Annotated in this window: 49 protein-coding genes and 1 pseudogene (2 of these 50 cut by a window edge); 31 read left to right on the top strand and 19 right to left on the bottom strand. The window is 72.2% G+C overall.

Going from position 1 to position 57,671, the window contains the following annotated elements; all coding sequences use genetic code 11:
* The 3 genes from O5O46_RS18865 to O5O46_RS18855 all read left to right on the top strand — a co-directional run.
* Positions 1-286, top strand: partial view of a helix-turn-helix domain-containing protein gene (locus O5O46_RS18865; RefSeq protein WP_269856650.1) — the 3' portion only. Its footprint begins 83 nt before the window's first position; 286 of the gene's 369 nt are visible here — the last part of the coding sequence; its start codon lies off the left edge, out of view; its stop codon occupies positions 284-286.
* Between the two features lie 154 nt (positions 287-440).
* Positions 441-917: a Dps family protein gene (locus O5O46_RS18860; protein ID WP_269856649.1), complete on the top strand. Its 477-nt coding sequence runs from the start codon at positions 441-443 to the stop codon at positions 915-917.
* 174 nt (positions 918-1,091) lie between these two features.
* Complete coding sequence (locus O5O46_RS18855; protein ID WP_269856648.1) at positions 1,092-1,514, top strand: hypothetical protein; 423 nt, start codon at positions 1,092-1,094, stop codon at positions 1,512-1,514.
* 39 nt (positions 1,515-1,553) lie between these two features.
* Here the strand turns inward: O5O46_RS18855 and O5O46_RS18850 are convergent, their stop codons facing one another.
* The 3 genes from O5O46_RS18850 to O5O46_RS18840 all read right to left on the bottom strand — a co-directional run bounded on the left by O5O46_RS18850 (position 1,554) and on the right by O5O46_RS18840 (position 8,180).
* Entirely contained in the window at positions 1,554-2,357 is an 804-nt protein-coding gene (locus tag O5O46_RS18850) for an Fpg/Nei family DNA glycosylase (protein ID WP_269856647.1), read from the bottom strand.
* A gap of 61 nt (positions 2,358-2,418) precedes the next feature.
* A complete protein-coding gene (locus O5O46_RS18845; RefSeq protein WP_269856646.1) occupies positions 2,419-7,155 on the bottom strand; it encodes an ATP-dependent helicase in 4,737 nt (1,578 codons plus the stop codon).
* Positions 7,156-7,268: 113 nt separating this feature from the next.
* Positions 7,269-8,180 (bottom strand): hypothetical protein, encoded by a 912-nt coding sequence (locus O5O46_RS18840; RefSeq protein WP_269856645.1) that lies wholly within the window; start codon positions 8,178-8,180, stop codon positions 7,269-7,271.
* A gap of 99 nt (positions 8,181-8,279) precedes the next feature.
* Between O5O46_RS18840 and O5O46_RS18835 the strand changes: the two genes are divergently transcribed.
* The 3 genes and pseudogenes from O5O46_RS18835 to recX all read left to right on the top strand — a co-directional run.
* Positions 8,280-8,474, top strand: a complete 195-nt coding sequence (locus O5O46_RS18835; protein ID WP_269856644.1) for a DUF3046 domain-containing protein — start codon at positions 8,280-8,282, stop codon at positions 8,472-8,474.
* Between the two features lie 255 nt (positions 8,475-8,729).
* Positions 8,730-9,851, top strand: coding sequence for a recombinase RecA (gene recA, locus O5O46_RS18830; protein ID WP_269856643.1), 1,122 nt, complete (start codon positions 8,730-8,732; stop codon positions 9,849-9,851).
* Positions 9,803-10,420, top strand: a pseudogene (gene recX, locus O5O46_RS18825) (recombination regulator RecX); the annotation flags it as partial. The gene recA and the pseudogene recX, both read left to right, overlap by 49 nt.
* Here recX and O5O46_RS18820 read toward each other — a convergent pair.
* From O5O46_RS18820 to O5O46_RS18795, 7 genes are all read right to left on the bottom strand, one after another.
* On the bottom strand, positions 10,405-10,833 hold the full coding sequence (locus tag O5O46_RS18820) for a rhodanese-like domain-containing protein (RefSeq protein WP_269856642.1): 429 nt from the start codon (positions 10,831-10,833) through the stop codon (positions 10,405-10,407). The pseudogene recX and the gene O5O46_RS18820 overlap by 16 nt on opposite strands.
* Before the next feature lie 2 nt (positions 10,834-10,835).
* The gene (locus O5O46_RS18815) at positions 10,836-11,330 is read right to left on the bottom strand and encodes a cysteine dioxygenase (RefSeq protein WP_333482396.1); all 495 of its coding nucleotides are present in this window, start codon (positions 11,328-11,330) and stop codon (positions 10,836-10,838) included.
* A 123-nt stretch (positions 11,331-11,453) separates the two neighbouring features.
* Positions 11,454-11,516: a hypothetical protein gene (locus tag O5O46_RS35570; protein WP_443072567.1), complete on the bottom strand. Its 63-nt coding sequence runs from the start codon at positions 11,514-11,516 to the stop codon at positions 11,454-11,456.
* Positions 11,517-11,625: 109 nt separating this feature from the next.
* Positions 11,626-13,341 carry an FAD-dependent monooxygenase gene (locus O5O46_RS18810; protein WP_269856640.1) on the bottom strand — a complete coding sequence of 572 codons (1,716 nt, stop codon included), beginning with the start codon at positions 13,339-13,341 and terminating at the stop codon, positions 11,626-11,628.
* Between the two features lie 134 nt (positions 13,342-13,475).
* Positions 13,476-14,276, bottom strand: coding sequence for an amino acid ABC transporter permease (locus tag O5O46_RS18805; RefSeq protein WP_269856639.1), 801 nt, complete (start codon positions 14,274-14,276; stop codon positions 13,476-13,478).
* Positions 14,273-14,920 (bottom strand): amino acid ABC transporter permease, encoded by a 648-nt coding sequence (locus O5O46_RS18800; protein ID WP_269856638.1) that lies wholly within the window; start codon positions 14,918-14,920, stop codon positions 14,273-14,275. The genes O5O46_RS18805 and O5O46_RS18800 overlap by 4 nt, the downstream gene beginning before the upstream one ends.
* A gap of 127 nt (positions 14,921-15,047) precedes the next feature.
* The gene (locus tag O5O46_RS18795; RefSeq protein ID WP_443072562.1) at positions 15,048-15,845 is read right to left on the bottom strand and encodes an amino acid ABC transporter ATP-binding protein; all 798 of its coding nucleotides are present in this window, start codon (positions 15,843-15,845) and stop codon (positions 15,048-15,050) included.
* A gap of 293 nt (positions 15,846-16,138) precedes the next feature.
* Between O5O46_RS18795 and O5O46_RS18790 the strand changes: the two genes are divergently transcribed.
* Both O5O46_RS18790 and O5O46_RS18785 read left to right on the top strand, forming a co-directional pair.
* On the top strand, positions 16,139-16,843 hold the full coding sequence (locus O5O46_RS18790; RefSeq protein ID WP_269856637.1) for a response regulator transcription factor: 705 nt from the start codon (positions 16,139-16,141) through the stop codon (positions 16,841-16,843).
* Positions 16,844-16,854: 11 nt separating this feature from the next.
* Complete coding sequence (locus tag O5O46_RS18785) at positions 16,855-18,270, top strand: sensor histidine kinase (RefSeq protein WP_269856636.1); 1,416 nt, start codon at positions 16,855-16,857, stop codon at positions 18,268-18,270.
* Here the strand turns inward: O5O46_RS18785 and O5O46_RS18780 are convergent.
* Positions 18,260-19,246, bottom strand: a complete 987-nt coding sequence (locus tag O5O46_RS18780) for a TAXI family TRAP transporter solute-binding subunit (protein ID WP_269856635.1) — start codon at positions 19,244-19,246, stop codon at positions 18,260-18,262. The genes O5O46_RS18785 and O5O46_RS18780 overlap by 11 nt on opposite strands.
* Before the next feature lie 83 nt (positions 19,247-19,329).
* On the opposite strand from O5O46_RS18780, the gene miaB reads away from it, so the two are divergent.
* Both miaB and O5O46_RS18770 read left to right on the top strand, forming a co-directional pair.
* Positions 19,330-20,805: a tRNA (N6-isopentenyl adenosine(37)-C2)-methylthiotransferase MiaB gene (miaB, locus tag O5O46_RS18775; protein WP_269856634.1), complete on the top strand. Its 1,476-nt coding sequence runs from the start codon at positions 19,330-19,332 to the stop codon at positions 20,803-20,805.
* Positions 20,806-20,960: 155 nt separating this feature from the next.
* A complete protein-coding gene (locus O5O46_RS18770; RefSeq protein WP_269856633.1) occupies positions 20,961-21,674 on the top strand; it encodes a class III extradiol dioxygenase subunit B-like domain-containing protein in 714 nt (237 codons plus the stop codon).
* An 87-nt stretch (positions 21,675-21,761) separates the two neighbouring features.
* On the opposite strand, the gene O5O46_RS18765 is transcribed toward O5O46_RS18770, so the two are convergent.
* Positions 21,762-21,968: a gliding motility protein gene (locus O5O46_RS18765; protein ID WP_269856632.1), complete on the bottom strand. Its 207-nt coding sequence runs from the start codon at positions 21,966-21,968 to the stop codon at positions 21,762-21,764.
* A gap of 121 nt (positions 21,969-22,089) precedes the next feature.
* Between O5O46_RS18765 and miaA the strand changes: the two genes are divergently transcribed.
* From miaA to hflX, 6 genes are all read left to right on the top strand, one after another.
* Positions 22,090-23,037, top strand: coding sequence for a tRNA (adenosine(37)-N6)-dimethylallyltransferase MiaA (gene miaA / locus O5O46_RS18760; protein ID WP_269856631.1), 948 nt, complete (start codon positions 22,090-22,092; stop codon positions 23,035-23,037).
* A 102-nt stretch (positions 23,038-23,139) separates the two neighbouring features.
* Positions 23,140-23,631: a hypothetical protein gene (locus O5O46_RS18755; protein ID WP_276095402.1), complete on the top strand. Its 492-nt coding sequence runs from the start codon at positions 23,140-23,142 to the stop codon at positions 23,629-23,631.
* A gap of 107 nt (positions 23,632-23,738) precedes the next feature.
* On the top strand, positions 23,739-24,632 hold the full coding sequence (dapF, locus tag O5O46_RS18750; protein WP_269856629.1) for a diaminopimelate epimerase: 894 nt from the start codon (positions 23,739-23,741) through the stop codon (positions 24,630-24,632).
* Positions 24,633-24,795: 163 nt separating this feature from the next.
* A complete protein-coding gene (locus tag O5O46_RS18745; protein WP_269856628.1) occupies positions 24,796-26,922 on the top strand; it encodes a RelA/SpoT family protein in 2,127 nt (708 codons plus the stop codon).
* A gap of 91 nt (positions 26,923-27,013) precedes the next feature.
* Positions 27,014-28,459, top strand: coding sequence for a M1 family metallopeptidase (locus O5O46_RS18740; RefSeq protein WP_269856627.1), 1,446 nt, complete (start codon positions 27,014-27,016; stop codon positions 28,457-28,459).
* Positions 28,460-28,594: 135 nt separating this feature from the next.
* The gene (gene hflX, locus O5O46_RS18735; protein ID WP_269856626.1) at positions 28,595-30,100 is read left to right on the top strand and encodes a GTPase HflX; all 1,506 of its coding nucleotides are present in this window, start codon (positions 28,595-28,597) and stop codon (positions 30,098-30,100) included.
* Positions 30,101-30,166: 66 nt separating this feature from the next.
* Here hflX and O5O46_RS18730 read toward each other — a convergent pair whose 3' ends face one another.
* Positions 30,167-31,303 (bottom strand): trypsin-like serine peptidase, encoded by a 1,137-nt coding sequence (locus O5O46_RS18730; protein WP_269856625.1) that lies wholly within the window; start codon positions 31,301-31,303, stop codon positions 30,167-30,169.
* Between the two features lie 352 nt (positions 31,304-31,655).
* On the opposite strand from O5O46_RS18730, the gene O5O46_RS18725 reads away from it, so the two are divergent.
* The 5 genes from O5O46_RS18725 to O5O46_RS18705 all read left to right on the top strand — a co-directional run bounded on the left by O5O46_RS18725 (position 31,656) and on the right by O5O46_RS18705 (position 39,832).
* Complete coding sequence (locus tag O5O46_RS18725; protein WP_269856669.1) at positions 31,656-33,050, top strand: diaminobutyrate--2-oxoglutarate transaminase; 1,395 nt, start codon at positions 31,656-31,658, stop codon at positions 33,048-33,050.
* Positions 33,051-33,282: 232 nt separating this feature from the next.
* A complete protein-coding gene (locus O5O46_RS18720; protein ID WP_269856624.1) occupies positions 33,283-35,193 on the top strand; it encodes an IucA/IucC family protein in 1,911 nt (636 codons plus the stop codon).
* 27 nt (positions 35,194-35,220) lie between these two features.
* Positions 35,221-35,988 carry a GNAT family N-acetyltransferase gene (locus tag O5O46_RS18715; protein ID WP_269856623.1) on the top strand — a complete coding sequence of 256 codons (768 nt, stop codon included), beginning with the start codon at positions 35,221-35,223 and terminating at the stop codon, positions 35,986-35,988.
* A gap of 36 nt (positions 35,989-36,024) precedes the next feature.
* Positions 36,025-37,779: an IucA/IucC family protein gene (locus tag O5O46_RS18710; RefSeq protein WP_269856622.1), complete on the top strand. Its 1,755-nt coding sequence runs from the start codon at positions 36,025-36,027 to the stop codon at positions 37,777-37,779.
* A gap of 82 nt (positions 37,780-37,861) precedes the next feature.
* Positions 37,862-39,832: an ATP-dependent DNA helicase gene (locus O5O46_RS18705; RefSeq protein WP_269856621.1), complete on the top strand. Its 1,971-nt coding sequence runs from the start codon at positions 37,862-37,864 to the stop codon at positions 39,830-39,832.
* A gap of 101 nt (positions 39,833-39,933) precedes the next feature.
* Here the strand turns inward: O5O46_RS18705 and lexA are convergent, their stop codons facing one another.
* The gene (lexA, locus tag O5O46_RS18700; protein ID WP_269856620.1) at positions 39,934-40,704 is read right to left on the bottom strand and encodes a transcriptional repressor LexA; all 771 of its coding nucleotides are present in this window, start codon (positions 40,702-40,704) and stop codon (positions 39,934-39,936) included.
* A gap of 510 nt (positions 40,705-41,214) precedes the next feature.
* On the opposite strand from lexA, the gene nrdR reads away from it, so the two are divergent.
* Both nrdR and O5O46_RS18690 read left to right on the top strand, forming a co-directional pair.
* The gene (gene nrdR, locus O5O46_RS18695) at positions 41,215-41,814 is read left to right on the top strand and encodes a transcriptional regulator NrdR (protein WP_269856619.1); all 600 of its coding nucleotides are present in this window, start codon (positions 41,215-41,217) and stop codon (positions 41,812-41,814) included.
* Positions 41,815-42,015: 201 nt separating this feature from the next.
* Positions 42,016-44,946: a vitamin B12-dependent ribonucleotide reductase gene (locus O5O46_RS18690; RefSeq protein WP_269856618.1), complete on the top strand. Its 2,931-nt coding sequence runs from the start codon at positions 42,016-42,018 to the stop codon at positions 44,944-44,946.
* Between the two features lie 71 nt (positions 44,947-45,017).
* Here O5O46_RS18690 and O5O46_RS18685 read toward each other — a convergent pair whose 3' ends face one another.
* A complete protein-coding gene (locus O5O46_RS18685) occupies positions 45,018-45,422 on the bottom strand; it encodes a VOC family protein (RefSeq protein ID WP_269856617.1) in 405 nt (134 codons plus the stop codon).
* Between the two features lie 97 nt (positions 45,423-45,519).
* Between O5O46_RS18685 and O5O46_RS18680 the strand changes: the two genes are divergently transcribed.
* From O5O46_RS18680 to O5O46_RS18670, 3 genes are all read left to right on the top strand, one after another.
* The gene (locus O5O46_RS18680) at positions 45,520-46,125 is read left to right on the top strand and encodes a DUF4937 domain-containing protein (protein ID WP_269856616.1); all 606 of its coding nucleotides are present in this window, start codon (positions 45,520-45,522) and stop codon (positions 46,123-46,125) included.
* 74 nt (positions 46,126-46,199) lie between these two features.
* Entirely contained in the window at positions 46,200-47,078 is an 879-nt protein-coding gene (locus tag O5O46_RS18675) for an RNA polymerase sigma-70 factor (protein WP_269856615.1), read from the top strand.
* A gap of 127 nt (positions 47,079-47,205) precedes the next feature.
* The gene (locus tag O5O46_RS18670) at positions 47,206-48,015 is read left to right on the top strand and encodes an SDR family oxidoreductase (protein WP_269856614.1); all 810 of its coding nucleotides are present in this window, start codon (positions 47,206-47,208) and stop codon (positions 48,013-48,015) included.
* On the opposite strand, the gene O5O46_RS18665 is transcribed toward O5O46_RS18670, so the two are convergent.
* A complete protein-coding gene (locus O5O46_RS18665) occupies positions 47,988-48,614 on the bottom strand; it encodes a TetR/AcrR family transcriptional regulator (RefSeq protein ID WP_269856613.1) in 627 nt (208 codons plus the stop codon). The two genes, O5O46_RS18670 and O5O46_RS18665, sit on opposite strands and share 28 nt — an antisense overlap.
* Positions 48,615-48,779: 165 nt before the next feature.
* Between O5O46_RS18665 and O5O46_RS18660 the strand changes: the two genes are divergently transcribed.
* The 3 genes from O5O46_RS18660 (at position 48,780) to O5O46_RS35345 (ending at position 51,249) form a co-directional block, all read left to right on the top strand.
* On the top strand, positions 48,780-49,700 hold the full coding sequence (locus tag O5O46_RS18660) for an ADP-ribosylglycohydrolase family protein (RefSeq protein ID WP_269856612.1): 921 nt from the start codon (positions 48,780-48,782) through the stop codon (positions 49,698-49,700).
* 197 nt (positions 49,701-49,897) lie between these two features.
* The gene (locus tag O5O46_RS18655) at positions 49,898-50,593 is read left to right on the top strand and encodes a ribonuclease HII (protein ID WP_269856611.1); all 696 of its coding nucleotides are present in this window, start codon (positions 49,898-49,900) and stop codon (positions 50,591-50,593) included.
* Positions 50,594-50,889: 296 nt separating this feature from the next.
* Complete coding sequence (locus O5O46_RS35345) at positions 50,890-51,249, top strand: hypothetical protein (RefSeq protein ID WP_333482393.1); 360 nt, start codon at positions 50,890-50,892, stop codon at positions 51,247-51,249.
* Positions 51,250-51,289: 40 nt separating this feature from the next.
* On the opposite strand, the gene O5O46_RS18645 is transcribed toward O5O46_RS35345, so the two are convergent.
* Positions 51,290-51,883, bottom strand: a complete 594-nt coding sequence (locus O5O46_RS18645) for a hypothetical protein (RefSeq protein WP_269856609.1) — start codon at positions 51,881-51,883, stop codon at positions 51,290-51,292.
* Between the two features lie 196 nt (positions 51,884-52,079).
* A complete protein-coding gene (locus O5O46_RS18640) occupies positions 52,080-54,251 on the bottom strand; it encodes a RecQ family ATP-dependent DNA helicase (protein ID WP_269856608.1) in 2,172 nt (723 codons plus the stop codon).
* 166 nt (positions 54,252-54,417) lie between these two features.
* Between O5O46_RS18640 and O5O46_RS18635 the strand changes: the two genes are divergently transcribed.
* A complete protein-coding gene (locus O5O46_RS18635; protein ID WP_269856607.1) occupies positions 54,418-55,695 on the top strand; it encodes a DUF4192 domain-containing protein in 1,278 nt (425 codons plus the stop codon).
* Between the two features lie 50 nt (positions 55,696-55,745).
* Here O5O46_RS18635 and O5O46_RS18630 read toward each other — a convergent pair whose 3' ends face one another.
* Entirely contained in the window at positions 55,746-57,056 is a 1,311-nt protein-coding gene (locus O5O46_RS18630; protein WP_269856606.1) for an alpha/beta fold hydrolase, read from the bottom strand.
* A 275-nt stretch (positions 57,057-57,331) separates the two neighbouring features.
* Between O5O46_RS18630 and O5O46_RS18625 the strand changes: the two genes are divergently transcribed.
* Positions 57,332-57,671 carry the 5' portion of an NUDIX hydrolase gene (locus tag O5O46_RS18625; RefSeq protein WP_269856605.1) on the top strand. The gene runs 443 nt beyond the window's last position, so the window shows 340 of its 783 coding nt (coding positions 1-340); its start codon is at positions 57,332-57,334; the stop codon falls past the right edge of the window.

Below are 57,671 nucleotides of genomic sequence, written 5' to 3'. Positions count from 1 at the left end.
ATCGGCCAGAGTCTCGTTGGGCTACCTGTCAGAGGTAGAGCGCGGCCAGAAGGAAGCTTCCTCCGAACTGCTCTCCGCGATCTGCGACGCCCTGGACGTGCGGATGTCCGAGGTCATGCGCGAGGTCAGCGATGAGCTGTCGCTCGCCGAGCTGGCTCAGTCGGCGACCACGGAGGTTGCGGCCGTGCCGGTGCGGTCGATGTTGGAGACGGTCACTCATGTGCCAGGCACTCGTGTGACGATCAAGCCACCGCAGGCGGAGGCCGTGGATGTGGTCGCGGCCTGATCGTTTGCGTCGGTGAAAGCTGGCGGGCCACAACGGCCCTGGGGCCGGGCTGTCTGACAGCCTGGCCCTTTCGCATGTTTCACCGAGCCTGAGTGGGCAGGCGCCCGGGTGGACGAAACGGACCCAAGTCCCCCAGTGGCGAGGAGGCAACACCATGGCTGTCGTGAAGACCGCTCTGTCCGACGAGGCCCGCAAGGTGGCCGCGGACGCGCTCCAGGGCGCGCTGGTCGACCTGGTGGACCTCTCCCTGGTGGCCAAGCAGGTTCACTGGAACATCGTCGGGCCGCGCTTCCGCCCGGTGCACCTCCAGCTGGACGAGGTCGTCAGCACGGCACGGACCTACTCCGACACGGTCGCCGAGAGGGCCGCCACGATCGGGGTGCCGCCGGACGGCAGGGCCGAGACGGTCGCCAAGACCAGCGCCATCGCCACCATGAAGGACGGCTGGATCAACGACAAGGACGCCGTGGACACCATGATCGCGGCGTTGGCCAGCGTCATCACGCGGATGCGCGAGCGCATCAAGGCCACCGAGGAGCCCGACCTGGTCACGCAGGACATCTTCCTGGGGCTGACCGCGGCGCTGGAGAAGCACTACTGGATGTTCCAGGCCGAGAACGCCAAGGTGTGAGTGGTCGCTTACCGTAGTTGGTGGACACTGTGCGTGTTCTGGCGGTGCTCCTATCGAGTGAAGACCGCTCCGCTCGTCGTACCAGAGGGCTAATGATCACCCGCACGGGGCATCGCACCCTGTACGGGAGCCCTCTGGGCTCCTTGTCGCAGCCTCGGGGATTCGGAGGCGGCCATGGACGCTCGATGGGCAGCGGATGCACCCCAGGAGGACCGCAGTGGTGCTGTCCGGCGCCGCGTGCGGCTGATCGCGGTCGGCGCGTTCGCTCTGCTGTGGTGCTGGGCAGTGCTGCGGGTGGCGGTGCACCCCGCGCAGACCGGCCCGGTTGAGCAGGGGTTCGCGGTGAGCGGCTGGACGCTGGGGCTGCTGCCGGTGCACGTCACGCCATGGCGCGGCGCCCGCTGCGGGCGGCGCGCCACGCCCGCGTCCACGCCGGGCGAGACGGGGCGCGCGGAAGCGCGTGGCGGCGCGGGGCGCGCGCCCGCGCGGCCGTTGCCGACGCCGCGAAGGCCGGGGGCGTACACGCCGGTTGGCGCGACGGCGATATCCGCGGTTGGCACGAAACCGCGAACCCGGCGCCCCGTTAAGGGGCGTTGACGCTGACCGGCCTCAAATCGCCGGTGGCGCCGGGCCCTTCTAAATCGCCGGTGGCGCCGGGCCCTTCTGGCAACTCGGGCACCAGTAGGTGACGCGGGCCTCGTCGGACGGTCCCTGGTCGGCCCTGCGTACCGCGGTGCCGCAGCGTAGACACGGCTGGTGCTCGCGGTTGTACACCCAGTGGGTGCGTCCGCGCCGGGGGTTGCCCGTGGTGATATGGCCGTGGCGGGCCTTGTTGGCGTCCAGGAGCTTGTGCGCGAGGGCCACCATCCGCTCCGGGGAAGCGAGTTCCCCGACCGGGGTCCAGGGCGTGACGCCGCGCAGGAAACACAGCTCCGACTTGTAGACGTTGCCGATTCCGGCGAGATTGCGCTGGTCCAGCAGTGCTTCGCCGACGGGGCGGCCGGGATCGGACAGCAGTCGGCGCAACGCCTCGGCCGGGTCCCAGTCCGGGCCGAGCAGATCGGGGCCGAGATGGCCCACGGCGCGGTCCTCCTCGGCGGTGCGCAGCAACTCCAGCACCGGCAGCCGGTAGCCGACGGCCACCGACTCGGCGGTGGCCAGCACCGCCCGGATCTGGTGGTGCGGACCGCCGCGCCACCGCTCACCGGCGGCGTAGACCTGCCAGGAGCCGTCCATCCGCAGATGCGAGTGGAGCGTCCAGCCGCCCTCGAAGCGGGTCAGCAGATGCTTGCCGCGTGACAGCACCTCCTCGATCCGCCGCCCGGAGAAGTCCGTCGTCGCCAGTTTGGGCACGCGCAGGTCGCAGCGGACCACCGCGCGGCCCGCCAGTGCCTCCCGCAGTCGGCGCGCCGTCAGCCAGACGGTGTCTCCTTCGGGCATACCCCCATCATGCCGTGACGCCCCGGTCCTGCCGTGACGGACCGGCGGCGCCCGCCGGCCGTCAGCCGTGGTCGGCGAGGTCCGACGACGGCCGCAGCCGCAGGCCGCGCGGGGTGGGGTGGAAACCGGCGGCCTCCAGGGCGCGGCCCAGCGGCGAGACCAGCGCCGGCTCGCCGTTGGCGCGCTCCACCGTCAGCCTGCCCAGCGCGTCGTCCCGCACCGCGTCGGCCAGCGCCCGCACCGCCGCCCGCAGCCGAGGGCTGTCCGCTCCCGAGTCACCGTCCCACGCCAGCAGCGTCTTGCCGCCGCGCTCCACGTACAGCGTCAGCTCCCCGTCGACCAGCACCACCAGGGCGCCCGCCTTGCGGCCCGGCTTGTGGCCTGGGCGCCCCTCGGTGCCGGACGGCGGATCGGGCCAGGGCAGGGCCGCGCCGTACGCGTTCGCCGGGTCGGCTGCGGCCAGTACGACGGCGCGCGGCGCCGCCGGCTGCGGCTGCTCGCGCTCGCGCGCGGTGTGCACGGCGCGCAGCCGGTCCACCGCGCCGTCCATGGCGAACTGGGCCGCGCCCAGGCCCTCCACCACATAGCCGCGACGGGTCTGCCCGCTCTCCTCGAACGCCGACAGCACGCGGTACACCGCGGAGAAGCCGCCCTCGACCCCTTCGGCCGCGACCGCGCCCCGGGTCACCACACCGTGCCGGTCCAGCAGGGTGTGCGCCAGCGCGTGCGCCCGTACGGTCGGGTCGGTCTCGGCCTGCGGTACCAGCGACCACCGCCCGGCCGTGGTCGGTGGGCCGGTGCGCGACGCCGTGGGCCGGGGCATCGAGGATCCGTACCGGCCGCGCGGGGTGGCCCTGGGCGCCCGGTGCGCCGTGGAGCCCGCCGTACGGCCCGAGCCGAGCAGCGCGCGCAGCGGGGCGAGCGTGTCGTTGGTCAGCCGCCCCGACCAGGCCAACTCCCACAGCGCGTCGGCCAGTTGCGGATCGGTCGCCTCCGGCATGGTGGCCCTGACCTGTTCGGCTATCTGCCGGAAGAACAGGCCGTAGCCGCCGGACAGGGCGCCGAGGACCGCGCGGTGCAGCGGCGTCAGCTCCAGCGGCAGCGGGGCGGGGAGCAGCACAGGGGCGGTGTCGGCCAGATGGAGGGTGACCCAGCCGTCCTTGCCGGGCAGGGCCCCGGCGCCGGACCAGATCACCTCGCCGGAGGCGGTGAGCTGGTCGAGCATCGCCGGGGTGTAGTCCGCGACCCGCGACGGCAGCACCAGCTTCTCCAGAGCGGAGGCGGGCACGGCGCAGCCCTGCAACTGCTCGACGGCGCGCAGCAGTCCGTCGAGCCCGCGCAGCGCCCGTGTGCCCACCTGCTGCCACTGGGGGAGGAACGCGGCCAGCGCGCCTGGCGGCACCGGCTCCAACTCGTGCCGCAGTGCCGCCAGTGACCGGCGGCGCAGCCTGCGCAGCACTCCCGCGTCGCACCACTCGTGGCCCAGGCCCTCGGGCCGGAACTCCCCCTGCACGACACGGCCGTTGGCGGCCAGCCGGTGAAGTGTGGTCTCGGCCACCGCGGCGCCGATGCCGAAGCGGGCCGCCGCGTCGGCGGCGGTGAACGGGCCGTGGGAGCGCGCGTACCGGGCGAGCAGATCGCCCAGCGGGTCCTTGACCGGCTCGGTGAACGCCTCCGGCACGCCCACCGGCAGCGCCGTGCCGAGCGCGTCCCGCAGCCGCCCGGCATCCTCGACGGCCGCCCAGTGCTCGGCGCCGCCGATCCGGACCCGGATCGCCCGCCGGGCGGCCTCCAGCTCCAGCGGCCAGCCCGGCTCCGCGCCGCGCTCGGTCAACTCCCCGCCGGTGAGCGGGCCGAGTACCCGCAGCAGATCGGCGACGCCCTCGACATCCTTGGCCCGCCGGTCCTCGGTCAGCCACTGCAGCTCGCGCTCCAGCTCCGCCATGACGTCGGCGTCCAGCAGCTCGCGCAGCTCCGCCTGGCCGAGCAGTTCGGCCAGCAGCCGGGAGTCCAACGACAGGGCGGCGGCGCGCCGTTCGGCCAGCGGGGAGTCGCCCTCGTACAGGAACTGCGCCACATAGCCGAACAGCAGTGAGCGGGCGAACGGGGACGGCTCGGGGGTGGTCACCTCGACCAGCCGGACCGCCCGCCCCTCGATGTCGCCCATCAGCTCCACCAGGCCCGGCACGTCGAACACGTCCTGGAGGCACTCGCGGACCGCTTCCAGGACGATCGGGAACGAGCCGAACTCGGATGCCACCAAAAGGAGTTGGGCGGCCCGCTGGCGCTGCTGCCACAGCGGTGTCCGCTTGCCCGGATTGCGGCGGGGCAGCAGCAGGGCTCGGGCCGCGCACTCGCGGAACCGGGACGCGAACAGCGCGGAGCCGCCGACCTGTTCGGTGACGATCTGCTCGATCTCGCCCTTGTCGAAGACCACGTCGGCCGCCCCCACCGGGCTCTGCTCCGTGTCGTACTCCGCACCCGTCTTCAGCGGATCGACGTCCAGCAGGTCGAGGCCGAGCAGGTCGGCGTCGGGCAGCCGCAGCACGATGCCGTCGTCGGCGTGCATCACCTGGGCGTCGAACCCGTACCGCTCGGCGAGCCGGGCGCCGAGGGCGAGCGCCCACGGGGCGTGCACCTGGGCGCCGAACGGGGAGTGCACCACGACCCGCCAGTCGCCCAGTTCGTCACGGAACCGCTCCACCACGATGGTCCGGTCGTCCGGGACATGACCGCACGCCCGGCGCTGCTCGTCCAGATAGGCCAGGACGTTGTCCGCCGCCCAGGTGTCGAGCCCGGCGGAGGCGAGCCGGGCCCGCGCCTCCTGCGGGTTCTGGCCGCCGATCTCGCGGAGGAACGCGCCCAGGGCGCGGCCGAGTTCGAGCGGTCGGCCGAGCTGGTCGCCCTTCCAGAACGGCAGCCTGCCGGGCACCCCGGGGGCGGGGGAGACCAGTACGCGGTCGCGGGTGATGTCCTCGATCCGCCATGAGGTGGTGCCCAGGGTGAACACATCGCCGACCCTGGACTCGTAGACCATCTCCTCGTCCAGCTCACCGACCCGGCCGCCGCCCTTCTTCGGGTCGGCGCCCGCGAGGAAGACCCCGAACAGGCCGCGGTCCGGGATGGTGCCGCCCGAGGTCACCGCCAGCCGCTGCGCACCGGGCCGCCCGCTGACCGTGCCCGCCACCCGGTCCCACACCACACGCGGGCGCAACTCGGCGAACGCGTCCGAGGGGTAGCGGCCGGCGAGCATGTCCAGCACGGCGGTGTACGCGGACTCCGGCAACGCGGCGAACGGCGCGGCGCGCCGCACCAGCGCCAGCAGCTCCTCCACGTCCCAGGTGTCCATCGCCGTCATCGCGACCAACTGCTGCGCCAGCACGTCCAGCGGGTTGGCGGGGATGCGCAGCGCCTCGATGCCGCCCTGCCGCATCCGCTCGGTGACCACGGCGGACTGCACCAGGTCGCCGCGGTACTTGGGGAAGACCACACCGGTGGAGACGGCACCCACCTGGTGTCCGGCCCGGCCCACCCGCTGTAGCCCGGAGGCCACCGACGGCGGCGACTCGACCTGCACCACCAGGTCCACCGCGCCCATGTCGATGCCCAGTTCAAGGCTGGAGGTGGCGACCACGGCGGGCAGCCGCCCGGCCTTCAAGTCCTCCTCGACCAGTGCCCGTTGTTCCTTGGAGACCGAACCGTGGTGGGCCCGGGCCAGCACCGGCGGCGCACCCTTGGCGGCCCCGGAGCCGCCCATCAGCTGGGCGGGGGAGTGGTCCTCGGGCAGCGCCGGGCCGTATCCGTCGGGCGCGGTGGCCATGGCCCGCTCATGGGCGATCTCGTTGAGCCGGTTGCACAACCGCTCTGCGAGCCGACGGGAGTTGGCGAACACGATCGTGGAGCGGTGGGACTGCACCAGATCGGCGATCCGCTCCTCGACATGCGGCCAGATCGACGGCCGCTCGCCGCCGTCCGCGCCACCGGCGTCGGACACCGGGGAGCCGCCCAGCTCCCCCAGGTCCTCCACCGGGACCACGACCGACAGGTCGAACTCCTTCTGCGAGCGGGGCTGGACGATCGTCACCTTGCGCCGCGGGGACAGGAAGCGGGCCACCTCGTCCACCGGCCGCACCGTCGCGGACAGGCCGATCCGCCGGGCGGGCCGGTCCAGCAACTCGTCGAGGCGCTCCAGTGACAGCGCCAGATGCGCGCCGCGCTTGGTCCCGGCGACCGCGTGCACCTCGTCCAGGATCACCGTCTCCACACCACGCAGCGCGTCCCGGGCGCTGGAGGTCAGCATCAGGAACAGTGATTCCGGGGTGGTGATCAGGATGTCCGGCGGCTTGACGGCGATCGAGCGGCGCTCTGCGGCCGGGGTGTCCCCGGAACGGATGCCGACCCGCACGTCCGGCTCCGGCAGCCCGAGCCGCACCGCCTCGTGCCGCAGGCCGGTCAGCGGGCTGCGCAGGTTCCGCTCGACGTCCACGGCGAGCGCCTTGAGCGGGGAGACGTACAGCACCCGGCAGCGGCGCTTGGCCTCGGCCGGGGCGGGAGTGTTCGCCAGCCGGTCCAGGGAGGCCAGGAAGGCGGCGAGCGTCTTCCCGGATCCGGTGGGCGCGACGACCAGCACGTCGGACTCCTGCGCGATGGCCCGCCAGGCCCCGGCCTGCGCGCTCGTCGGCGCGTGGAAGGCACCCGTGAACCACGCGCGGGTGGGCGGGGCGAAGGATTCCAGGGCCGACGCCGGATCCAGCTCCCGCTCCGGATCCGGTGTCTGACGACGCTTGCCGATCGACATGCCATCCATCGTGCCTCGGCCCACTGACAATCGCGCTGACCTGCGGGTTAGGTGGCGCTGGAGGCCAGTGTCCGGCGCGGGGCCGCCCGGCGGGGCCCGTGCGCTGCCCAGCGCTAGGCGACCTCGCGGCCGTAGGCGCGCAGGGTGAGCAGCGCCTCGATGGTCAGGATGGGACGGCGCTCCAGCTGGGCGGCCGGGGTCCAGGACTGGGAGCGTAGCGGCCAGCCGCCGTCCGGGGCCTGTGCGGCGGCCAGGAAGTCCAGGGCGCGGTCCATCTCCGCGTTGGTGAACCACCGGCGCGCGAGCGAGTCGGGGGAGGGCGCGAAGTCGTACGCGTAGTAGTGGTGGTGCGCGTCGGGCCCCTGTGCCGGTTCCAGTACCGGCAGCCGCCGCCTGCGCACCAGCCGTCCCAGCCGCTCCGCCACGGCCTCGGCGCGGGGCCGGTCCGGAACGCCGTCCAGGAAGGCCACCGCCGCCTGGACCTGCTGCGGATCGGGGTGCTCCAGGCTCTCCACCGCCGCCCAGCAGAAGTCGGTGGCCCGGAACAGCCACGCGTGCCAGACGCCGTTGCGGTGCAGTACGCCCACCACCGGGCCGGTGGCCAGCAGGTCGCCGGTCGGCTCCGCCAGGTGGGCGGCGGGATCCTGCGGCAGGTGCGGCGCGGGCAGCGCGCCGTCCGGGGTGGACGCCGAGGTCAGATAGCGGCACAGCCGCTCGGCCCGCTGGCCGCCGCAGTGCCCGATCTCGTCCAGCACCCGCAACGCGTGCGCGGCGTGCGCCGGTTGGCTGACCGGCCCGCGCAGTTCGGGCTCCAGGGCGTGCCCGTAGCCGCCGTCCTCGTTGCGGTACGCCGTGAGCGCGGTCTCGACGGGGTCGGCGCCGCCGTCCAGGAAGTGGTGGGCGAACCTGCGCTGTTCGAGCACCCGGGCGGTCAGCCACACGAAGCGCTCGGCGCGGGCGAGCGGCGAGGTCAGCAGGGTGGACGCGGTAAGGGAGCTGGAGGAGGGGACTGCGGATCCGGCCATGGCCGCACAGTAGGGCGCCGCCTGCCCGCTGCCTATGGCTGTGACCAGGGTGCACCCGTCGGTGCGAAGCGGCCGCCTCCTGGGCGGGATACTGGGGGCATGAAGTTGACGGTCTTCTGGGAGCGTATGAGCACGCACTTCGGTGCGGCGTACGCCGACTCGTTCGCCCGTGACCATGTGATGTCCGAACTGGGTGGGCGCACGGTCTACCAGGCGTTCGAGGCGGGCTGGGAGGCGAAGGACGTGTGGCGGGCGGTCTGCCAGGCGGTGGACGTGCCCGCGGAGCGGCGCTGACCGCGCTCCGGTCGGCGTCGGCCGCCGCGCGCGGCGGCATCGGTGAAAACGCTGTGACCTGCGGTTTCATGGTTATCCACAGGGGCTGGTGGGTCGCTTGACACGAAATTCGAACATCCATTCTTATGGGGTGTGCCGGGCCGTCCCTCCGCGGTCCGCAGCGGCCTCGCGGACGGTGTCGGGGCGCATTGTCAGTGGCAGGCGCTAGCGTCGGTGGACGTGAAGCGATCGACTCAAGCGAACCGGGTGGAACCCATGGCAGGAACCGACCGCGAGAAGGCGCTCGACGCCGCGCTCGCACAGATTGAACGGCAGTTCGGCAAGGGTGCCGTCATGCGCCTCGGCGAGCGGCCGAACGAGCCCATCGAGATCATCCCGACCGGGTCGACCGCACTCGACGTGGCACTCGGCGTGGGCGGCCTGCCGCGCGGCCGGGTGGTGGAGGTGTACGGGCCGGAGTCCTCCGGTAAGACCACCCTCACCCTGCACGCGGTGGCCAACGCCCAGCGGGCCGGTGGCGCGGTCGCCTTCGTGGACGCCGAGCACGCCCTCGACCCCGAGTACGCCAAGAAGCTCGGCGTGGACATCGACTCGCTGATCCTGTCCCAGCCGGACAACGGCGAGCAGGCGCTGGAGATCGTGGACATGCTGGTCCGCTCCGGCGCGCTGGACCTCATCGTGATCGACTCGGTGGCCGCCCTGGTGCCCCGGGCCGAGATCGAGGGCGAGATGGGCGACTCCCATGTGGGTCTGCAGGCCCGGCTGATGAGCCAGGCGCTGCGGAAGATCACCGGTGCGCTGAACCAGTCCAAGACCACCGCGATCTTCATCAACCAGCTGCGCGAGAAGGTCGGCGTGATGTTCGGTTCGCCGGAGACCACGACCGGTGGCCGCGCGCTGAAGTTCTACGCGTCGGTGCGGCTCGACATCCGCCGCATCGAGACGCTCAAGGACGGCACGGAGGCGGTCGGCAACCGCACCCGGGTCAAGGTCGTCAAGAACAAGGTCGCCCCGCCCTTCAAGCAGGCCGAGTTCGACATCCTCTACGGCCAGGGCATCAGCCGTGAGGGCGGCCTGATCGACATGGGTGTGGAGAACGGCTTCATCCGCAAGGCCGGCGCCTGGTACACCTACGAGGGCGACCAGCTCGGCCAGGGCAAGGAGAACGCCCGCAACTTCCTGAAGGACAACCCCGATCTCGCCGACGAGATCGAGAAGAAGATCAAGGAGAAGCTGGGCATCGGCGTCAGGACCGAGGCCCCGGGCGGTGAGCCGGGCACCGACGCGGCCACGGCGACGGCGGCGGCGGATCCGGTGGCGGCGGCCACCCCGGCCAAGCCCAGCAAGGCGGCCAAGTCCGCGGCGGCCAAGGCCTGACCATGAGGCGGTCGGACGGGTCCGGTGACGGACCCCCCTCGGCCAACGCGGAGCGGGACCTGCCACGAGATCCGGAGGAGCGGGCACGCGCGCTGTGCCTGCGCCTGCTCACCGGAACTCCCAAGACGCGTAGGCAACTTGCCGACGCCATGCGGCGGCGGGAGGTTCCCGACGAGGTCGCCGAGCGGGTGCTCTCCCGCTTCGAGGACGTGGGCCTGATCGACGACGCGGCGTTCGCGGACGCCTGGGTGGAGTCCCGGCACCATGGCCGGGGCCTGGCCCGGCGGGCGCTCGCCCGGGAACTGCGCACCCGCGGCGTGGAGTCCGCGGTGATCGAACGCGCCGTGGAGCAGCTTGACTCCACGCGTGAGGAGGAGACCGCCCGCGCGCTGGTGGAGCGCAAGCTGCGGGCCACCCGCGGCCTGGACCGGGACAAGCGGATACGGCGGCTCGCCGGAATGCTCGCCCGCAAGGGATACCCGGAGGGTCTGGCGCTACGAGTGGTCCGGCGAGCGCTGGAGGAAGAGGGCGAGGACGCCGAGTTCCTGGACGGCTATCTGCCGGAGTGAGCGACCGGTGCGGCAACCTGCCCGGCGGAGGGGGAGACCGGCAGGCCCGCCGCGCGCCAGGCCTGGAAGCCACCGACCAGATCGGTGGCCCGGCGCAGCCCGAGCGCCTGAAGCGAGACCGCGGCGAAGCTGGACGCGTACCCCTCGTTGCACAGCACGATGATCTGGCGGCCGTCGCCGGTCGCCTCGGCGATCCGGTGGTCGCAGAGCGGATCGAGGCGCCACTCCAACTCGTTGCGCTCCACGATGACGGCGCCCGGAACGGTGCCGTCGCGCTCGCGGAGCTCGGCATAGCGGATGTCCACCAGCAGCGCTCCGTCGTCCACCGCCGCCCGGGCCTGGGCCGGGGTCAGCCGTACCAGCCGGGCGCGGGCGTCGGCCAACAGGGCGTCCACACCACGGGGTTCGGGCACGGTCACCACTCCTGCGGCCGCTCGACCAGCGCCAGGCGAAGTACCCGGCCGCTCCTGCTGTACCGCCGCATCATAGGCAGCGGCGGATAGTACACATGGACCGACACGGCGTGTTGCTCCTCGGAGGCGTTCACCACCTGGTGCACGTGGTACGGGCCGAAGGCGCGGCCCCGCCCGACCGGGAGCCTACGGGCGCGGTCCACATCGTCGGTGAGTTCCAGTGACTGCCAGCCGGCGGTCGGCAGCGGCACGGCGACCGACTCCTCGGCCAACTCGCCCAGCGCGGTGGCGAACGCGCCCCGTGACCCACCGTGGTCGTGCCAGCCGGTCTCGGCGCCCGGCGGCCAGCCGATCAGCCACGCCTCACTGCCGCCCGGTCCCTCCAGCCGCACCCAGGTGCGGCCCATCGGATCGAGTGGCAGCCGGTCCAGCACCTCGGGGTCGGCGGCGGTGCGGCGGGCGAAGTCAAGCAGTTCGGCCTCGGTCGGAGCGGGCAAGGCGGCAGGAGGCGCGGGGCGCGCCGGAGCATCGGCGTATGACACGTCGTTGAGCGACAAGGGGAACCGTCCCAGGTGATCGCGAGAAGGCGCGGCCCATACCGCGCGGAGGAGGAAACCGGATCAACGGGACGGCCGACACACGCAGCCCGCGTAGCGGACGAGGTCCAGATGGACCCTCCGCACAAGACGCAGCTCGGTGTCAGTCACGCTACGGAGTCAACCACGCGCCGCGAGAGGGGGTCAAGGAGAGATCCGCCGATCCGTCACGATGGGCGGGCCGGTCGCACACCGGTCATGAGCGCGACTGCGCGGTGGCGGCCGCCTCCTCGCTCAGCTCCTGCGCACCGGCACCCGGCGAGTCGTCCGTGTCCCCGCCCGCCGTCGCCCCGCCGGTGGGCCGCTGCAGTGGCGGGCCGCCCCGGGCCACGTCGGCGTAGGCGTACAGATCGGTCGGGCGGCAGCCGTTCATCGCGCCCACCACATGGCCGTCCGGGCGGATCAGCAGCACGGTGTGCGCGGTGGCACCCGGGTAGTTCTCGGCGACCAGCAACTCGGTACGGGTCGGCAACGCCGCGACCGCGGTGGACAGTTGGGGCATCAGCCCGGCGGTCAGCCAGTGCCTGCTCTCCCACACCCCGGTACCCGGCGCCACCAGCACCGCCAGCAGATCGCGGCCCAGCCGCTCCCGCAGCCGCCCACGCGTACCGTCCAGCGCGACCACCGGCACATCGGCGGCCTCCCCAAGCGGCCATGCGACCGCACCGGGGCCCGATGCGGCGCGACCGCCACCGTGGGGAGTGGTCAGCGCCAGCGGCGACCGGTCGTAGACCGGTGGAGCGCCGAGCAGGCCACGGCCGAGGTGGCCGTCCGTCAGCAGGTCGGTGTGGCGGCTCATCGGTCCGGACAGCAGCGAGCGGCGCAGCGTATGCCAGGCCCCGGAGCTGCGCAGCAGCGGCAGCGCCTGGTCGGCGGCGCGCAGTCTGGCCCCCACCGCGTACCGCCGCTCGGCCTGGTAGCTGTCCAGCAGGGTGTCGGAGGCGCCCTGGTGCCAGGCGATGGCCAGCTTCCAGGCGAGGTTCTCCGCGTCCCGCAGCCCCTCCTCAAGCCCCTGTGTCCCCAACGCGCCCAGCAGATGGGCGGCGTCGCCCGCGAGGAAGGCCCGCCCGGAGCGCCACCGGCGCGCCAGCCGCTGGTGCACCGGATACTCGGCGGACCCCAGCAGGTCGTACGGGGGTACCGAGCCCTCGCACCACTCGGCGAGCGTGGACCGGATCAGCGTCACTAGGGCGTCCGCCGTCAGCGGATGGCCGCCCAGCGGAAGCGCCCAGTCCATCCGCCACACCCCGTCCGGCAGCGGACGCGCCAGCACCTGCGAGCCCCGGCCGCCCGGCGGATCGCGGTGCAGCAGTGCGGTACCGGGCTCGGGCAGGTCGACCCGCAGCGCCGCGACCGCGTGCCGCTCCACGGCGGTTCGGCCGGGGAAGCGCACCTGAAGGAGTTTGCGCAGGGTGGAGCGCGGACCGTCGCAGCCGACCAGATAGCTGCCGCGCCACCAGGTGTCCGGCGGCCCGGAGGTTCCGGCGGCGCCACGGGTGTGCACGCTGAGGCCGTGCTCGTCCTGTTCGAAGGCGTACAACCGGCTGCCGGGCGCGACCTTGATCAGTTCCTGTCCGGCGAGCGCCTCGCGCAGGCCCTGCCGCAGCCGGTCCTGCGGCAGGTGCAGCGGCGACGGCTCGGTGTCGGCGTCGAACTCGACGTACTGCACCTCCTGACGGCGGCTCAGGGTCCGCCAGGCCGTCCAGCGGGCCGCGTCGGTGTGTACGGCGGTGTAGCCGAGCCGGGCCAGCAGTTCGGCGGTCCGCGGGCGCAGCACGACGGTGCGCTCGGGCTGCCGCTCGTGCCAGGAGGAGCCGTCGTCCAGCAGGAGGACGGGGACACCGTGCCGGGCGAGGCAGAGGGAGAGGGTCAGGCCGGTGCTGCCCGCACCCGCGACGATCACCGGTTCCATGCGGCGGATCCTCGGTGTGCGGGGGAAATGGCGGCGGCTGCCCGGCGTGCGATCACATCGTGTATGCAACCCACTGCCGCTACCTGCGTCAAGCGCCGCCACGGCCAGTGCGCCGCCGGTTGCCGCCGTCCGACTTAGCCGCGCCCCCGTGCGCCGCGTCGTTCGATCCAGCGGGCCAGCGCGGACAGCGCCAGGCACACCGCCACGTAGCCGGCTGCGATGACGACGAGCACCGCGAGGTATGGAGGACCGCCGGGCGTCACGGTGTTGGAGGCGGCCAGCCGACCCGCGTGGAGGAGTTCCCCGTAGGCGATGACGAAGCCCAGCGAGGTGTCCTTGAGGGTGACCGCCAACTGGCTGACGGCGGTCGGCAGCACCGCCCGCAGCGCCTGCGGGACCAGCACCGTCGCCATCACCCTGGACTTGCGCAGCCCCACGGCGTACCCGGCCTCCGCCTGCCCCCTGGGCACCGCGCTGATCCCGGCCCGCAGCACCTCGGCCTGCACGCACCCGTGGTACAGGGTGAGCCCCAGCACCACGGCCCAGGACGGCGGGAGGGCGCCGGCGTACAGGGCGAAGACCAGCACCAGCGGCGGCAGTGACCGGAAGAACTCCACGACGGCCGTCGCCGCCCACCGCACCGGCCGGTGCTCCGACAGCCGCCCCACCGCCAGGAGTGCGCCGAGCGCCAACGAACCCGCAGCCGCCAGTGCGAACGCTCTCAGGATCGCCAAGGCCCCGTCGCCGACGCGCTGTCGGAGTCCGCGGTCCCGGACCAGATCCCATACGGCCGCCGCGAACTGCCCGTTGCCGCACAGCCGTAGCGCCACGAGGGCGGCCAGCGCGAGGATCGCCGCGGTACTGGCGAGCGCGTAGATCCGTCTGCGGCGGCGCGTCCTGGGGCCGGGCGCGTCGAACAGCGCGCCGGCGCTCATCTCGCCACCGCCAGCCGGTGCTCAAGCAGCTGGAACAACTCGCTGATAACGAAGGTGATCAGGAGATACGCCAGCGCGATCCAGACGAAGACCTCCAGGACGTCGTGGCCGGTCGCGCTCAGCCGCCTCTGCTCGGCGAACAGATCCGTGACGTCGAACGACCCCGCGATCGCGGAGTTCTTGGTGAGCGCGACCATCAGGCTGCCGATCGGCGCGAGGGCGGTACGGCCCGCCTGCGGCAGCACGACCAGCCGCAGCGTCTGCGGGAACGTCATGCCCAGACTGCGGGCCGCCTCGGCCTGCCCCAGCGGCACCGAGTCGACCCCGCGGCGCAGCGCCTCCCCGACGAACGCCGAGGTGTAGCAGCCCAACGCGCCCACCGCGAGGGCGAAGTGGCTGGTGCCGGGGAACAGGATCCGCGGTGCGGCGAACACCGCGACCAGGAACAGCAGCGTCACCGGGGTGTTGCGCAGCAGCGTCACCCACACCGTCGCGAGGATCCGCAGCGCGGGAACCGGGGATACCCGGCAGGCCGCGACCAGCACTCCCAGGGCCAGCGAGAGCGCCGCGCTGACGGAGGTGAGCAGCAGGGTGCCGACGAAGCCGTGGCGGAACAGGGCGAAGTTGTCGAGGAGTACGTGCACGCGCATCCTTTCCGGCGGATGGTGAACACGTGGGTCGCGGCGGCCGGGTGGCCGCCGGTCCGCCTCGTCGTGGTCGCTGGAAGCGTTCGGTGAACGGCTCGGTGGTGCGGAGGTTCCCGGGGGCGCCTCAGTGGTGCAGGATCTTCGACAGGAAGTCCTTCGCCCGTTCGCTGCGCGGACTGCTGAAGAACCGGTCGGGCGGGGCCTGTTCGACGATCCGGCCGTCCGCCATGAAGACCACCCGGTGGGCCGCGGAGCGCGCGAAGCCCATCTCGTGCGTGACCACGACCATGGTCATGCCGTCCCGGGCGAGTTGCCGCATGACCTCCAGCACCTCGTTGATCATCTCCGGGTCCAGCGCCGAGGTCGGCTCGTCGAACAGCATCACCTTGGGCTCCATCGCCAACGCCCGGGCTATCGCCACGCGTTGCTGCTGGCCGCCGGAGAGCTGCGCCGGGTACTTGTCCGCCTGGCCGCTCACCCCGACCCGGTCCAGCAGGCTGCGAGCGGTGCGCTCGGCCGTCTCCCTGGGCGACTTGCGCACCTTGATCTGGCCGAGGGTGACGTTCTCCAGCACCGTCTTGTGCGTGAAGAGGTTGAACGACTGGAAGACCATGCCGACATCGGCGCGCAGCCGGGCCAGCTCGCGCCCCTCCTGGGGCAGCGGCCTGCCGTCGATACTGATGGCGCCGGAGTCGATGGTCTCCAGCCGGTTGATCGTGCGGCACAGGGTGGACTTGCCGGAGCCGGAGGGGCCTATCACCACGACGACCTCGCCGCGCGCCACGGTGAGGTCGATGTCCCGGAGTACGTGCAGCGCGCCGAAGTGCTTGTTGACGCCGTCCAGCACGACCAGCGGCTCGCCCGAGGGCGGTACGGCGCGCTCGGACCGTGGGGACGCCGGTGACACCGGAGAGTCGCTCATCGGGCGGTCGCTCCATGTTCGTCGGGTTGGGTGGACCCTATGATCCCGTCCCGTCCACGTCAGTACATCTGAGCGGAACTTGAGCATCACGATCCGGCAACCCTGTGTCACCCTCCCGTCACGCTAGGTGGTCGACAGGCGGGTACGGTGCGTACCGGCTGGGTAACGGTGTGCGCTTCACTCCGGGACCCTCTTGACGGGGCACCCGGGTGTCGGGGTGTATTCGATGCTGCCGGCTGCGCACGCCGGCTGCGCACGCCGGGTACGGACAGGCAGGACTGGGGGGAGAGCCGATGCGGCTGTTGCTGGTCGAGGACGACGACAGGGTCGCCGCCGCGCTGTCCGCGGTGCTCGCCAGACACGGCATCGACGTCGTCCACGCCCGCAGCGGTGAGGAGGCGCTGCGCGCGCTGCTGCCGGACGCCGGACCGCCGTTCGCGGTGGTGCTGCTCGACCTGGGACTGCCGGACCAGGACGGCTTCGAGGTGTGCGGCCGCATCAAGCGCGGCACCGACACCCGGGTGATCATGGTGACCGCGCGGGCGGACGTACGGTCCAGGATCCACGGCCTCAACCTCGGCGCCGACGACTACGTGGTCAAGCCGTACGACACCGGCGAACTGCTCGCCCGCATCCACGCCGTCAGCCGCCGCCCGCCCGAGCACCGCGACCCGGACGGGCCCGCGGACGGGCTCCGGCCCGAGGTGCGGCTCGGCCCGATCGCCATAGAGCTGCCCACCCGGCAGGTCGCGGTGGACGGTGAGCCGGTGGCGCTGACCCGCAAGGAGTTCGACCTGCTGGCGCTGCTCGCCCAGCGGCCCGGAGTGGTCTTCCGCCGGGAGCAGATCATCAGCGAGGTGTGGCGTACCAACTGGGAGGGCACCGGGCGCACCCTGGAGGTCCATGTGGCCTCGCTGCGCTCCAAGTTGGGGCTGCCCACGCTGATCGAGACCGTACGCGGGGTCGGCTACCGGCTCGTCGTCCCGGCCGCCCGGTAGGCGCCCGCCCCGTGCGCACCCGCCTCCTTCCGCTGCTGCTCGTCCTGATGGCGGCAGTACTGATCGCCCTCGGCTTCCCGCTCGCCGCCAGCCTGGCCGCCGCGCAGCAGCAGCGGCTCATCGTGGACCGCATCGACGACACCGCGCGGTTCGCCGCCATCGCCCAGTACGTGAGCGCCAGCAGCGAGCCGGACGGCACCATCGTGGTCAACGACGGCGAGCGGGAGTCGACCCTGCGCAGCGAACTCACCCGCTACGAGGACCTGTACGGGATACGCGTCGGCGTCTTCTACCGCGACGGCTCGACGATGGCGGTGGCCCCCCGGAACTGGCTCACCCGACGCCAGGTCGTCGCCGACCCGTCGTTCCAGGAGGCGCTGGCCGGACGGCGCAGCCACAACCCGCCGCAGGTGTGGCCGTGGCAGCACAGCCGGATCACCGTCGCCTCGCCCATCGTGCGGGACGGCGACGTGGTCGCCGTCGTCCTCACCGACTCGCCCACCGGCGCCATGCGCTCCCGGGTGCTGCACGGCTGGCTGCTGATCGTGGGCGGTGAACTGGCCGCCACGGTGGTGGCCGTGCTGGCCGCGATCCGGCTCACCGCCTGGGTGCTGCGGCCGGTCAGGGTACTGGACCGGGCCGCCCACGACATCGCCACCGGACGGCTGGCCTCACGCGTCGCGGCGGCCGGCGGGCCGCCCGAACTGCGCCGCCTGGCACGGTCGTTCAACGAGATGGCCGACAACGTCGAGGCGGTGCTGGAGCAGCAGCGGGCGTTCGTCGCGGACGCCTCCCACCAGTTGCGCAACCCGCTGTCCGCGCTGCTGCTGCGGATAGAGCTGCTCAGCCTGGAACTGCCGGAAGACCACGCGGAGATCGCCTCGGTACGGGAGGAGGGCAAACGGCTGGCGACCGTGCTGGACGACCTGCTGGGCCTGGCCACCGCCGAACACGCCGCCGCCAACCTGCGGTTGACCGACATCGCGGCGCTCGCCGCGGACCGGGTCGCCGCCTGGCGGCCCGCCGCGGACCGGGCGGGGGTCGGGCTCCGCCACGAGGGTGCCGCGGCGGCCACCGGCTGGGCCGACCCCATCGCACTGTCCAGCGCCCTGGACGCGGTGGTGGACAACGCGGTGAAGTTCACCCCGGACGGTGCGGAGGTGGTGGTCAGCGTGCTGACCGGGGCGGACACCGTCAAGGTGGTGGTGGCCGACGGCGGTCCCGGGCTCACCGAGGACGAACTCGCCCGGATCGGCGACCGGTTCTGGCGCGGCTCGCGCCACCAGAACGTGGACGGCTCGGGCCTCGGCCTGTCCATCGCCCGGGTGCTGCTCGCCAAGGGCGGCGGCACGATCGGCTACGCGCCCAACCAGCCGCACGGACTGCGGGTGACGCTCACCGTGCCGCGTAGCGAACCTACGGCTTGACCGACAGGTAGTAGCGGCGCGCGCCCTCGTGCAGCGGCAGCGGATCGGTGAAGATCGCGGTACGCAGGTCGACCTGCTGGGCCGAGTGCACCACCGCGCCGATGCTGTCCCGGCTGTCGATCACCGTCTGGGTGACCCGCTGCACCAGCGCGGGGTCGGTGCGGTCCGTGGTGACTAAAAGGTTCGCCACCGCGATCGTCTCGATCGACTGCCCGTGCTGCACGTTGGGGTACGCGTCCGGCGGCATCACCGCCGCCCGGTAGAAGTCGGCCGCGGCGCCGAGTTGGTGCAGCGGCTGTATCACGTCGGCGAGCGGGACCAGTTTGATCGGGTACTCCCTGGCCAGTTGCTGGATCGCCAGGGTGGGCAGCCCGCCGGACCAGAAGAACGCGTCCAGCTTCCCGGACTCCAGCAGTTCCGGCGCGGTGTCCACCCCGGCGGGCACCGCCTTGAGGTCCCGGTCCGCGTCGAGTCGGGCGGCCTTGAGCAGCCGCCGCGCGATGAGGCTCACGCCGGAGCCCGGCTGGCCGATGCCCACCCGCAGGCCGCGCAGGTCGCGCACCGAGTTCACCTTCGACCGGGCGGGCACGATCAGTTGCATGTAGTCGTCGTACAGCCGGGCCACCGCCCGCAGATGCGAGGCGCCGGGCCCGTGGTAGTCGGCCGCGGCGTCGGCCTGGGTGAAGGTGAAGTCGGCCTGGCCGGAAGCCAGGTACTCCAGGTTCTGCACCGACCCCTGCGACGCCTTCAGCCGCACCGCCACCCCGGGCAGGTCACGCCGTAGATCGCCCTGGAGCAACGCCCCGTACTTCTGGTACACCCCGCTCGGCACCCCGGTGGCGACGGTCAGCGGCCCACGCGGATACGGCGTCCCGGCAGAGTGCAGCACCTCCCACAGCACCAGCGCGCCCGCCAGCCCCAGGGCGATCCCCAACCGCACGGCCCGCCCTCGCCTGGCTGGTAGCTGAAACCTCATGACCCGCGATCCTGCCAGCACGACCGGGGCTTGGTAAGGGCGCGGCGGCGGCTGGGCCCGAGCACGTACCCTGGTGGATTGAGATGAGCGCGAAGACATATGAGGTGCGCACCTACGGGTGCCAGATGAACGTCCACGACTCCGAGCGGCTGGCCGGGCTGCTGGAGGACGCGGGGTATGTACGGGCATCCACTGGTGATGACGCCGATGTGGTGGTCTTCAACACCTGTGCGGTGCGGGAGAACGCCGACAACCGGCTCTACGGCAACCTCGGGCAGCTCGCGCCCAGGAAGGCCGCGCGGCCGGGTATGCAGATCGCGGTCGGCGGCTGCCTCGCGCAGAAGGACCGGGACACCATCGTGAAGAAGGCGCCCTGGGTCGACGTGGTCTTCGGCACCCACAACATCGGACAGCTGCCGGTGCTGCTGGAGCGGGCCAGGATCGCGGAAGAGGCGCAGGTCGAGATCGTCGAGTCGCTGGAGACCTTCCCCTCCACGCTGCCCACCCGCCGCGAGTCCGCCTATGCCGCATGGGTCGCCATCTCCGTCGGCTGCAACAACACCTGCACCTTCTGCATCGTCCCGGCGCTGCGCGGCAAGGAGAAGGACCGCCGTCCCGGCGACATCCTGGCCGAGGTCGAGACGCTGGTCGCGGACGGCGTCATCGAGGTCACGCTGCTCGGCCAGAACGTCAACGCGTACGGCTCCGACATCGGCGACCGCGAGGCGTTCTCCAAGCTGCTGCGCGCCTGCGGCAACGTCGAGGGCCTGGAGCGGGTGCGCTTCACCTCGCCGCACCCGCGGGACTTCACCGACGACGTGATCGCGGCGATGGCCGAGACGCCGAACGTGATGCACCAGCTGCACATGCCGCTGCAGTCCGGCTCCGACACCGTGCTCAAGGCGATGCGCCGCTCCTACCGGCAGGAGCGCTACCTCGGCATCATCGAGAAGGTACGCGCCGCGATGCCGGACGCCGCCATCTCCACCGACATCATCGTCGGCTTCCCCGGCGAGACCGAGGCGGACTTCGAGCAGACCCTGCACGTGGTGCGGGAGGCGCGCTTCGCCCAGGCCTTCACCTTCCAGTACTCCAAGCGGCCGGGCACCCCGGCCGCCACGATGGACGGGCAGATCCCCAAGGAGGTCGTCCAGGAGCGCTACGAGCGGCTGGTCGCGCTCCAGGAGGAGATCTCCTGGGAGGAGAACAAGAAGCAGGTGGGACGCACCCTTGAGGTGCTGGTCGCCGAGGGCGAGGGCCGCAAGGACGACGCCACCCACCGGCTGTCGGGCCGGGCGCCCGACAACCGCCTGGTGCACTTCGAGCGCCCCACGGAGCCGGTGCGTCCGGGCGATGTGGTGACCGTCGAGGTCACCTACGCGGCCCCGCACCACCTGCTCGCCGAGCGCCCCGCCCTGGCGGTGCGGCGCACCCGTGCGGGCGACGCGTGGGAGCGGCGCACCGCCGCGCCCGAGCCCAAGGGCGTGATGCTCGGCCTGCCCACCGTCGGCGTTCCGGCGCCCGCACCGGCCCCGGCGAACGCCTGCGGCTGCGACTGAGCCGCGGAACGGGGACGCGCGGGCCCGCGCGGAAGAGGCGGCGGTCGTCGCCGCTCGGGCCGCACGACGGCCCGGTGCCCGAACGGCCCTCATGGCCGGGCCGCGACGTCCTGCTCTGACCGCCCGGGCGATCACCGCCCGGTAAGGTGCCGGACATGCTGGTCGCCGCCGCCGTAGTGCCCTGCCCGCCGTTGCTGGTGCCTGAGGTCGCGGTGGGTGCCGCGCCCGAGCTGGACGGGCTGCGGGCCGCCTGTGCGGACGCCGTCGGGGTGCTGGCCGCCGCCAGGCCCGACCGCCTGATGGTGCTCGGGCCCGCCGAGCAGTCCGGGCGGGGACCGCATCCGCAGGGCGCCACCGGCTCGTTCCGGTCGTTCGGCGTCCACCTGGACGTCACGCTCGGAGAGCGGCAGGGCGAGGCGCCCGGACGGCTGCTGCCCCCGTCGCTCGCGGTGGCGGCCTGGCTGCTGACCCGCACCGAGTGGACCGCGGCGCCCGTCGAGGGCCTGGGGGTCGGTGAGCCGCTGGCCCCGGAGTCGTGCGCCGAGCTGGGCCGGGAACTGGCGGCGTCCGCGCAGCGGGTGGCGATGCTGGTGGCCGCGGACGGCAGCGCGCGGCGCAGCCCGAAGGGTCCCGGCTACTTCGACGAGCGGGCCGAGCCGTTCGACGCCTCGGTGGCCGCCGCGCTGGCGCGCGCCGACACCACCGCGCTCGCCGCCCTGGACGCCAAGCTCGCCGCCGAACTGCTGGCCGCCGGGCGGGCGCCCTGGCAGGTGCTCGCGGGCGCGGCCGAGGGCGCGCGACTGCGCGGCGAGCTGCTGTACGACGAAGCGCCGTACGGCGTCGGGTACTTCGTGGCCGCCTGGTCCTGAGGGCGGGCGGCGGTACGCGACGTGCCGCGCAGCGCTTGGCTGCGCGGCCCGTCGGGTTGGCGGGCCGTCAGGCCCGGGGCGCGGGGCTCAGTTGCGGGCGCCTTCGCCGGTCTCGCTGTCGGCCGCCTTGTCGGCGGACTGCTGCTTGGGGATGCCGACCTGGTCGGCGGACTCCGCGGACTTGGCCGACTCCTCCGGTGTCTCCTCCGGTGCGGTGCTGGCGCTCTCGGCCGGCGCCGCCTCGGTCGCCGCCTTGGTGGACGAACCACGCCGAAGCCAATCGAAAACACCCATTAGTTACTCCAGACCTTGCTCGTGCGGGGGAAAAACCGCGTCCGCTCGGGCAACGACCGCACACGTGACCAGTCACGTAACTCGATCGAGGGCGGTGCGCGGCATTTGGGAGACTGGGGAGGTGAACAACGTTGTCCCATCCCCCCGCACCCCCCGGGTGATCGCCGTCGTCGGCCCCACCGCCGCCGGAAAGTCCGACCTGGGCGTCCGGCTCGCACAGTCCCTCGGCGGCGAGGTCGTCAACGCCGACTCTATGCAGCTCTACCGCGGGATGGACATCGGCACCGCCAAGCTCACCGAGAGCGAGCGCGGTGGTGTCCCACACCATCTGCTCGACATCTGGGACGTGACGGTGGCGGCCAGCGTCGCCGAGTACCAGCGGCTGGCGCGCGCCGAGATCGACCGGCTGCTGGCGGCCGGGCGCACGCCGATCCTGGTCGGCGGCTCCGGCCTGTACGTACGGGCCGCGATCGACGTCCTGGAGTTCCCCGGCACCGACCCCGAGGTGCGGGCCCGGCTGGAGCGGGAGTTGCAGGAGCGCGGCACCGGTCCGCTGCACGCCCGGCTGGCCGCCGTGGACCCCGAGGCGGCGCGGTCGATCCTGCCCAGCAACGGGCGCCGCATCGTGCGCGCGCTGGAGGTCGTGGAGATCACCGGCCGCCCGTTCACCGCCAACCTGCCCGGCCCGGACGCCCAGCGGTCGGTCTACGACACCGTCCAGATCGGTGTGGACGTACCGCGCCCGGTGCTCGACGAGCGGATCACCCTGCGGGTGGACCGGATGTGGCAGGCCGGACTGCTGGACGAGGTGCGGGCGCTGGAGGCCGTCGGGCTGCGCGACGGGCTGACCGCCTCCCGCGCGCTGGGCTACCAGCAGGTGCTGGCGCACTTCGCCGGTGAGTGCGGCGAGGACGAGGCGCGGGCGGAGACCGTGCGCGCCACCAAGCGCTTCGCGCGCCGTCAGGACTCGTGGTTCCGCCGGGACGCGAGGGTGCACTGGATCAGCGGTGGGCTAACGGAACTCGCCGACCAGACAATGGCGTTGCTCGAACGGGCGGTCACAGCCTGATCACGTGATGGCCACGGGACGCCCCGCTGGGGGTTGACCGCCCTGACACCGTGCCATTATCGAGCACGGGCTACATCGGACGAGGTGGGAGGGCGTGTGGCGATGGAGGCCGGCCCTCGTGACCGACCCGGGCGGGACCAGCGGCGGCCTGCGGACGAACTGCCGCAGCCGCGCCCGGACAGTGAGCTGGCAGCCCTCCCGTTGACCGACGACGGCCCCGCCGAGGACGAGACGGACCCGGAAGCGGAATCCGACGCGCAGTCCTTCCGGGAACTGCGCCCGCCGCGCCGGATGCGCATCTGGCAACTCGTCCCGATCGTCGGGCTGGGCACCGTGGGTTCGCTGATGTTCGCCTTCCCGCTCGCCTTCGAGTTCGGCGACGGGGGACCGGTGGTCGCCATGCTCGGCCTGCTGCTCAGCTGCTGTTCGGCGGGCTGGGCCATCATGGCCGCCCGCCGGGTCGGCTACACCTGGCCGGGCCTGCCCGCCCGGGGCTCCGGCCAGCGCCCCGACTGGCGCTTCGTCGCCGGTTACACCGCCTTCGCCCTCCTGGTCGCCCTGCTGGCCGTCTGGCGCGTGGCCCGCCTGCGCTGATCCCGGGCCCTCGCAAAGGCTCGCCGCGCCGCCGGGCAACCGGCGCCGCGAACCGGCGCTCCCGACGCACCGCGGCCCGTGAAGGGCCGCAGGATACGATCGAAGACGTGAACGCCGCACCGCAGCCGCTGCCCTTCCTCAAGGGCCACGGCACCGAGAACGACTTCGTGATCGTCCCCGACCCGGACGGGCGGCTCGACCTGTCCGCCACGGACGTGGCCCGGCTGTGCGACCGCAGGGCGGGCATCGGCGGCGACGGCCTGCTGCGCGTGGTGCGCTGCGCCGCGCACCCGGAGGCCACCGCGCTCGCCGACGAGGCCGAGTGGTTCATGGACTACCGCAACAGCGACGGCAGCGTCGCCGAGATGTGCGGCAACGGCGTCCGGGTCTTCGCCCGCTACCTGGAGCGCGCCGGGCTCGCCGAGGCGGGCGACCTGGCCGTCGCCACCCGCGCCGGTATCCGCCGGGTCCACCTCGCCAAGCCGGGCCCGGACGGCACGCCCGGCGACATCACCGTGGACATGGGCCGTGCGCTGCTGCCCTCCGGTGAGATCACCGTCACCGTGGGCGAGCGCTCCTGGCCCGCCCGCAACGTCAACATGGGCAACCCGCACGCCGTCGCGTTCGTCGCGGACCTCGCGGACGCCGGGAAGCTGTTCGACGCCCCGCTGGTGAGCCCCGCCGACGCCTACCCCGCAGGCGTCAACGTCGAGTTCGTGGTCGACCGCGGCCCGCGCCATGTGGCCCTGCGGGTGCACGAGCGCGGCTCCGGCGAGACGCGCTCCTGCGGCACCGGCGCCTGCGCCGTGATGGTCGCCGCCGCGCGCCGCGACGGGGTCGACCCGGCCGTCACCGGCAGCCCGGTCCGCTACACGGTCGACGTGCCCGGCGGACGGCTGGTGATCGCCGAACACCCTGACGGCACCGTGGAGATGACCGGCCCCGCGGTCATCGTCGCGGAGGGCGTCATCGATCCGCACTGGCTCGCGACCGCCGACTAGACCGCAAATGTGTCGGTATCCGCGTTCCCTCTAAAGGGTGATCCGGCGGGTGATCCGGATCACCCTGGGCGAGAGGCCGACAGCAGCCGGTGGCGGGCTCGGTAGCATCAAGCACCGGCGCGGCATCCAGCACGCCGCCGGTGTTGGCTGCCGGAGGTGCCCGATGAGCGCTAAGAACGCCGTTGACGCGGTGACCGCATCCCAGGGGACCGAGCGCAGGCGCGGTCTGTCCCGCCTGGATCTGCGCAGACTCGGCCGGGCCGCGCTGTTGGGCGCGGCCGGTGGCCGGGACCGGCTGCCCGACGCCATCGAGCACATCGCCAAGGTGCACCGCGGCCACCATCCGCGCGCCGACCTCGACGCGCTGCGCCGGGCGTACGTGCTCGCCGAGGCCTCGCACCGCGGCCAGTTCCGCAAGAGCGGTGAGCCCTACATCACCCATCCGCTGGCCGTCACCCTGATCCTGGCCGAACTCGGCGCGGAGACAACGACGTTGACAGCGTCCTTGCTGCACGACACCGTCGAGGACACCGACGTGACGCTCGATCAGGTGGGCGAGCAGTTCGGCGCGGAGGTGCGCTACCTCGTCGACGGTGTCACCAAGCTGGAGAAGGTGGACTACGGGGCCGCGGCCGAGCCCGAGACGTTCCGCAAGATGCTGGTCGCCACCGGCAACGACGTCCGCGTGATGTCCATCAAGCTGGCCGACCGGCTGCACAACATGCGAACCCTCGGCGTGATGCGCCCGGAGAAGCAGGCCAGGATCGCCAAGGTCACCGGGGACGTGCTCATTCCGCTGGCCGAGCGGTTGGGCGTGCAGGCGCTCAAGACCGAGCTGGAGGACATGGTCTTCGCCATCCTGCACCCCGAGGACTACGCCCGGGCAAGGGAGTTGATGCTGGACCACTACTCCCGGCCGGAACCGCTGGAGAAGGTCGCCGACGAGGTGCGGGCGGTGCTGCGGGACGCCGGGATCACCGCGGAGGTGGGGATCCGCGCCCGGCATGTGCTCTCCGTACACCGGGCGCGGCTCAAACGCGGCGGGCAGCTCGGCGGCAGCGAGTTCGGCCGGCTGCTGGTGCTGGTCGGCGAGGACGCCGACTGCTACGCCGTACTGGGGGAGTTGCACACCTGCTTCACTCCGGTGATTGCGGAATTCAAGGACTTCATCGCGGCCCCGAAGTTCAACCTCTACCAGTCGCTGCACACCGCCATCGCCGACCGGCACGGCGCGATCACCGAAGTCCTGGTCCGCACCCGGCAGATGCACCGGGTCGCCGAAGCCGGCGTGGTCGCCCTGGGCAACCCCTATACGACGGCGGACAGTTCGGACGACGGCGAGCGCACCGACCCCACCCGGCCCGGCTGGCTCTCCCGGCTGCTGGAGTGGCAGCGGGACGCCTCCGACCCGGACACGTTCTGGACCGCGCTGCGCGACGAACTGGCCCAGGACCGGGAGATCACCGTCTTCTCCGCCGACGGCGGCACCATCGGCCTGTCCGCCGGAGCCTCCTGTATCGACGCGGCGTACGCGCTGCACGGCGAGACGGCGCACACCTGCGTGGGCGCCCGGGTCAACGGCCGCCTCGTCTCGCTCGGCACCGCGCTGCGCGACGGCGACACCCTGCACCTGCTGATGGCCGCGGGCTCCGGTCCGTCCCCGGACTGGCTGGGCCACGCGCACACCGCCGCCGCGCGGATCGCGATCAGCCGCTGGCTGGCCGCCCACCCCGAGGAACGCGCCGAGGAGGAGCCCGCCGCGCAGGAGGGCGGCGGCGCGTCCCGCCCGGTGCGCACCGCCGAGGAGGCGCCGGCCGCCGAGCCCGTCGCGGTCACCGACCGGCCGGGCGCGGCGGTACGGCTGGCCCGCTGCTGTACCCCGGTGCCGCCGGACGCGGTGACCGGGTTCGTCATCCGCGGCGGCACCGTCGCCGTGCACCGCGCCGAGTGTCCGGCGGTGGCCAGGATGACCGCCGCCGGGCGTGCGCCGCAGACCGTGCGCTGGCGCACCGAGACGCCCGCCGCCGGATACCGGGTCACCGTCCGCGCCGAGGCGCTGGGCCGCCCCCACCTGCTGGCCGACCTCACCGAGGCGATCTCCGCCGAGGGCGTCGGCATCCTCGCCGCCGACGTGGAACCCCCGCAGGAGCAGCGGGTCCGCCACACGTACACCATCGAACTGCCCGAGCCGGGCGCCCTGTCCGCGCTGATGCGGGCGATGCGCCGGGTGCCCGGCGTCTACGACGTCTACCGCACCCAGGCCCGCCCGATGGCCGCCGCCCGCGGCTGACGGCAACCGCGCTGACCTTCTGGGGCCGATCGGGTGCGGAACCGGCCGCGCCGCCCGCGGACCCGACCGCCGCGCTGATAAGCGGTGGTCCATGTTCGCAACCACCGTCGGCCGGGCGGTCGTGGCCGCCGCCACCGTCCTCGCCCTGACCGGCGCCCAGCAGCCCGGCGCACCGGCGGTCGGCCGGGGCGACCGGCTCTATCCGGCGGTCGGCGATCCGAGCTACGACGCCACCGCCTACGACATCTCGCTCGACTACCACGGGCCAGGCCGGCCGCTGGACGCGGTCACCCGGATCCGGGCGCGCGCGCTGACCGCCCTGGACGGCTTCCAACTGGACTTCACGGGTGCGCGGGTGTCGTCGGTGCTGGTCGACGGGCGTCCGGCGCGGTTCACCCGACAGGGGGAGCGACTGCTGGTCACGCCCTGGCGGCAGATCCGCGCCCGTGAAGCCATGACCGTCACCATCACCCACACCAGCGACCCGCACGGCCTGCCGGGCGACGGCGGCTGGATCCGCACCAGAGACGGGCTGGCGATGGGCAACCAGCCGGAGTCCGCGCACCGCGTCTTCCCCTGCAACGACCACCCGTCCGACAAGGCCCGCTTCACCTTCCGGATCACCGCGCCGAACGGCATCACCGTCGTCGCCAACGGGCTCCCGCTGGGTGCCCCGCGCGTCTCCCCGGGCGGCACCACCTGGACGTACCGCACCGCGCACCCGATGGCCACCGAGCTGGCCCAGATCTCCATCGGGCGCTCCGCCGTCCTGCGGCACACCGGCCCCGAGGGCCTGCCGCTGCGCGATGTGGTGGCCGCCGCCGACCGAGACCGGCTGGCCGCCCGGCTGGCACTGACCCCCGGGCAGCTGACCTGGATGGAGGCGCAGGTCGGCCGCTACCCCTTCGAGACGTACGGGATCCTCGACGTCGACACCACGACCGGCTTCGAGCTGGAGACGCAGACCCTGTCCCTGTTCGAGCGGCGGGTCCTGCTCGCTCCCGAGCGCCTGGCCGCGCCGCTGATGGTGCACGAGCTGTCCCACCAGTGGTTCGGTGACAGCGTCACCCCCGCCGCCTGGTCCGACCTGTGGCTCAACGAGGGCCACGCCACCTGGTACGAGTGGCGCTACCGGGCGGAGAAGAGGTACGGGGCGTCGCTGGACCAGCAGGCCAGGAGCGCCTACCAGCGGGACGCCGCCAACCGCCGCCTCGCGGGCCCGCCCGCCCTGCCCAAGCCGCCCGCCCGTGACCAGCTGTCGATCTTCCGCGACAACGTGTACTCCGGCGGCGCCCTGGCCCTGTACGCACTGCGCCAGGAGATCGGCGACGCCGTGTTCCGGCGGCTGGAGCGAGTCTGGGTCACCGTGCACCGCGACGGCAACGCCTCCACCGCCGACTTCATCACCCTGGCCTCGCACGTCGCCGGACGCGACCTGTCCGGTTTCCTGCGCGGCTGGCTCTACGGCAAGACCACCCCGCCCATGCCCGGCCACCCCAAGTGGCGGCAGGGGGCGGCCCCGGCGAAACACACGTGACGTGGCCGCCGTACCGTGCGACCATCGAGGCGGCCGCCGTGGGAATCCTCCGGCCCCGCGCCGCGTTACCACATACGACGGACGGTCCCGGCCGCCCGGGCCGCAAACCATCATCTCCGTGACGCAAAGGAACAAATGACCAACTCCACTGCTCCCTCCTCGGCCCACGAGGCCGACCGCCAGCGCCTTTCCGAGAACCGTCGGGCCCACGCCCTGATGGACGAGGACACCGCATGGAGCCAGGAGATCGACGGGGAGCGGGACGGCGAGCAGTTCGACCGCTCGGACCGTGCTTCGCTGCGCCGCGTCGCGGGCCTGTCCACCGAGCTGGAGGACATCACCGAGGTCGAGTACCGGCAGCTGCGCCTGGAGCGCGTGGTGCTGGTCGGAGTGTGGACCGACGGCACGGTGGACGACGCCGACAACTCCCTGGCCGAGCTGGCCGCACTCGCCGAGACCGCGGGCGCCCTGGTCCTCGACGGAGTGATCCAGCGCCGCGACAAGCCCGACCCGGCCACCTACATCGGCTCCGGCAAGGCCCAGGAACTGCGCGACATCGTCGTGGAGACCGGCGCCGACACCGTGGTCTGCGACGGTGAGCTGAGCCCCGGCCAGCTGATCCACCTGGAAGACGTGGTCAAGGTCAAGGTGGTCGACCGCACCGCGCTGATCCTCGACATCTTCGCCCAGCACGCCAAGTCCCGAGAGGGCAAGGCGCAGGTCTCCCTGGCCCAGATGCAGTACATGCTGCCCAGGCTGCGCGGCTGGGGTCAGTCGCTGTCCCGGCAGATGGGTGGTGGTGGCTCCGGCTCGTCGGGCGGCGGCATGGCCACCCGTGGTCCCGGTGAGACCAAGATCGAGACGGACCGGCGGCGGATCCGCGAGAAGATGGCGAAGATGCGCCGGGAGATCGCGGAGATGAAGACCAGCCGCGATCTGAAGCGCAAGGAGCGCAAGCGCCACCAGGTCCCCTCGGTGGCCATCGCGGGCTACACCAACGCGGGCAAGTCCTCGCTGCTCAACCGGCTGACCGGGGCCGGCGTCCTGGTGGAGAACGCGCTGTTCGCCACCTTGGACCCGACCGTGCGACGGGCCGAGACGCCCAGCGGTCGGCTCTACACGCTCGCCGACACCGTCGGGTTCGTCCGGCATCTGCCGCACCACCTGGTCGAGGCGTTCCGCTCCACCATGGAGGAGGTCGCCGACGCCGACCTGATCCTGCACGTGGTGGACGGCTCGCACCCGGTCCCCGAGGAGCAGCTCGCCGCGGTGCGCGAGGTGTTCCGCGACGTCGGCGCGCTCGACGTGCCGGAGATCGTGGTGGTCAACAAGGCGGACGCGGCGGACCCGCTGGTCCTCCAGCGGCTGCTGCGCAACGAGAAGCACTCCATCGCGGTCTCCGCCCGCACCGGTCGCGGCATGGACGAGCTGCTGCGGCTGATCGACGACGAACTGCCCCGGCCCGCCGTACGGGTTGAGGCGCTCGTGCCGTACACGCACGGCGCGCTGGTCTCCCGGGTACACGCCAGCGGCGAGGTGCTCGCCGAGGAGCACACCGGCGAGGGCACGCTGCTCACCGCCCGGGTGCACGACGACCTCGCCGCCGAACTGGAGCCGTTCGCCCTCGCGGTCCAACGCTGAGCGCACTCCGGCACCGAGGCCCGCCAGCCCTTCCGGGGCGGCGGGCCTCAACTCGTGTGCCGCGTCCTACTGGTTGGCGAACTTCTGGCTGATCGCCTGGTAGACGCCCTGCGCCTCCGGGCCCAGGTGCGGTCCGGCCAGCCAGGTGTTGTCGGCCGGCCCGATGGAGGTGTTGGACACCAGCGCCACCTGGCCGTTCGGCATCTTGGCGAACCAGCCGCCGCCCGAGGAACCGCCGGTCATCGTGCAGCCCAGGCGGTACTCGGTCGGCATGCTCGGGTCCAGCGACAACCGGCCCGGCTTGCCCAGGCAGTCGAACATCTTCTGGCCGTCGTACGGTGCGGCCGCCGGGTAGCCCCAGGCGCCGACCGAGCTGAACTGGTTCACCGCCGGAGCGTTGAACCACACCGGCAGGGCCGCGCCCACCGTCTCCTGGAGGGACTTGCCGCCCGCGTTCTCCGGCTTCACGTGCAGCACCGCGAAGTCGTACGGGGAGCCGTAGCCGCCGGTCTCCGAACCCGTGGAGATCCACTGGCTGGAGGTCTGCGCCCAGTCCGCCCACCACACGCCGTACGGGGCGACCTCGCTCTGCGGGGCGGAGTTGACCTGCGAGGCGGGCAGGGCCTGGTCGTTGTAGGACGGCACGAAGGCGATGTTGCGGTACCAGCCGCCCTTGGCGCCCGCGTGCACACAGTGGCCCGCGGTCCACACCAGGTTGGACTTGCCCGGGTGCGCCGGGTCGTCGACCACCGTGCCGGAGCAGACGAACGAGCCCTGCGGGGTGTCGAAGAACACCTTGCCCACCGGTGCCGCGTTGTTGTGGTACGGCGTCTGCACCGCCTGCGCGGCCTTCGCCGCGGGCGCCGGGTCGGAGACCCCCCGGTCCTGGCCGATGCTGGTCGGAACCTCGTTCGGGCTGTCCTTCGCCTGGCTCATCCGGGACGGCTTCCACAGGTTCTTGATGACCGGGTTGATGAAGTCGGCCGCCTGGTGCGCCCAGTGGTCCCACTTCTTCCAGTCGCCCTGCTTCCACTTCTGCAGGTCCCGGGCGGGCAGCTTCGGTGTCGACTGCCCGGCCGGGGCGACCGACGCGCTCGGCTTGGCGTCGGCGTCGGGCTGGTTCGGGCCGCACGCGGTGGCCGACAGCGCGATGACCGCGGTGACGGCCGCCGTGGCGAGAGCGGACCGGCGGATGGCTGGCATTGGGTGTTCTCCCCCTGATGTCTCACGTCCGAGGACGTCAAGACGCTGATGTGTCCTTGTCATGCTCCGGCGTGGAGCGATGCACCATCATGCCGCTGCCGATGGGGACGGTTTACGGGGGGTGTGTGGTTCACCTGTGAAGGTTGGGGCCCCCGCCGTGGTGCGCCGTCCGACCGTCAAGGTCTCCCCAACGGCCGTTGCCAGCCGCCGCCCCGGGCGTTGACACGGGGAGGGAAACGCCCTCCGCGCACCCCAACGCCAACCTCCCAGGAGGACCCGTCCCGTGGCCGCAACGCCATCCACCGCCCTCGCCTCCGCGCCCACCCAGTCCGCCGAGCGGCTCGCAACTGCGCTGCCCGGCAACGGAGTCGAGGGCGGTGGCGGCGGCGAGGCCGAGGGCATCCTGCGGCGGCAGGCGGCACGCGAGTCGGCGGCGCGCACCTACGCCCGGTCACTGCCGATCGTGCCGGTACGGGCCCGCGGCATGACCATCGAGGGCGCCGACGGCCGACGCTACCTCGACTGCCTCGCCGGCGCTGGGACGTTGGCGCTCGGCCACAACCACCCGGTGGCGCTGGAGGCGATCCGCTCGGTACTGGACTCCGGTGCGCCGCTGCACGTCCTGGACCTCGCCACCCCCATCAAGGACGCCTTCACCACCGCCCTGTTGGAGACCCTGCCGCCGGAACTCGCCGACCACGCGCGGATCCAGTTCTGCGGCCCGGCCGGTACCGACGCGGTGGAGGCCGCGCTCAAGCTGGTGCGCACCGCCACCGGACGCGGCGGACTGCTCGCCTTCTCCGGCGCGTACCACGGGATGACCTCCGCCGCGCTCGCCGCCACCGGCGACACCGCCGCCCGGGCCACCGTCGGCGACGCCGACGCCCGGGTGACCCGGCTGCCCTACCCGTACGACTACCGCTGCCCGTTCGGCGTCGGCGGGACCGGGGGCGCCGAGCTGTCGGCGCGCTGGACGGCCAGCCTGCTGGACGACCCCAAGGGAGGCGTGCAGCCGCCCGCCGGGATGGTCGTGGAAGCGGTACAGGGCGAGGGCGGAGTGATCCCCGCCCCCGACAACTGGCTGCGCCGGATGCGGGAGATCACCGAGCGACGCGGCATCCCGCTGATCGTCGACGAGGTGCAGACCGGGGTGGGCCGCACCGGCGCCTTCTGGGCGGTGGAACACAGCGGGATCGTGCCGGACGTCATGGTGCTGTCCAAGGCCATCGGCGGCAGCCTGCCGCTCGCCGTGATCGTCTATCGCGCGGAACTCGACGCCTGGCAGCCAGGAGCACACGCCGGAACGTTTCGCGGGAACCAGCTCGCCATGGCGGCGGGCATGGCCACCCTGCGCTACGTACAGGAGAACCGGCTGGCCGAACGGGCCGCCACGGTGGGCGCCCGGATGCTCACCCGGCTGCGCGGCCTCGCCGCCCACCACGCCTGCATCGGCGACGTACGCGGACGCGGCCTGATGATCGGCGTCGAGCTGGTCGACGCCGACGCCGACCGCGACGAGTACGGCGCACTGCCCGCCGCCCCCCAACTCGCCACCGCCGTACGGACCGAGGCACTGCGCCGAGGACTGATCGTGGAACTCGGCGGACGGCACGGCAGCGTGGTGCGGCTGCTGCCACCGCTGACCATCACCGACGAGCAGACCGAGGCGGTGCTCGACCGGCTGACCGACGCCATCGCCGCCGCCGACCGGCTGGCCCGCAAGGCGAAGGCGAGCGGCGCGAAATGAATCGCGGCCGGTGCGCGGTGCCGAGAACGCGCCGGGAGCACGCGGAGCGCGAGACGCGCGCCCGGATCACAGGGCAGGCGGTCGCGCACCCAGTGATCCCAAACCGGGGCATCGCACCCGCCCGGGGTGGGGTAACCCTCCGTCGTACCTCGCGCCGCCCCACCGGACGGCGTACCGCCGACCACCGCTCCCAGGCCGTCCCACCGTCGTCCACCCCCCACGGAGCACAGCGATGACCTCCCACCCGCCCCTGGCCGACGCCACGCCCGACGCCACCCCGCCGGGCCCCGCCCGCGGCCCCGCCATCCCGTCCGCGCCCCGCCGGGCCGACGCCGAACCGGCGGACCACGCCGAGACCGGCCACTTCGACGCCGAGCACAACGGTGTGCCGCACACCGGGCCGCGGGACACCGACCCGCTGGAGCAGCGGGACGCCTACGCCACCGCCAACCACGCCGGCCTGGAGAGCCTGTTGCGCTGCTGGGCGCGGGAGACCGGCGGCACCCCGGACCCGGACGGCACACTGCGGATCCCGCTCACCTCGACCGGCGTCACGCTCCATGTCCCGGTACGGCACTGGTCCGCGGTCGGCACCCACCGCTTCGGCCCGCCCGCCATGCCGTCCGGGGCGCCGGTGGACGCCGTCACCCTCGCCGTACTGCTCGCCCGGGAGACCGGCGCCGCGGCCGAGGAGGCCGCCGACCTGGCCGCCCGGGTCGCCGACTCGGTGGGCCGCACCGCGGTCTTCGTGGACGACCGGCGGGCCAACCCGACCGCACCGCCCGGCACCCCGCCGTTCCTGGAAGCCGAACAGTCGCTGCTGCTCGGCCATCCGCTGCACCCCACCCCCAAGAGCCGCCAGGACCTGTCCGGCGCGGAGGCCCGCGTCTACTCGCCGGAGACCCGCGGCGCGTATCCGCTGCACTGGATGGCCGTCGACCGCTCGGTGCTGGCCACCGACTCCGCCTGGACCGACCGCGGCCGCTCCATCCCCGCCGACCGCGTCACCGCCCGACTGGCCGGAAAGGGACTCAGGCTGCCGCCCGGCACCGTGGCCCTGCCGCTGCACCCCTGGCAGGCACGCGAAGTACGGCACCGCCCCCGGGTGCGCCAACTCCTCGACGCCGGACTGCTGCACGACCTCGGCCCGTACGGCGACCACTGGCATCCGACCTCCTCCATCCGTACCGTCTACCGGCCCGACGCGCCCGCGATGCTCAAGCTCTCGCTCGCCGTGCGGATCACCAACTCCCGCCGGGAGAACCTCCGCAAGGAACTCGTCCGCGGCGTGGAGGTCCACCGGCTGCTGCGCAGCGGACTCGCCCAGCAGTGGCACGCCAACCACCCCGGCTTCGACATCGTGCGCGACCCGGCATGGCTCGCCGTCGACACACCCGACGGCGAACCCGTTCCCGGCCTCGACGTCGTACTGCGCCACGTCTCGTTCGGCGCGCAGGACGACATCAACTGCCTTGCCGGGCTGACCTCTCCGCGCCCCTGGCCCGGCTGCCCGCCGACGCTCGCCCGCTCCCGACTCGCCGACATCGTCGCCCGGCTCGCCGCCCGTACCGGCAGGACCGGCCCGGCCGTGGCCACCGAGTGGTTCCTGCGCTATCTGCACACCGTGGTCGGCCCCGTGCTCTGGCTGGACGGTCAGGCCGGTGTGGCACTCGAAGCCCACCAGCAGAACACCCTCGTCCTGCTGGACGCCGACGGCTGGCCCACCGGCGGACGCTACCGCGACAACCAGGGCTACTACTTCCGCGAGTCCCGGCGTGCCGAACTCGGTCGGCGGCTGCCGGGCATCGGCACCGCCAGCGAGACCTTCGTCGCCGACGAGGTGGCGGACGAGCGGTTCGCCTACTACCTCGGTATCAACAACGCCCTGGGTCTCATCGGCGCGTTCGGCGCCCAGCGGCTCGCTGACGAACAGGTGCTGCTCGCCGCCTTCCGGCGCTTCCTCGTACAGGCCGCCAAGGACAGCGGCTCCACGCTCCCGGAGCGGCTGCTGCACGCGACCACCCTGCGCTGCAAGGCCAACCTCCTCACCCGCCTGCACGGCCTGGACGAACTCGTGGGCCCGGTCGACACCCAGTCCGTATACGTCACCATCCCCAACCCCCTTGCCGTACCAGCGGCGTGACACTCCAGGAGAGGAGGGGCGCCACCGATGCCGCCCACCGACTCCAGTACCAACACCGACGTCAGTGCCAGTATCGACGCCACCACTGACAACCGCCCCGCAACGACCACCGGCAGCGGCGACGACACCCTGGACCTCACCCTGGACTCCGACGCCGTCGACCTGGTCATCCCGCCCAGCGTCCCGGCGGCGGGAGCGGGCTCGCTGACCAGGAGCCTGGTCGACGACCTGCTCGACGACATCAGCGGCTGGGGCCCGGTCAACACCCCTCGCGGCGTCTTCCAACTCGTCCCGGTGGTCCCCGACCGTGACGTGCCCATCATCACGCGGTGGATGAACGATCCGGCGGTCGACGAGTTCTGGCAACTCGCCGGACCCGAGGAGACCACCCGCCGCCATCTGCGCACCCAACTCGACGCAGACGGCCGAAGCCGACCCTGCCTCGGCGTCCTGGACGGCACCCCCATGAGCTACTGGGAGGTCTACCGCGCCGACCTCGACCCCGTCGCCCGCTACTACCCGTCCCGTCCCCATGACACCGGCATCCACCTGCTCATCGGCAAGGTCGCCGACCGCGGACGGGGCCTGGGCACCGCCCTGCTGCGCGCCGTCGCCGACCACATCCTCGACCACCGACCAGCCTGCGCCCGGGTCATCGCCGAACCCGACCTGCGCAACACCCCGTCCGTCGCCGCGTTCCTCGGCGCCGGATTCCGCTTCGCCGCCGAACTCGAACTGCGCGACAAACGCGCGGCGTTGATGATCCGCGACCGGGCGCTGCGCCATCTGCTGTGACCGCAACCGCCACTCCCTCGTCCCAGGAGCCGCTTCGTGCTATACCGTCCCGCAGAACTCGACCCTGGAATCTGGATCCGCGTCGCCCGCCGTCTGCTCGCCAAGATGATCGGCGAGTTCTGCTACGAGGAGGTGCTCACCCCGATCCCCCAGGACGAAGCGGGCGGCTACCGGCTGGACCTGGCGGACGGCGTCACCTACCACTTCCAGGCCCGCCGCGGAGCCTACGGAAGCTGGCGGGTCGACCCGCGGTCGCTCACCCCCACCGGCGACCCGCTGCACTTCCTCACCCACGCACACCGCCAGCTCGGCATCACCGGTGACACCCTCGGCCACCTGGTACGCGAACTCAACGCCACACTGATCGCCGACGCCAGGCTGGACGCCGTAGCGCTCGACGCCGGCGAACTGGCCGACCTGGACTACGCCGAGTTGGAGGGCAGGCAGACCGGCCACCCCTGGATCGTGGTCAACAAGGGCCGCCTCGGCTTCTCCGCCAGCGACGCCGACCGCTGGACCCCGGAGGCCCGCCGCGCCCAGCCGCTGCCGTGGATCGCGGTGCGCACCACCCTCGCCGCCTACCGCGGCGTACCGTCGCTGAGCGGCCCCGAGCGGCTCTACTCCCGCGAACTGGACGAACCGGTACGCGAGTTGTTCGCCCGTACGCTGCGCGAGCGCGGCCTGATGCCCGAGGACTACCTCTACCTGCCGGTGCACCCGTGGCAGTGGGACGAGACCGTCCTGCCGCTGTTCGCCTCCTCCATCGCCGCCGACGACATCGTCCCACTGCCCACCGACGGCGATCTGCGGCTGCCGCAGCAGTCCATCCGCACCTTCCTCAACACCAGCCGCCCCGACCGGCACACCGTCAAACTGCCGCTGTCCATCCTCAACACCCTCGTCTGGCGCGGACTGCCCACCGAACGCACCCTCGCCGCGCCCGCCGTCACCTCCTGGGTGCACGCGGTGCGCGACGCCGACCCGTTCCTGCGCGACGACTGCCGGGTGATCCTGCTGGGCGAGGTCGCCTCCGTCGCCGTCGACCACCCCGTCTACCGCCGGCTGCCGGAAGTCCCCTACCAGTACAAGGAGTTGCTCGGCGCCATCTGGCGCGAACCGCTCACCGGACACCTCGACCCCGGTGAGCGCGCCCGCACCCTCGCCGCGCTGATCCACACCGACCCCGAGGGGCGGTCCTTCACCGCGGAACTCGTCCGCCGCTCCGGACTCGCCCCGCACACCTGGCTGCGCCGCCTGTTCGCCGCCCTGCTGCCGCCGCTGCTGCACTTCCTCTACCAGTACGGAACGGTCTTCTCCCCGCACGGCGAGAACGCCATCGTCGTCTTCGACGAGGACGACGTACCGGTCCGGCTGGCGATCAAGGACTTCGTGGACGACATCAACATCAGCGCCGAACCCCTACCGGAACACCGCACCATGCCCGACGCGGTACGGGAGGTGCTGCTCACCGAACCACCCACGTTCCTCACCCAGTTCATCCACTCCGGCCTGTTCGTCGGCGTCTTCCGCTACCTCGCCCCGCTGTGCGAGGACCAACTCGGCGTTCCCGAGGACGAGTTCTGGGGGCTGGTGCGCGACGAGGTGCTGCGCCACCAGGACCGCTTCCCCGAGCTGAAGGAGCGTTTCGTGACCTTCGACCTGCTCACCCCGCGCATCGACCGGCTCTGCCTGAACCGCAACCGGCTGCACCTCGACGGCTACCGCGACCGGCCGCAGCGCCCGCACGCCGCCGTCCACGGGACCGTGCCCAACCCGCTGTACGCGCTGTGACCGGTGCGGTTCGCGGAGTGTCCGGCGGTGCCGCCGGTTTCCGGGACCGTTGTCAGTGGCGGCACGTAGGGTGGGTACTCCTATGAGCAAGCCCGACCTCACCGAACTGCTGCACGCCGCCGTCACCGCCGTGGGCGGTGTGGAGCGCCCCGGCCAGGTCGCCATGGCCCAGGCCGTGGCGACCGCCGTGGACGACGGCACCCATCTGCTGGCCCAGGCCGGGACCGGTACCGGAAAGTCCCTCGGCTACCTGGTCCCGGCGCTGGCACACGGCGAGCCGGTGGTGGTGGCCACCGCGACCCTCGCCCTCCAGCGCCAGCTGGTCGAGCGCGACCTGCCGCGCACCGTGGCCGCGCTCGGCCCCCTGCTGCGCCGCGAACCGCAGTTCGCGATGCTCAAGGGCCGCTCGAACTACCTGTGCCTGCACCGGGTGCACGAGGGCGTGCCCAGTGACGAGGAAGACGGCCTGTTCGACCCCATGGAGCAGATGGGCGGGCCCACCAGCAAGCTCGGCAAGGACCTGGTGCGGCTGCGGGACTGGGCCGACGAGACCGAGACCGGGGACCGCGACGCGCTCAGCCCCGGTGTCTCCGACCGTGCCTGGTCCCAGGTCTCGGTCACCTCCCGGGAGTGCCTGGGCGCCACCAAGTGCCCTTACGGCGCCGAGTGCTTCGCCGAGGCCGCTCGGGAGCGGGCCAAACTGGCCGATGTCGTGGTCACCAACCACGCGCTGCTGGCCATCGACGCCATCGAGGGCGCCCCGGTGCTGCCCAGCCATGAGGTACTGATCGTCGACGAGGCCCATGAACTGGTCTCCCGGGTCACCGGGGTGGCCACCGGCGAGCTGACCCCGGGCGGCGTCAACCGCGCCGTGAAGCGGTCCGCCAAACTGGTCAACGAGAAGGCCGCGGACGCGCTGCTGACCGCCGCCGAGGGCTTCGAGCGGGTCATGGAGCTGGCGCTGCCCGGCCGCCTGGAGGAGATCCCGGAGGACCTGGCGTATGTGCTGGCCGCGCTGCGGGACGCCTGCCGCCAGGTGATCACTTCGCTGGGCGAGGTGCGCGACCGTTCGGTGGCGGACGAGGACGCGGTGCGCAAGCAGGCGCTGGCGTCGATCGAGAACGTGCACGGGGTGGCCGAGCGGCTGCTGGAGGAGTCGGAGTACGACGTGGTCTGGTGCGAGCGGCACGACCGCTTCGGCGCCTCGCTGCGGGTCGCGCCGCTGTCGGTCTCCGGGCTGCTGCGCGAGAAGCTGTTCGCCGAGCGTTCGGTGGTGCTGACCTCGGCCACCCTCAAGCTCGGGGGCGACTTCAACGGGGTGGCGGCCTCACTGGGCCTGGCCCCGGAGGGTACCGGGGGCGACGATATGCCCGTGTGGCAGGGGATCGACGTCGGGTCGCCCTTCGACTACCGCAAGCAGGGCATCCTCTACGTCGCCAAGCACCTGGCGACACCGGGGCGCGAGGGCAGCCGCACCGACATGCTGGACGAACTCGCCGAACTGATCGAGGCGGCCGGCGGCCGGACGCTGGGGCTGTTCTCCTCTATGCGGGCCGCCCAGGCGGCGGCCGAGGCGCTGCGCGGCCGACTGGACTTCCCGATCCTGCTGCAGGGCGAGGAGACGCTCGGGGAACTGATCCGCACTTTCGCCGATGACGCCGGCACGTGTTTGTTCGGCACGCTGTCGCTGTGGCAGGGCGTGGATGTTCCTGGTTCCAATTGCCAACTCGTGGTGATGGACAGAATTCCGTTCCCGCGCCCTGACGATCCGCTGATGAGCGCCAGGCAAAAGGCCGTTGAGGAAAACGGTGGTAACGGGTTTATGGCGGTGGCCGCCACTCACGCGGCGCTGCTGATGGCGCAGGGGGCGGGCCGGCTGATCCGTGCCACCGGTGACCGTGGTGTGGTCGCGGTGCTCGATCCGCGGCTGGCCACGGCCCGGTACGGGGGGTTCCTGCGGGCCTCGATGCCGGAGTTCTGGTACACCACGGACCGCAACCAGGTGCGCCGGTCGCTGGCGGCCATCGCGGCGGCGGCCGAAGCGACGGGCTGAGGGCGGTCCGGGGCGCGGAGCCCGGCGGGAGTGCCGACACGGCGGGACCCCGGAACCGTGCTGGGTTCCGGGGTCCGGGTCGTGTCGTTCGGCCGGGTCGTTCAGACCCGGCGCAGTACGGCCACCACCTTGCCGAGGATGGTCGCCTCGTCGCCGGGGATCGGCTGGTAGGCGGCGTTGTGCGGCAGCAGCCACACATGCCCGTTCTCCCGCTTGAAGCGCTTGACGGTGGCCTCGCCGTCAAGCATCGCGGCCACGATGTCCCCGTTCTCGGCGACGGGCTGGCGGCGTACCGTGACCCAGTCGCCGTCGCAGATGGCCGCCTCGATCATCGAGTCACCCACCACCTTGAGCACGAACAGGTCGCCGTCACCGACCAGTTGGCGGGGGAGCGGGAAGACGTCCTCCACCGACTCCTCGGCCAGGATCGGCCCACCGGCCGCGATCCGGCCCACCAGCGGCACATAGGATGCGGAGGGCTTGCCGGTGGTGTCCGTGGGCTGCGAGTGCGGGGCGTCGGAACCGCGCACCTCGTAGGCGCGGGGGCGGTGCGGATCGCGCCGTAGGAACCCCTTCCGCTCCAGCGCCATCAGCTGGTGGGCCACTGAGGACGTGCTGGACAGGCCGACGGCCTGACCGATCTCCCGCATCGACGGGGGATAGCCGCGGCGCTGCACCGAATCCCGGATGACCTCGATGACCCGGCGCTGCCGATCGGTGAGGCCGGAGCTGTCGGCCCTGATGCCCGGCGGGCGGCCGGGCAGCGAGCGTCCTGGCTTGGGAGTGTCGTCGTTCATCACGTTCATCGGATCGAGCCGGTCCTGGGAGCGGTCCTGGGCGCTGATGGTCGCGCTGTCTGCGGTCGTGGTCACGGCGGCCCCTCTCTGGTGTTCTCCCTAGTGAGACAACGGTAGTTGCTTTCGAAAGGTTGCGCCAAACACACGTTCGAGTGAAAATTTATGATTCACCTGTCGTGATCAAGTTATTGGGTGTATAGGCCGGAATTTGGCCATGTCAGGCGGCCCGCCGCCGGATTCCGGCCCGGGCCGCCCGGCGCCGCGCACCGTACCCCACCGTCGTCCGCGTGGCACCCAGCGTGACACCCGGGGCCGCGCGCACACCGTACCCGGGCTTCACGTAGGCTCGCAGGCGCCGCGCCGCCGCGACACGCGAGCACGGCACATTGACCCCCGGCACCAGATCTAGTGGTTTGATGGGGGACAGCCACCTACAAGTTGTGGTTCCCGCGGTCTTCGCGGCCCCAGGGATCGCCTATGCTTGAGGCTGCTTCGCGGGACCCAACAGGCCGTGCGAAGCGATGTTTTTCCATATCCGCGCGACGGTCGTCCGTGTGCGGACATCAGGGTGAGGAGGGAGAGGACATGCACTGCCCCTTCTGCAGGCACCCAGACAGCCGCGTGGTCGACAGCCGCACCACCGACGACGGAACCTCGATCCGGCGGCGACGCCAGTGCCCCGACTGCGGTCGGCGGTTCACCACGGTCGAGACCGCGTCCCTGATGGTGATCAAGCGCAGCGGAGTGACCGAGCCCTTCAGCCGGGACAAGGTCATCGCCGGGGTGCGCAAGGCGTGCCAGGGCCGCCCGGTCACCGAGGACGCGCTGGCCCAGCTCGGCCAACGCGTCGAGGAGGCCGTCCGGGCCACCGGAAGCGCCGAACTGTCCACCCACGACGTGGGACTGGCGATACTCGGCCCGCTCCAGGACCTCGACCTCGTCGCCTACCTGCGGTTCGCCTCGGTCTACCGGGCCTTCGACTCGCTCGACGACTTCGAGGCGGCCATCAACGAGCTACGGGCGGGCGGCGCCGCCGGGGCCGCCCCGGCCCCCTGTGCCACCCGGCCACCGGCCGACAGCCCAGGTCAGCGGTCCGGGGAACCCCGTGCCCCGCGGTCGGCGGACGCCCGAGGCACCGACGGGGGCGCGGCCGTCCCCGTCCCATCCGGCCCGGCCTCGCCCTGAGGCCGGGCGGCCCGGCGCGCCCCCACCGGGCGCCCGCGGCCCTGCCCCCAGGGGGACACGCGGCGCGGCGTACCGCGGGACCGCGACACACAGCAGGACACAGACTTCGTCCGGTGCCACGGGCGCCGAGGCGGCAGACAACACCGTGCGGCGGGAAGAACCGTGGCACTTCAGGGCGTTTTGCCCGTATAGGGAGGCGGCATGACAGAGACGACGAGCGGCTCGGCACGTAGCTCTCGCTCCAAGGACGGAAACGCTGAGAAGGCCGAAAAGGCAGTGAAGACCACCAGGACCGCCAAGCCCGGCAAGGGCCTGCGGATCGAGCGCATCCACACCACTCCTGGTACGCACCCGTACGACGAGGTGGTCTGGGAGCGCCGCGACGTCGTCATGACCAACTGGCGCGACGGCTCGGTCAACTTCGAGCAGCGCGGCGTGGAGTTCCCCGACTTCTGGTCGGTGAACGCGGTCAACATCGTCACCAGCAAGTACTTCCGTGGCGCCGTCGGCTCCGCCAGCCGTGAGAACAGCCTCAAGCAGCTCATCGACCGCGTGGTGAAGACCTACCGCGCCGCGGGCGAGGAGCACGGCTACTTCGCCTCCCCCGCGGACGCAGAGATCTTCGAGCACGAGCTGGCCTATGCCCTGCTGCACCAGATCTTCAGCTTCAACTCCCCGGTGTGGTTCAACGTCGGCACCGCCCAGCCGCAGCAGGTGTCGGCCTGCTTCATCCTCTCCGTCGACGACTCGATGGACTCGATCCTCGACTGGTACAAGGAAGAGGGGATGATCTTCAAGGGCGGCTCCGGCGCCGGCCTGAACCTCTCCCGCATCCGCTCCTCCAAGGAACTGCTCTCCTCCGGCGGCAACGCCTCCGGCCCGGTGTCCTTCATGCGCGGCGCCGACGCCTCGGCAGGAACGATCAAGTCCGGTGGCGCGACCCGCCGTGCGGCCAAGATGGTCGTGCTGGACGTGGACCACCCGGACGTCGAGGCCTTCATCGAGACCAAGGTGAAGGAGGAGGAGAAGATCCGCGCGCTGCGCGACGCGGGCTTCGACATGGACCTCGGCGGCGAGGACATCACCTCCGTCCAGTACCAGAACGCCAACAACTCGGTCCGGGTGAACGACGAGTTCATGAAGGCCGTGGAGAACGGTGAGAAGTTCGGCCTGCGCGCCCGGCTCACCGGCGAGGTCATCGAGGAGGTCGACGCGAAGAGCCTGTTCCGCAAGCTGGCCGAGGCCGCCTGGGCCTGCGCCGACCCCGGCATCCAGTACGACGACGTCATCAACCACTGGCACACCTCGCCGGAGTCGGGCCGGATCACCGCCTCGAACCCGTGCAGCGAGTACATGCACCTGGACAACTCCTCGTGCAACCTGGCCTCGTTGAACCTGATGAAGTTCCTGCGCGACGACGACCAGGGCAACCAGAGCTTCGACGCCGAGCGCTTCGCCAAGGTGGTCGAGCTGGTCATCACCGCGATGGACATCTCCATCTGCTTCGCCGACTTCCCCACCCAGAAGATCGGCGAGACCACCCGCGCCTTCCGCCAGCTGGGCATCGGCTACGCCAACCTCGGCGCCCTGCTGATGGCCACCGGCCACGCCTACGACAGCGATGGCGGCCGTGCCCTGGCAGGTGCCATCACCTCGTTGATGACCGGTACCTCCTACCGGCGCTCCGCCGAACTGGCCGCGGTCGTCGGCCCGTACGACGGCTACGCCCGCAACGCCGACGCCCACAAGCGCGTCATGAAGCAGCACGCGGACGCCAACGCCGTCGCCACGCGCATGGACGACCTGGACACCCCGGTGTGGGCCGCGGCGACCGAGGCCTGGCAGGACGTGATCCGGCTCGGCGAGAAGAACGGTTTCCGCAATGCGCAGGCGAGCGTGCTGGCGCCTACCGGCACCATCGGCCTGATGATGGACTGCGACACCACCGGTGTCGAGCCGGACCTGGCGCTGGTGAAGTTCAAGAAGCTGGTCGGCGGCGGGTCGATGCAGATCGTGAACAACACCGTGCCCAAGGCCCTCAAGCGGCTCGGCTACCAGCCGGAGCAGGTCGAGGCGATCGTCGCGCACATCGCAGAGCACGGCAACGTCATCGACGCCCCGGGCCTGAAGCCGCAGCACTACGAGGTCTTCGACTGCGCCATGGGCGAGCGGGCCATCTCGCCGATGGGCCACGTCCGGATGATGGCGGCCGCCCAGCCGTTCCTGTCCGGCGCCATCTCCAAGACCGTGAACATGCCGGAGTCCGCCACCGTCGAGGAGATCGAGGAGATCTACTTCGAGGGCTGGAAGCTGGGCCTGAAGGCGCTGGCCATCTACCGCGACAACTGCAAGGTGGGCCAGCCGCTCTCGGCGAAGAAGAAGGAAGAGGAGAAGAAGGCCGGGCAGGCCACCGCCCCGGCCGAGGTGGAGAAGGTCGTCGAGTACCGCCCGGTCCGCAAGCGGCTGCCGAAGGGCCGTCCGGGACTGACCACGTCCTTCACGGTGGGCGGCGCCGAGGGCTACATGACCGCCAACTCCTACCCGGACGACGGTCTCGGCGAGGTCTTCCTGAAGATGTCCAAGCAGGGCTCGACCCTCGCGGGCATGATGGACGCCTTCTCCATCGCCGTGTCCGTCGGCCTGCAGTACGGCGTGCCGCTGGAGACCTACGTCTCGAAGTTCACCAACATGCGCTTCGAGCCGGCCGGTCTGACCGACGACCCGGACGTGCGGATGGCGCAGTCGATCGTCGACTACATCTTCCGCCGCCTGGCGCTGGACTTCCTGCCCTTCGAGACCCGTTCCGCGCTCGGCATCCACTCCGCCGAGGAGCGTCAGCGGCACCTGGACACCGGCTCCTACGAGCCGGAGGGCGAGGACGTGGACGTCGAGGGCCTGGCCCAGTCGGCGCCCCGCCAGGTGGAGCCGCCCAAGCAGTCCCCGGCCCGCGGCACCCAGGACGCGGCCGAGCAGCCGTCGCCCCGGCTGGCGCACAACTCCACGGAACTGCTGGAGATCCAGCAGGGCCTGAACGCCGACGCACCGCTGTGCTTCTCCTGCGGCACCAAGATGCGCCGCGCGGGCAGCTGCTACGTGTGCGAGGGCTGCGGCTCGACCAGCGGGTGCAGCTGACACCGCTGAGTGAGGCATGAGGCGGGGCGCGGACTGGAAGGTCCGCGCCCCGCCTCATGCTGTGCCGGTGGTCAGTACGACTGGAGTTCGATGAGGTTGCCCTCCGGGTCGCGCAGATGCGCGGTGCGCAGGTTCGGGCCCCACTGCGGGCGGTCGCGCGGCTCCACGACGACCATGGCGCCGTGCCCGGCGAGCCTGCGCGCGGCCTCGTCCACATCGTCGACCCGCAGCACCAGCATCGCCGTGTCCTGCCCGGGCGACCGCGCCGGCAGCGCCTCGGTGCCGACGGTGCGGGCGACCGCCTCGCGCGCGTACAGCACGAGCACCGCCTGGCCGTCCACGTCCCAGTTCGCGTACCCGTGGTCGGGCAGCACCTTGACCGGCTCGACGCCGAGCAGGTCGCGCAGCGCCGCGGACCAGAACCGGGTGGCGGCGTCGAAGTCGCGGACCAGCAGGCGTGGGTACAGAGCGTCCATGCCGTGATCGTACGACCGTGCCCACAAGGGGAGTTGGGCGGGTGACGGGCTTTGCCGCCCGCACGGTGCGGGCACCTGGCGGCCATAAGATGGCGCGGTGCTGGTGAAGTGGAGTCGCTGCCGTGTGCTGGACCGGCAGGCGTTCGAGCGCGGGCAGCGTGAGTGGTCGGGGTTGCTGGGCGAGCCGGGGTTCCGGGGACAGGGCGGCGGATGGGGGCGCGGTCGCCCGAACGAGGCGCATGTCTTCTGCTTCTGGGAGAACCGCCGGTTCTACGACATGTTCATGGCCGGGCCGCACGACTCCATAGCCGTGGCCCAGGCGGGCACCTACGACCGCGCCGACGTCCGCCTCTTCGAGCAGCGTCAGGAGGTGAAGGTCGGGTTCCGGGCCCAGTTCAGGGACGCGGACCTGGTGCGCGCCGCGCACCTTCGGGTGCGTCCCGAGCAGGTGGAGCACTTCATGACGATGCAGGAGAAGGTGTGGAACCCGGCGATGGCCGGGTCGCCCGGGATGCTCAGGGGCGTCTTCGCGGAGGGCGCGGGAAGCGAGTTCCTGGTCCTGTCGATGTGGGACTCCTCCACCGAGCGCGGCAAGTACCGCCCGGCGGCGGTCGGCAGGCTGGAGCAGCGCGCGGAGTTGGACGCGGACCTGTTGTCGGTGGCGGGTGACATCATCGATGTGGTGCAGGCGTGGACGGTGTGAACTCCGCCCCGGTTCAGGCGGTTTCGCCGAGCGCCGGGTCGTCGTGCCTTCCGGCGGCGCTCGCGGAGCCGGCCGTGGTGTTCGAGCGGGAGCGGCCACGGCTGTTCGCGGTGGCCTACCGCATGCTGGGCTCGGCCGCCGAGGCCGAGGACGTGGTGCAGGACGCCTATCTGCGGTGGCAGCGCGCGGACCGCGGCCAAGTCGCGGTGCCCGGCGCGTGGTTGGCCAGGACGGTGGTCAACCTGTGCCTGAACGTACTGGATTCGGCGCGGCTGCGCCGCGAGCGGTACGTCGGCCCCTGGCTGCCGGAGCCCGTGCTGACCGCGGACGGCGCGTTGGGGCCGCTGGAGAGCGCCGAGCGGCGCGAGTCGGTCTCCTTCGCGCTGCTGGTGCTGCTGGAACGGCTGACCCCGGCGGAGCGCGCGGTCTTCGTGCTCCGTGAGGCGTTCGGCTACCCGCATGCGCAGATCGCCGAGGTGCTGGAGCTGTCCGAGGACAACAGCCGCCAGTTGCTGCGCCGGGCCCGCAGCCGGGTCGGCGAGCCGCAGGCCCGTTTCGAGGCGACGTGGGAGCAGCGGCGGCGGATGGTCGAGGAGTTCCTGCGCGCCGCCGCGGACGGCGATGTGGCGGGCCTTGAGGAACTCCTCGCGCAGGACGTGGTGGCCTGGGCGGACGGCGGCGGCCGGGTGTCGGCCGCGCTGCGTCCGGTGCTCGGCCCGTCGAAGGTGGCCCGCCTGGTCGCCGGGCTGGTGCTCAAGGCGCCGCCGGGCCTTCGGGTGGAGATCGTCGAGGTGAACGGCGAGCCCGCGATGGTCGCGCTGCTCAGGTCCAGGGTGCTCGGCGTGCTGGTGCCGGAGTTCGCCCACCAGGGCATCGTCGGGCTGCGCAACGTGCTCAATCCGCGGAAGCTGGAGTTCTTCGGCCGGCAGTGGGCCGGGCACACCACCGCGTGACCCGCGGCTGTCACGGTTCGGCGGGCTGTCCGGTCTCTCCCGTGAGATCTCCGCCGGGAGGTTCGCGGGTGGCCGGTACCGGCCACCCGCCGTGGGTCCCGGCCCGCACGGAGGGAATGAGACGGCGATGGACACGATTTTGGTGACCGGCGGTACGGGTGTGCTCGGCGCCGCGGTGGTCCGGCGGCTGGTGGCCGAGGGGCGGGGGGTGCGGGTGCTCAGCCGCCGCGCCGACCGGACGGCCATGGTGCCGGAGCAGGCGCAGTGGGCGGTGGGTGACCTCACCGGGGGCACCGGGCTCGACGCGGCACTGGACGGGGTGGGCGCGGTGGTGCACTGCGCGAGCGACAACCGGCACTGGAAGAACGACGTCGTCGCCGCCCGGCACCTGATCGCCGCGGCCCGGGGCGCAGGGGCACCGCATCTGCTGTATGTGTCGATCGTCGGCGTCGACCGCGTGCCGTACGGCTACTACCGGGTCAAGCGGCAGGTGGAACAGGAGCTGGAGGGCAGCGGGCTGCCCTGGACGGTGCAGCGGGCCACCCAGTTCCACGACCTGCTGCTCGTGGTGGCGCAGCAACTGGCCCGGCTGCCGGTGGTGTGTGTTCCGTCCGGGGTGTCGTTCCAGCCGATCGACGTGGGCGAGGTCGCGGACAAGGTTGCGCAGCTCGCCGTCGGCGAGGCGGCCGGGCGCGTGCCCGACCTGGGCGGACCGCAGGTCCTGAGCGCGGCCGACGTGGTCGCAGCGGTACTGCGGGCACGAGGAAGCCGCCGGCCGGTGGTGCCGGTGCCGCTTCCGGGCAGGCTGGTCAGGGCGGTGCGCGACGGCGGCCTGCTGGCCCCCGGGCATGCCGTGGGACAGCGCCGCTTCGAGGACTTCGTGGCGCACGCGCCGCTGGCGGAACGCCGCTACGGGGCGGCGCAGCGCTCCGCCTGACCCGGCCCGCCGGGTCGCAGCAGCCGCCACAGCGTGCGGCTGAGCTGGGCCGCCAGGTCGTCGTCGACCGGGGCGTGGTGGCTTATCAGCCGGTACCACATCGTGCCGAAGGCGAGGTCGACGGCGAGGTCCAGCGGGACCTCGCCGTCGCTGAGTTCGCCGCGCTCCACACCACGCGCCAGCACATCGCGCAGCGCCGCCCGGCGCGGGCCGATCACGGTGCCCTGCAGCCGGGCGGACAGGTCCGGGTCGTGCTGCGCCTGTGCCATCAGGCCGACGAGCGCGTGCCCGGTCAGCTCCCGCGCGAGCCGGAACGTCGTGTCCAGCAGCGTACGTACGTCCGCCAGGGTGTCGCCGGTGTCCGGGGCGAGCCGGGCACTCTGGCGGTGGACGAGGTCGCGCAGCGCTTCGAGCAGCACGGCCTCCTTCGTCGGCCACCAGCGGTAGACGGTCTGCCGCCCCACACCCGCGGCCTGGGCGATCCCCTTGATGGTCAGCGCCTGGTAGCCGTCGCGCTGGCACAGCCGCAGCGCCGCGTCCAGCACCGCACGCCGGGCCGTCTCGCTGCGGGGTCTGCCGCGCGCCGCCGTTTCCGCCATGATGCCACTTTACAAGACACGGTGCCTTGTATTTATGGGGTCCCGGTGCGGCCTGTGATCGGTGCGGTGCCGGGTGTGCCGCTCTAGGCGCCGCCCGTGAGACCGGTGAGTTTGCGCACACGGTGATTGACCCTGTTCAGGGGTGATGTCAGAGTTTCCGTCGCCATGACCGTTGACACCCTGCTGCCCGAGCGTTTCGACCGGGCCCTCGCCAGCCTGCGCGGACTGTCCGTCGGCGACGCACTGGGCTCGCAGTTCTTCGTGCCGTCCAACTACCCGGCCCTGCACAGCAGGGAGTTGCCGCCCGCGCCGTGGCAGTGGACGGACGACACCGAGATGGCCTGCTCGGTGCTGAACGTCCTCGTCCGGCACGGCCGGATCGACCAGGACGACCTCGCGCGCTCGTTCGCGGAGCACCACGACTTCGACCGCGGCTACGGCCCGACCGTCAACCGCATCCTGCGGCTGATCCGGCAGGAGGGCGCCGACTGGCGGGAACTGGCGGCGGGCGTCTTCAACGGGCAGGGCTCCTGGGGCAACGGCGCCGCCATGCGCATCGCACCGCTCGGCGCCTGGTACGCCGACGACCCCGTACAGGCCACCCACCAGGCGGAGATCTCCGCCTACACCACGCACCAGCACCGCGAGGCGGTGGTCGGCGCGATGGCGGTGGCCGCCGCCGCGGCCCTGGTGGCCGCCCCCGAGGGACCGAAGGCACCGGCGGACCTGCTGAGCGCGGTCATCGACCTGGTGCCGCGCAGCGCCGTGCACGCCGGGCTGCGCCGCGCCCGCGACATGCTCGACTACGCGGACGTCGGGACCGTCGCCGCCGTACTGGGCTGCGGACGGCGCACCAGCGCCCATGACACGGTGCCGTTCGCCCTGTGGGCCGCGGCCCGCAACCTCGACGACTTCGAGCGGGCGCTGTGGACCACGGCGCGCGCCGGCGGCGACGTCGACACCACCTGCGCGATCGTCGGCGGTGTGCTGGCCGCCCGGCAGTCGGGCGCCGCGCCCGCGGAATGGCAGCGTCGCACCGAGCCGCTGCCCGACTGGCTCGTACGCCCTGACTCCTCGCAGGCCTGACAGCCCGCGGCGCAGCGCCCGCGCCTGCTTCCGCTTGTCCCCGTCCGAACTGCCTTCTACCGCAGGGGAGTTCGGACCGGGGCATGCCCGGCGCGTTCGGGGAGCGGTTCCGGATCGGCGCTGGTGAGCGGTGGGCGGGCGGCAGAGGGACGGCGCCGCCTCACCGGTCGAACAGGGGGCGTAGGCTTGGCATTGCCATGCCGTACGAACCACCCACCCACAGCGTCGAACGCTCGCTTCGCGCCACCCTCGGCGTCCGGATCGTCGCCGGTATCGATGAGGTCGGCCGGGGCGCGTGGGCGGGACCGGTCACCGCGTGCGCGGCGGTCACCGGGCTGCGTCGCCCGCCGGAAGGTCTCACCGACTCCAAACTGCTCACCGTCAAACGGCGCACCGCCATGGCCGGGCAACTCGCCGGCTGGGTCACCGATCACGCGCTGGGCCATGCCTCACCCGAGGAGATCGACGAGCTCGGAATGACCGCGGCATTGCGACTTGCCGCCGTACGCGCGCTGGAAGGGTTGTCGGTGGCACCCGATGCCGTCATCCTGGATGGCAAGCACAATTACCTCGGCGGTCCCTGGCAGGTGCGCACCGTGATCAAGGGCGATCAGTCCTGTGTTTCGGTTGCCGCCGCCTCGGTGATCGCCAAAGTATGGCGCGATGCGCGAATGGCCGAACTCGGCGCGCAATACGCCGCGTTCGGGTTCGCCGAGAACGCGGGGTACCCTTCGCCGGTGCACCGTGCCGCACTGGAGGAGTGGGGGCCCACCCCATACCACCGACTGTCCTGGGCGTACCTTGACTCGTTGCCGCGCTGGCGACATCTGAAGAAGGTCCGCCAGATTATCGACGAGGCGGACGAGTCCGAGCAGTTGGGTTTCGACTTCTGACCTACCCGCTGCTGTGTCCGTCCACCGCATTTGATAGACAACTCATCATGCCTCTCATCCCCGAGGAGCCACAGATTCACGAGAGTGTCCCGGGCCCGCGCGCCGCAGCGGGGGGAACCCGTACTCCGCAAGCCCCCCGCCCCGTCCCGGTTCCCGGTCCCCGACCCGGCCCGCGCCCGGCGCCGCCGCGCGCGACCCGTACCCATCCGTCGCCCGGACACCCCGGCTCCGCTCGGACGACCGCCCCGGCGGGACCGTCCGCTACGCGAGCCGCCGAAGCCACGGCGCAGATCCAGTTGGTCCCGGCCACCGACGTCACCGCTATCGAGGCGGCCGACAACGCGGTCGACGAACTGCTGGACTCCGGACGTGCGCCCTCCGACATCCTGGTGCTGACCACCGGCGAGATCCACCCCTGGGCGCAGCACGAGCTGTCGTTCGGTGAGGAGCCCTACTGGCGCCAGCAGGACGAGGCCGACGACGTCTTCTACGCGCGTGCCACCGCCGAACGTGCCGGGAAGCGGCCCGTGGTGGTGCTCGCCGTGAACGGCGGCACCGACGAGGAGTCGGCGCAGGCACTGCCCGCCGCGATGGCCCGAGCGGAATCGCTGCTCGTCGTCTGCGGCGACCCCGAGCGGCTGCGCGCACTGCTCTGACCGGCGCGCCTTCGCGTCACGACGGGGGGTCGGCCCGCGCTCAGCGGGCCACCTGGCGGCGGACGGCCTGCGGCGCCGCGTCGGTCGAGCCGAGTGCCGCCGGGCTTCCGGCGCGCTCCGACCACGAACCGGCGTGCGGCGTACGGCCACTGCGCCCGTCGCCCAGCACATGCCAGCCGCTCGGGGTGAGCGTGATGTACGCCCCGCAGCGCAGCCCGTGCAACGTGCATGCGTCGCGCAGGCCCCACATCCACGCTCCGTCGGCCGCGGTCCAGCCGGGCACACCGTCCCTGCACACCAGCAGCACGGCGGTCCGTATGGGAACACGACGGCGCAGATCGTGCGGGATGACCCGGCGCAGATGGGCGAGTATCGCGTTGCGGTGCTCCCACCCGTCCACGCTGGCCGCCCGTTGGGAGAACGAGGCACTGGCGGCCGCACGCCCGTCCGGGGCGAACACCGCCACCACCGCGGTCGCCGGAGACGGCAGATGACGGGTGTACAGGTCCTTGACGACATCCCGGGGCCTGGGCAGCAGCGGTATCCCGCATGCCGTCCACTCCTCGAGACCCAGGATCCGACTCAGGCGGGAGGCCGCGTCGGCTCCGGTTTCCGGAGAGAAGCCGAAAGCCATGGTCCTCCCTTCGTGCGCGCGCTCGGGTACTGGGCACGGGCGTACGCCGGTCCTGGGGCTCGATGAGCCAGCCGGGGGTCCGCTCCAATTCTTCCTTCCGTACGGACGTGCGGCAATGAGCAATTGCCGCCACCCGACCGGTATGGACCTGTCCGCCGGTTAGATCCCGTCGGCGCCGTCGTGAACCAGCCTCCGATCAGCCCTGCATGGCCAGGACCAGCGGCAACACCGCCTGAGCGCCGGACCGCAGCAGAAGCCGGGCGGCGACCGCCAGCGTCCAGCCGGTGTCCGCGAAGTCATCCACCAACAGCACCGGTCCCGGGTTGCGGGCCAACTCGGCGGCCACCTCCGGCGGAACGGTGAACGCGCCGTGCAGCGCACGCAGCCGCTGGGCGCTGTTGCTGCGCGGTATGCGCTCCGGCGCCTGGCCCTCCGCGTAGCACAACCGGCCCAGCAGCGGCATCCGGCCTATCTCCGCGATCCGCGCGCCCAACGACTCGATCAGCTGCGGGCGGCTGCGCGAGTCCACGGTGACCACGCCGACCGGACGCGCCGGCGCGCCGGGATCGCCGCTCGCCCAACCACCGGGCCCCTTGGCCCAGTCCGCGAGCACCCGCACCACAGCGTCCACCGCGTCCCCGGGCACCGGACCGTCGGGCGTGCCCTCGGCGAACATGGGGCGCAGCCGGTTGCCCCAGCCGATGTCCGACAGCCTGCCGAGCGCCCGACCGCTCAGCGCCTGCTCGCCGACCGGAATCCGCCCCTTCAGGTCCACACCCACCGCGGGCATCCCGGTCGGCCACATACGGCGCGGCTCCAGTTGCACACCGGGCCTGCCCAACGCGGCTCTGGCAGCGTCCAGCGCGTCAGCCGAAACACCTTCAGGGAAGCGGGCCCCGGCGCAGTTGTCACAGCGGCCACACGGCTCGGCCGCCTCATCGTCCAACTGCCGTCGCAGATACTCCATCCGGCAGCCCGTGGTGGCCGCGTAGTCCCGCATCGCCTGCTGCTCGGCCTCACGCTGCCGGGCCACCCACGCATACCGCTCGGCGTCATACACCCACGGCTCCCCGGTCGCCGTCCAGCCGCCGCGCACCCGGCGCACCGCGCCGTCCACGTCCAGGACCTTCAGCATGGTCTCCAGCCGGGAGCGGCGAAGGTCGACCCGGGCCTCCAGCGCCGGAAGCGACACCGGCCGGTCCGCCTCCGCGAGCACCTCGAGCGTGCGGCGCACCTGCTCCTCACCAGGGAACGCCAGCGACGCGAAGTACCGCCAGATCGCCTCGTCCTCACGGCCGGGAAGCAGCAGCACCTCGGCATGGTCCACACCACGACCAGCCCGCCCCACCTGCTGGTAGTAGGCGATGGGAGACGACGGAGAACCGACGTGCACCACGAAACCCAGGTCGGGCTTGTCGAAACCCATCCCCAGCGCCGAGGTCGCCACCAGCGCCTTGACCCGGTTGGCCAGCAGATCGGCCTCCGCGGTGCGCCGATCGGCGTCCTCCGTCTTCCCCGAATAGGAGGCGACGGCATAACCGCGCTGCCGCAGGAACGCGGTCACCTCCTCCGCCGCCGCCACGGTCAGCGTGTAGATGATCCCCGAACCGGGCAGTGCCTCCAGATGATCGGCAAGCCAGGCCAACCGGTGCGCCGCATCAGGAAGCCGCAGCACGGCCAGCGCCAGGCTCTCCCGATCAAGCGGGCCGCGCAGCACCAGCGCACCCCCATCCTGGTCCGGACGGCCACCGGTGCCCAACTGCTCGGCCACATCGGCCGTCACCCGGGCGTTCGCGGTGGCCGTGGTCGCCAACACCGGTGTACCGGGCGGAAGTTCGGCCAGCATGGTCCGCAACCGGCGGTAGTCCGGCCGGAAGTCATGGCCCCAGTCGGAAATACAGTGCGCCTCGTCCACCACCAACAAGCCAGTGGTCGCCGCCAGTTTGGGCAGCACATCATCCCGGAAGTCGGGGTTGTTCAACCGCTCCGGGCTCACCAGCAGCACGTCCACCGCACCGGCGGCCACCTCGGCCTGCACTGTGTCCCACTCCTCGGTGTTCGCCGAGTTGATCGTGCGGGCCCGAATACCCGCCCGCTCAGCGGCCTCGATCTGGTTGCGCATGAGCGCGAGCAGCGGCGAGACGATCACCGTCGGCCCGCTGCCACGCTCCCGCAGCAGCGCCGTGGCCACGAAGTACACCGCGGACTTACCCCAGCCGGTGCGCTGGACCACCAGGGCCCTACGCCGCTGCGCGACCAGCGCCTCGATCGCCCGCCACTGATCCTCACGCAGCCGCGCGGAGCCGGTGGGGTCACCGACAAGACGGCGGAGCACGGCATCGGCAGCGGTACGCAGGTTCTCGCTCATGCCCCCATGCAACCCGATGCCACCGACAACGCGCGAACTGCGGCCAGAGCCTGTGGACAACCCGTCCCTCGAACCGGTCATGCCATTTCGCGCAGCTCATCGTACGAAACGAGGGAGTTATCCACAGGGCTGGCGGGCGCGCGGCACACCGCGGGATCTTCACCCCATGACACAGCACACCGAATCCTCAGCGTCCCATCCACCCCGCGAACCACGAGTCACCCTGCGTGGTCCCGCCGACCTGGCCGAGGCACTGCCCTTCGTCCTGGGCTTCCACCCGGACGACAGCATCGTCATGGTCGCCCTGCACGGAGCCCGCGGCCGCTTCGGCGGACGACTACGCCTCGGCATCCCGGCCGACCCCGCCGAGTGGCGCCACGTCGCCGCCCAACTCGCCGACTGCCTGATCGGAGAGGCAAGCCGCCCCGACCACCCCGACGGCATCGCCGTGTTCCTCTGCCAGGACCCGCGCCCCGGCGAACGCCCCCAGCAGACCATGGAACGACTACGACCCCTCGCCCAACACCTCCGCACCGCATGCGGCACCCTCGACGTACCGGTCATGGAAGCCCTCTGCGTCAGCGACGGCCGGTGGTGGTCCTACTGCTGCCCCGACATCGGCTGCTGCCCACCCGACGGAACACCCATCCCCCAGGACGGCACCTCCGTCATGGCCGCCGCCGCGGCCTACGCCGGCATCCAGGTACGCGGAACCCTCAAGGAGATGCAAGCCCGGTACACACCACTCGGCCCACCCCGAGCCGCCCCCCAGGAAGCCGCCCTCGACCAGGCCTGCGCCGAACTCGTCCCCCGCATGCTCCGCGACGGAGACATCCTCACCGTCCGAGAGGAGACACTGACCCTCGCCGAAGCCGCCCTCCACCGCTTCCGCACCACCCCAGCCGCCTCCGACGACACCGCGGGCGACACCCACGACGACACCCTCCTCGCGGACGCCGAGGCAGCCGCGATCATCCTCGGCCTCCAGGACCGCGAGACCCGCGACCAGGCAGCCGAATGGATGGAAGGACAGGACGCCGCCCCCGCGCTAAGACTGTGGCGCGCGCTGGCACGCCGCTGCGTCGGCGCCTACACCGACCACTCCGCCGCGCCACTCACCCTGGCCGGCTGGGTCTGCTGGTCCGTCGGAGACGAGCCCGCCGCACGCGTCGCCTTCGACCGGGCACTGGACGCCGACCCCGAATACACCTTCGCCAAGCTGCTGCACCGGGCCTGCAACAACGGCCTGGATCCCGAACCACTGCGCCAGTGCCTCCGACAGGAACGCAGCAAGCGGCAGGCGCGCGGCACCACGACCCCACAGCCGGCCACCGGACCCAAGGGACGCCCGGCCACCGACACCAGCCCCGCCAACCGCCCCGGCACCCGCCGCCGGGCACACCGCCCGACCCGAACGCGGAAGGGAGACGGACGACGATGCTGAGTCCCCCACGAGAACGCACCGGGCCATGCGCCGGCGTGGGCGGCTGCCCGCTACAACTCGCCCCGCGCCAGGCGGATCAACCGATCCAGCACCCGCCCACCGCTCACCCGCAACCCGTCATGCTCGTACTCGTCGGTCACCCAGGTGCGCAGTCCCTTGACCGCCGCGGCCGTCTCCAGCGAGTCGGCGGTGTCGACATACATGTCGTCGTGGTAAACAGCGGCCACAACAGGCACCTCATTGCGGGCGAGTTGGTCGACGTCATACAGATCCGGCCAGTCCTCACGCGACGCGAGGAGCTCCGCCGCCTCCCGCAGCGGTTCGAGAACGGGGTCGGCGGTGAACATCCAGGGGTAGATCATCTCCCCGGTGAACAGCAGCGGGCCATCACCGGACAGCGCCTTTTCGGCGTCGAACTGCGGGAACTCCGCCCGGACCGCCTCCGCCGCCCAGCCCGTGCACTGGCTGGAGACCGACCGCTGGCCGTAGATCGACTCGTGCAGCACCGCATAGAGCGGATTGGCCGCGAAGGACAGATGACCCTGCACCTCGGAAAGGAAGGAGTCGGAAAGCGTGCGTTCGCCCGAACCCGGAAGGAAGGCGTCCTCCAGCAGGTAGTGCAGAGTATGCGACCCGTTGCTGGTCCCAAGCATGATCCCCAACGACTGGAAGGCCTCTGGCGTCAGCACCGCACCGCCGGGCAACCGCACCTGGTGGTCGCGCAGATGGCGAACCACCGCCTGGGCGAGCTCGGCGTCCTGCGGATAACGCTCATAGTGCCGCCGGTTCTTGCGCTCCACACGCGGATACGCGGCCCGGTAGACGTCCCGCGCGCTGGAACGCAGTCCGGCGAGCCCGCCGGTGATGAACGCCTCCCGTACCCCCTGCGGCGCGAACGACAGATAGGTCAGCGTGCAGAATCCGCCGAAGCTCTGCCCGAGCACCGACCACTGCCCGTCCGCGCCCACCAGTTGGCGGCGGATCAGTTCGCAGTCGGCCACGATGGCGTCGGCACGGAAGTGCGCCAGATACGCGGCCTGCGCGGCGGCGTCACCACGCTTGGGCAGGGTCTGCCGGTTCGCCGGGGTGGACCGTCCGGTGCCCCGCTGGTCCAGTAGCAGCACCCGGTAGTCGTCGAGTGCCCGGCTCAACCAGCTGTCCCGGCCCAGCGGGCGAGGGGAGCGCCCACCCGGGCCGCCCTGGAGGAACAACAGCCAGGGCAGCGGCTCGCGTTCCCGGCCCACCGCCACCACCTCGCGAGCGTAGATCTCGATCCGCTCCCCGTCGGGGCGTGAGTGGTCCAACGGGACGCTGAAGGTGTGGTCGGTGAGCACGGCGCCGGGCTGGCGAAGGACGGCCATCGTTCTCCTCAGGCTGGTACGGCTGGATCGGCACTGGCGGCTGGTCGCGTGCGGCGCCCGCAGGAGGCACCGATCGGAACGGTAGACGTCCGCGCCGCCATCGGTTCACCCGGGCGCGGTCAGCCACCGGCCGCGGGGCCGATATCCGGCCGCACGCTGGAACTCGGGGGAGGGGAGGGAGGGGGAGGGGGGCGGGGGCGCCCCCCGAGCACCGACCCCGCCACGCATCCCCCGAACCAGCTGTTTATCGTCAGTGAGACGACTATGATCACGTCATGTCGCCCTACGACCCGTCGGCCCATCCGCCCTTCGCTGTCACCGTCGATCTGGTCGTGCTCACCGTGCGTCAGCATGCGCTGTGCGCGTTGACCGTCCGCCGGGGTGAGCCGCCGTACCAGGGGCGGTGGGCGCTGCCCGGGGGATTCGTGAGGCCCGACGAGAACCTCGCCGAGGCCGCCGCCCGTGAGCTCGCGGAGGAGACCGGGCTGCGTACCCAGCAGCCCGTTCCGGCCGGTTTCGGCGCGGCGGGGCCGTACGGCACCGGCGGGGCGCATCTGGAACAGCTCGCCACCTATGGCGATCCGAACCGCGACCCACGGATGCGGGTGGTCAGCG

The sequence above is a fragment of the Streptomyces sp. RPT161 genome (assembly GCF_027533845.1).
Taxonomy (GTDB): domain Bacteria; phylum Actinomycetota; class Actinomycetes; order Streptomycetales; family Streptomycetaceae; genus Streptantibioticus_A; species Streptantibioticus_A silvisoli_A.
The sequence above is the reverse complement of the archived record's forward strand: the minus strand, read 5'-3'. Positions and strand labels throughout refer to the sequence as shown.

Bases quoted from the DNA above. Each gene is read 5' to 3' on its own strand.
- O5O46_RS18860 (WP_269856649.1), top strand. From the start codon at position 441: ATGGCTGTCGTGAAGACCGCTCTGTCCGACGAGGCCCGCAAGGTGGCC.
- O5O46_RS18795 (WP_443072562.1), bottom strand. From the start codon at position 15,845: ATGAGCGACTCTCCGGTGTCACCGGCGTCCCCACGGTCCGAGCGCGCC.
- O5O46_RS18770 (WP_269856633.1), top strand. From the start codon at position 20,961: ATGCTGGTCGCCGCCGCCGTAGTGCCCTGCCCGCCGTTGCTGGTGCCT.
- O5O46_RS18685 (WP_269856617.1), bottom strand. From the start codon at position 45,422: ATGGACGCTCTGTACCCACGCCTGCTGGTCCGCGACTTCGACGCCGCC.
- O5O46_RS18835 (WP_269856644.1), top strand. From the start codon at position 8,280: ATGAAGTTGACGGTCTTCTGGGAGCGTATGAGCACGCACTTCGGTGCG.
- recA (WP_269856643.1), top strand. From the start codon at position 8,730: ATGGCAGGAACCGACCGCGAGAAGGCGCTCGACGCCGCGCTCGCACAG.
- miaB (WP_269856634.1), top strand. From the start codon at position 19,330: ATGAGCGCGAAGACATATGAGGTGCGCACCTACGGGTGCCAGATGAAC.
- O5O46_RS18855 (WP_269856648.1), top strand. From the start codon at position 1,092: ATGGACGCTCGATGGGCAGCGGATGCACCCCAGGAGGACCGCAGTGGT.
- O5O46_RS18640 (WP_269856608.1), bottom strand. From the start codon at position 54,251: ATGAGCGAGAACCTGCGTACCGCTGCCGATGCCGTGCTCCGCCGTCTT.
- O5O46_RS18780 (WP_269856635.1), bottom strand. From the start codon at position 19,246: ATGAGGTTTCAGCTACCAGCCAGGCGAGGGCGGGCCGTGCGGTTGGGG.
- O5O46_RS18720 (WP_269856624.1), top strand. From the start codon at position 33,283: ATGACCTCCCACCCGCCCCTGGCCGACGCCACGCCCGACGCCACCCCG.
- O5O46_RS18790 (WP_269856637.1), top strand. From the start codon at position 16,139: ATGCGGCTGTTGCTGGTCGAGGACGACGACAGGGTCGCCGCCGCGCTG.
- O5O46_RS18655 (WP_269856611.1), top strand. From the start codon at position 49,898: ATGCCGTACGAACCACCCACCCACAGCGTCGAACGCTCGCTTCGCGCC.
- O5O46_RS18665 (WP_269856613.1), bottom strand. From the start codon at position 48,614: ATGGCGGAAACGGCGGCGCGCGGCAGACCCCGCAGCGAGACGGCCCGG.
- O5O46_RS18755 (WP_276095402.1), top strand. From the start codon at position 23,140: ATGGAGGCCGGCCCTCGTGACCGACCCGGGCGGGACCAGCGGCGGCCT.
- O5O46_RS18670 (WP_269856614.1), top strand. From the start codon at position 47,206: ATGGACACGATTTTGGTGACCGGCGGTACGGGTGTGCTCGGCGCCGCG.
- O5O46_RS18740 (WP_269856627.1), top strand. From the start codon at position 27,014: ATGTTCGCAACCACCGTCGGCCGGGCGGTCGTGGCCGCCGCCACCGTC.
- O5O46_RS18850 (WP_269856647.1), bottom strand. From the start codon at position 2,357: ATGCCCGAAGGAGACACCGTCTGGCTGACGGCGCGCCGACTGCGGGAG.
- hflX (WP_269856626.1), top strand. From the start codon at position 28,595: ATGACCAACTCCACTGCTCCCTCCTCGGCCCACGAGGCCGACCGCCAG.
- O5O46_RS18730 (WP_269856625.1), bottom strand. From the start codon at position 31,303: ATGCCAGCCATCCGCCGGTCCGCTCTCGCCACGGCGGCCGTCACCGCG.
- O5O46_RS18705 (WP_269856621.1), top strand. From the start codon at position 37,862: ATGAGCAAGCCCGACCTCACCGAACTGCTGCACGCCGCCGTCACCGCC.
- O5O46_RS18840 (WP_269856645.1), bottom strand. From the start codon at position 8,180: ATGGCCGGATCCGCAGTCCCCTCCTCCAGCTCCCTTACCGCGTCCACC.
- O5O46_RS18805 (WP_269856639.1), bottom strand. From the start codon at position 14,276: ATGAGCGCCGGCGCGCTGTTCGACGCGCCCGGCCCCAGGACGCGCCGC.
- O5O46_RS18845 (WP_269856646.1), bottom strand. From the start codon at position 7,155: ATGTCGATCGGCAAGCGTCGTCAGACACCGGATCCGGAGCGGGAGCTG.
- O5O46_RS18745 (WP_269856628.1), top strand. From the start codon at position 24,796: ATGAGCGCTAAGAACGCCGTTGACGCGGTGACCGCATCCCAGGGGACC.
- O5O46_RS18715 (WP_269856623.1), top strand. From the start codon at position 35,221: ATGCCGCCCACCGACTCCAGTACCAACACCGACGTCAGTGCCAGTATC.
- O5O46_RS18630 (WP_269856606.1), bottom strand. From the start codon at position 57,056: ATGGCCGTCCTTCGCCAGCCCGGCGCCGTGCTCACCGACCACACCTTC.
- O5O46_RS18690 (WP_269856618.1), top strand. From the start codon at position 42,016: ATGACAGAGACGACGAGCGGCTCGGCACGTAGCTCTCGCTCCAAGGAC.
- O5O46_RS18635 (WP_269856607.1), top strand. From the start codon at position 54,418: ATGACACAGCACACCGAATCCTCAGCGTCCCATCCACCCCGCGAACCA.
- O5O46_RS18765 (WP_269856632.1), bottom strand. From the start codon at position 21,968: ATGGGTGTTTTCGATTGGCTTCGGCGTGGTTCGTCCACCAAGGCGGCG.
- O5O46_RS18810 (WP_269856640.1), bottom strand. From the start codon at position 13,341: ATGGAACCGGTGATCGTCGCGGGTGCGGGCAGCACCGGCCTGACCCTC.
- O5O46_RS18660 (WP_269856612.1), top strand. From the start codon at position 48,780: ATGACCGTTGACACCCTGCTGCCCGAGCGTTTCGACCGGGCCCTCGCC.
- O5O46_RS18645 (WP_269856609.1), bottom strand. From the start codon at position 51,883: ATGGCTTTCGGCTTCTCTCCGGAAACCGGAGCCGACGCGGCCTCCCGC.
- nrdR (WP_269856619.1), top strand. From the start codon at position 41,215: ATGCACTGCCCCTTCTGCAGGCACCCAGACAGCCGCGTGGTCGACAGC.